At 38.5% G+C, this 56,568-nt stretch carries 62 protein-coding genes, 2 pseudogenes, 1 riboswitch and 1 other annotated feature (2 of these 66 running past the window's edge); of the genes and pseudogenes, 44 read left to right on the top strand and 20 right to left on the bottom strand.

Going from position 1 to position 56,568, the window contains the following annotated elements; genetic code table 11:
* The 3 genes in view from ACLHDF_RS04135 to ACLHDF_RS04125 are tightly spaced (at most 15 nt apart) and all read right to left on the bottom strand, a layout consistent with a single transcriptional unit that may run on beyond the window.
* Positions 1-530 carry the 5' portion of a Ger(x)C family spore germination protein gene (locus ACLHDF_RS04135; RefSeq protein ID WP_413917739.1) on the bottom strand. It extends 598 nt beyond the left edge of the window, so the window shows 530 of its 1,128 coding nt (coding positions 1-530); it begins with the start codon at positions 528-530; its stop codon lies off the left edge, out of view.
* The gene (locus ACLHDF_RS04130) at positions 527-1,624 is read right to left on the bottom strand and encodes a GerAB/ArcD/ProY family transporter (protein ID WP_413917738.1); all 1,098 of its coding nucleotides are present in this window, start codon (positions 1,622-1,624) and stop codon (positions 527-529) included. Before ACLHDF_RS04130 ends, ACLHDF_RS04135 begins: the two co-directional genes overlap by 4 nt.
* A 15-nt stretch (positions 1,625-1,639) precedes the next feature.
* Entirely contained in the window at positions 1,640-3,076 is a 1,437-nt protein-coding gene (locus ACLHDF_RS04125; protein ID WP_413917737.1) for a spore germination protein, read from the bottom strand.
* 118 nt (positions 3,077-3,194) lie between these two features.
* On the opposite strand from ACLHDF_RS04125, the gene ACLHDF_RS04120 reads away from it, so the two are divergent.
* From ACLHDF_RS04120 to ACLHDF_RS04110, 3 genes are all read left to right on the top strand, one after another.
* A complete protein-coding gene (locus ACLHDF_RS04120) occupies positions 3,195-3,599 on the top strand; it encodes a secondary thiamine-phosphate synthase enzyme YjbQ (RefSeq protein ID WP_413917736.1) in 405 nt (134 codons plus the stop codon).
* 103 nt (positions 3,600-3,702) lie between these two features.
* Entirely contained in the window at positions 3,703-3,828 is a 126-nt protein-coding gene (locus ACLHDF_RS04115) for a hypothetical protein (RefSeq protein ID WP_016765283.1), read from the top strand.
* 354 nt (positions 3,829-4,182) lie between these two features.
* On the top strand, positions 4,183-4,308 hold the full coding sequence (locus ACLHDF_RS04110; RefSeq protein ID WP_264467360.1) for a hypothetical protein: 126 nt from the start codon (positions 4,183-4,185) through the stop codon (positions 4,306-4,308).
* A gap of 155 nt (positions 4,309-4,463) precedes the next feature.
* Here the strand turns inward: ACLHDF_RS04110 and ACLHDF_RS04105 are convergent, their stop codons facing one another.
* Both ACLHDF_RS04105 and ACLHDF_RS04100 read right to left on the bottom strand, forming a co-directional pair.
* Entirely contained in the window at positions 4,464-5,006 is a 543-nt protein-coding gene (locus ACLHDF_RS04105; RefSeq protein ID WP_413917735.1) for a 5' nucleotidase, NT5C type, read from the bottom strand.
* A 139-nt stretch (positions 5,007-5,145) separates the two neighbouring features.
* Positions 5,146-5,823: a C40 family peptidase gene (locus ACLHDF_RS04100; protein WP_413917734.1), complete on the bottom strand. Its 678-nt coding sequence runs from the start codon at positions 5,821-5,823 to the stop codon at positions 5,146-5,148.
* Positions 5,824-6,168: 345 nt separating this feature from the next.
* Between ACLHDF_RS04100 and pfkA the strand changes: the two genes are divergently transcribed.
* Positions 6,169-7,128, top strand: coding sequence for a 6-phosphofructokinase (gene pfkA / locus ACLHDF_RS04095; protein ID WP_413917733.1), 960 nt, complete (start codon positions 6,169-6,171; stop codon positions 7,126-7,128).
* Between the two features lie 26 nt (positions 7,129-7,154).
* Here the strand turns inward: pfkA and ACLHDF_RS04090 are convergent, their stop codons facing one another.
* Positions 7,155-7,298 carry a hypothetical protein gene (locus ACLHDF_RS04090; protein WP_013058677.1) on the bottom strand — a complete coding sequence of 48 codons (144 nt, stop codon included), beginning with the start codon at positions 7,296-7,298 and terminating at the stop codon, positions 7,155-7,157.
* 158 nt (positions 7,299-7,456) lie between these two features.
* Between ACLHDF_RS04090 and ACLHDF_RS04085 the strand changes: the two genes are divergently transcribed.
* The 5 genes from ACLHDF_RS04085 to safA all read left to right on the top strand — a co-directional run bounded on the left by ACLHDF_RS04085 (position 7,457) and on the right by safA (position 11,670).
* The gene (locus ACLHDF_RS04085; protein WP_413917732.1) at positions 7,457-7,855 is read left to right on the top strand and encodes a universal stress protein; all 399 of its coding nucleotides are present in this window, start codon (positions 7,457-7,459) and stop codon (positions 7,853-7,855) included.
* Between the two features lie 12 nt (positions 7,856-7,867).
* On the top strand, positions 7,868-8,587 hold the full coding sequence (locus ACLHDF_RS04080; protein ID WP_413917731.1) for an NAD-dependent protein deacylase: 720 nt from the start codon (positions 7,868-7,870) through the stop codon (positions 8,585-8,587).
* Between the two features lie 114 nt (positions 8,588-8,701).
* Positions 8,702-8,932 (top strand): hypothetical protein, encoded by a 231-nt coding sequence (locus ACLHDF_RS04075; protein ID WP_413917730.1) that lies wholly within the window; start codon positions 8,702-8,704, stop codon positions 8,930-8,932.
* A 611-nt stretch (positions 8,933-9,543) separates the two neighbouring features.
* Positions 9,544-10,908, top strand: coding sequence for a hemolysin family protein (locus ACLHDF_RS04070; protein WP_413917729.1), 1,365 nt, complete (start codon positions 9,544-9,546; stop codon positions 10,906-10,908).
* A gap of 138 nt (positions 10,909-11,046) precedes the next feature.
* Positions 11,047-11,670, top strand: coding sequence for a SafA/ExsA family spore coat assembly protein (gene safA, locus ACLHDF_RS04065; RefSeq protein ID WP_413917728.1), 624 nt, complete (start codon positions 11,047-11,049; stop codon positions 11,668-11,670).
* A gap of 40 nt (positions 11,671-11,710) precedes the next feature.
* Here safA and ACLHDF_RS04060 read toward each other — a convergent pair whose 3' ends face one another.
* Positions 11,711-12,817: a mechanosensitive ion channel family protein gene (locus ACLHDF_RS04060; protein ID WP_413917727.1), complete on the bottom strand. Its 1,107-nt coding sequence runs from the start codon at positions 12,815-12,817 to the stop codon at positions 11,711-11,713.
* A 297-nt stretch (positions 12,818-13,114) separates the two neighbouring features.
* Between ACLHDF_RS04060 and ACLHDF_RS04055 the strand changes: the two genes are divergently transcribed.
* Together ACLHDF_RS04055 and ACLHDF_RS04050 are read left to right on the top strand one after the other, a co-directional pair.
* Entirely contained in the window at positions 13,115-14,080 is a 966-nt protein-coding gene (locus ACLHDF_RS04055; protein WP_413917726.1) for a bile acid:sodium symporter family protein, read from the top strand.
* 157 nt (positions 14,081-14,237) lie between these two features.
* Positions 14,238-14,690 carry a CBO0543 family protein gene (locus ACLHDF_RS04050; RefSeq protein WP_413917725.1) on the top strand — a complete coding sequence of 151 codons (453 nt, stop codon included), beginning with the start codon at positions 14,238-14,240 and terminating at the stop codon, positions 14,688-14,690.
* Between the two features lie 62 nt (positions 14,691-14,752).
* On the opposite strand, the gene ACLHDF_RS04045 is transcribed toward ACLHDF_RS04050, so the two are convergent.
* A complete protein-coding gene (locus tag ACLHDF_RS04045; RefSeq protein WP_413917724.1) occupies positions 14,753-16,186 on the bottom strand; it encodes an alanine/glycine:cation symporter family protein in 1,434 nt (477 codons plus the stop codon).
* A 282-nt stretch (positions 16,187-16,468) separates the two neighbouring features.
* Positions 16,469-17,089: a LysE family translocator gene (locus tag ACLHDF_RS04040; RefSeq protein WP_413917723.1), complete on the bottom strand. Its 621-nt coding sequence runs from the start codon at positions 17,087-17,089 to the stop codon at positions 16,469-16,471.
* A gap of 218 nt (positions 17,090-17,307) precedes the next feature.
* Here ACLHDF_RS04040 and ACLHDF_RS04035 point away from each other — a divergent pair, with 218 nt between their 5' ends.
* The 4 genes from ACLHDF_RS04035 (at position 17,308) to ACLHDF_RS04020 (ending at position 20,735) form a co-directional block, all read left to right on the top strand.
* Positions 17,308-17,790, top strand: coding sequence for a GNAT family N-acetyltransferase (locus ACLHDF_RS04035; protein WP_413917722.1), 483 nt, complete (start codon positions 17,308-17,310; stop codon positions 17,788-17,790).
* A complete protein-coding gene (locus tag ACLHDF_RS04030) occupies positions 17,787-18,713 on the top strand; it encodes a DMT family transporter (RefSeq protein WP_413917721.1) in 927 nt (308 codons plus the stop codon). Before ACLHDF_RS04035 ends, ACLHDF_RS04030 begins: the two co-directional genes overlap by 4 nt.
* A gap of 100 nt (positions 18,714-18,813) precedes the next feature.
* Complete coding sequence (locus tag ACLHDF_RS04025; protein WP_413917720.1) at positions 18,814-19,677, top strand: MBL fold metallo-hydrolase; 864 nt, start codon at positions 18,814-18,816, stop codon at positions 19,675-19,677.
* Between the two features lie 206 nt (positions 19,678-19,883).
* Positions 19,884-20,735, top strand: a complete 852-nt coding sequence (locus ACLHDF_RS04020; RefSeq protein ID WP_413917719.1) for a VOC family protein — start codon at positions 19,884-19,886, stop codon at positions 20,733-20,735.
* A gap of 474 nt (positions 20,736-21,209) precedes the next feature.
* Here the strand turns inward: ACLHDF_RS04020 and ACLHDF_RS04015 are convergent, their stop codons facing one another.
* Positions 21,210-22,595: a protoporphyrinogen oxidase gene (locus ACLHDF_RS04015; protein WP_413917718.1), complete on the bottom strand. Its 1,386-nt coding sequence runs from the start codon at positions 22,593-22,595 to the stop codon at positions 21,210-21,212.
* 221 nt (positions 22,596-22,816) lie between these two features.
* On the opposite strand from ACLHDF_RS04015, the gene ACLHDF_RS04010 reads away from it, so the two are divergent.
* The 6 genes from ACLHDF_RS04010 to ACLHDF_RS03985 all read left to right on the top strand — a co-directional run bounded on the left by ACLHDF_RS04010 (position 22,817) and on the right by ACLHDF_RS03985 (position 28,517).
* Positions 22,817-24,142 (top strand): metallophosphoesterase, encoded by a 1,326-nt coding sequence (locus ACLHDF_RS04010; protein WP_413917717.1) that lies wholly within the window; start codon positions 22,817-22,819, stop codon positions 24,140-24,142.
* Between the two features lie 158 nt (positions 24,143-24,300).
* Positions 24,301-24,723 carry a GtrA family protein gene (locus tag ACLHDF_RS04005; RefSeq protein WP_413917716.1) on the top strand — a complete coding sequence of 141 codons (423 nt, stop codon included), beginning with the start codon at positions 24,301-24,303 and terminating at the stop codon, positions 24,721-24,723.
* A 37-nt stretch (positions 24,724-24,760) separates the two neighbouring features.
* Positions 24,761-26,446 carry a DUF6044 family protein gene (locus tag ACLHDF_RS04000; protein ID WP_413917715.1) on the top strand — a complete coding sequence of 562 codons (1,686 nt, stop codon included), beginning with the start codon at positions 24,761-24,763 and terminating at the stop codon, positions 26,444-26,446.
* 12 nt (positions 26,447-26,458) lie between these two features.
* Positions 26,459-27,448 (top strand): glycosyltransferase family 2 protein, encoded by a 990-nt coding sequence (locus ACLHDF_RS03995; protein ID WP_413917714.1) that lies wholly within the window; start codon positions 26,459-26,461, stop codon positions 27,446-27,448.
* Between the two features lie 107 nt (positions 27,449-27,555).
* A complete protein-coding gene (locus ACLHDF_RS03990) occupies positions 27,556-27,996 on the top strand; it encodes a hypothetical protein (RefSeq protein WP_413917713.1) in 441 nt (146 codons plus the stop codon).
* Between the two features lie 74 nt (positions 27,997-28,070).
* Complete coding sequence (locus ACLHDF_RS03985; RefSeq protein ID WP_413917712.1) at positions 28,071-28,517, top strand: N-acetyltransferase family protein; 447 nt, start codon at positions 28,071-28,073, stop codon at positions 28,515-28,517.
* Between the two features lie 12 nt (positions 28,518-28,529).
* On the opposite strand, the gene ACLHDF_RS03980 is transcribed toward ACLHDF_RS03985, so the two are convergent.
* On the bottom strand, positions 28,530-28,826 hold the full coding sequence (locus ACLHDF_RS03980; protein ID WP_413917711.1) for a hypothetical protein: 297 nt from the start codon (positions 28,824-28,826) through the stop codon (positions 28,530-28,532).
* Between the two features lie 120 nt (positions 28,827-28,946).
* Positions 28,947-29,048: riboswitch (SAM riboswitch) on the top strand.
* Between the two features lie 69 nt (positions 29,049-29,117).
* On the opposite strand from ACLHDF_RS03980, the gene ACLHDF_RS03975 reads away from it, so the two are divergent.
* The 4 genes from ACLHDF_RS03975 (at position 29,118) to ACLHDF_RS03960 (ending at position 31,912) form a co-directional block, all read left to right on the top strand.
* Positions 29,118-29,366, top strand: coding sequence for a hypothetical protein (locus ACLHDF_RS03975; RefSeq protein WP_413917710.1), 249 nt, complete (start codon positions 29,118-29,120; stop codon positions 29,364-29,366).
* Positions 29,367-29,556: 190 nt separating this feature from the next.
* The gene (locus ACLHDF_RS03970; RefSeq protein WP_116514611.1) at positions 29,557-29,715 is read left to right on the top strand and encodes a DUF1540 domain-containing protein; all 159 of its coding nucleotides are present in this window, start codon (positions 29,557-29,559) and stop codon (positions 29,713-29,715) included.
* A 315-nt stretch (positions 29,716-30,030) separates the two neighbouring features.
* On the top strand, positions 30,031-31,434 hold the full coding sequence (gene alaP, locus ACLHDF_RS03965; protein WP_413917709.1) for an alanine permease AlaP: 1,404 nt from the start codon (positions 30,031-30,033) through the stop codon (positions 31,432-31,434).
* 133 nt (positions 31,435-31,567) lie between these two features.
* Entirely contained in the window at positions 31,568-31,912 is a 345-nt protein-coding gene (locus ACLHDF_RS03960) for a hypothetical protein (protein ID WP_413917708.1), read from the top strand.
* A 29-nt stretch (positions 31,913-31,941) separates the two neighbouring features.
* On the opposite strand, the gene ACLHDF_RS03955 is transcribed toward ACLHDF_RS03960, so the two are convergent.
* The gene (locus ACLHDF_RS03955; protein ID WP_413917707.1) at positions 31,942-32,340 is read right to left on the bottom strand and encodes a GNAT family N-acetyltransferase; all 399 of its coding nucleotides are present in this window, start codon (positions 32,338-32,340) and stop codon (positions 31,942-31,944) included.
* A gap of 112 nt (positions 32,341-32,452) precedes the next feature.
* Here ACLHDF_RS03955 and ACLHDF_RS03950 point away from each other — a divergent pair, with 112 nt between their 5' ends.
* Positions 32,453-33,856 (top strand): PLP-dependent aminotransferase family protein, encoded by a 1,404-nt coding sequence (locus ACLHDF_RS03950; RefSeq protein WP_413917706.1) that lies wholly within the window; start codon positions 32,453-32,455, stop codon positions 33,854-33,856.
* A gap of 162 nt (positions 33,857-34,018) precedes the next feature.
* Here ACLHDF_RS03950 and ACLHDF_RS03945 read toward each other — a convergent pair whose 3' ends face one another.
* On the bottom strand, positions 34,019-34,738 hold the full coding sequence (locus tag ACLHDF_RS03945) for a poly-gamma-glutamate hydrolase family protein (protein ID WP_413917705.1): 720 nt from the start codon (positions 34,736-34,738) through the stop codon (positions 34,019-34,021).
* A 55-nt stretch (positions 34,739-34,793) separates the two neighbouring features.
* Positions 34,794-34,892 (bottom strand): annotated as a pseudogene (locus ACLHDF_RS03940) (class I SAM-dependent methyltransferase); the annotation flags it as partial.
* 105 nt (positions 34,893-34,997) lie between these two features.
* On the opposite strand from ACLHDF_RS03940, the gene ACLHDF_RS03935 reads away from it, so the two are divergent.
* The 4 genes from ACLHDF_RS03935 to ACLHDF_RS03920 all read left to right on the top strand — a co-directional run bounded on the left by ACLHDF_RS03935 (position 34,998) and on the right by ACLHDF_RS03920 (position 37,330).
* Entirely contained in the window at positions 34,998-35,660 is a 663-nt protein-coding gene (locus ACLHDF_RS03935; RefSeq protein WP_413917704.1) for an MgtC/SapB family protein, read from the top strand.
* Between the two features lie 165 nt (positions 35,661-35,825).
* Positions 35,826-35,990 (top strand): hypothetical protein, encoded by a 165-nt coding sequence (locus ACLHDF_RS03930; RefSeq protein WP_413917703.1) that lies wholly within the window; start codon positions 35,826-35,828, stop codon positions 35,988-35,990.
* A 129-nt stretch (positions 35,991-36,119) separates the two neighbouring features.
* Entirely contained in the window at positions 36,120-36,761 is a 642-nt protein-coding gene (locus ACLHDF_RS03925) for an NAD(P)-dependent oxidoreductase (protein ID WP_413917702.1), read from the top strand.
* Positions 36,762-36,835: 74 nt separating this feature from the next.
* Positions 36,836-37,330: a GNAT family N-acetyltransferase gene (locus tag ACLHDF_RS03920; protein WP_413917701.1), complete on the top strand. Its 495-nt coding sequence runs from the start codon at positions 36,836-36,838 to the stop codon at positions 37,328-37,330.
* 19 nt (positions 37,331-37,349) lie between these two features.
* Here the strand turns inward: ACLHDF_RS03920 and ACLHDF_RS03915 are convergent, their stop codons facing one another.
* Complete coding sequence (locus tag ACLHDF_RS03915) at positions 37,350-38,099, bottom strand: sulfite exporter TauE/SafE family protein (RefSeq protein ID WP_413917700.1); 750 nt, start codon at positions 38,097-38,099, stop codon at positions 37,350-37,352.
* A gap of 155 nt (positions 38,100-38,254) precedes the next feature.
* Between ACLHDF_RS03915 and ACLHDF_RS03910 the strand changes: the two genes are divergently transcribed.
* The 4 genes from ACLHDF_RS03910 to ACLHDF_RS03895 all read left to right on the top strand — a co-directional run bounded on the left by ACLHDF_RS03910 (position 38,255) and on the right by ACLHDF_RS03895 (position 41,833).
* Complete coding sequence (locus ACLHDF_RS03910) at positions 38,255-39,151, top strand: LysR family transcriptional regulator (protein WP_413917699.1); 897 nt, start codon at positions 38,255-38,257, stop codon at positions 39,149-39,151.
* Entirely contained in the window at positions 39,151-39,789 is a 639-nt protein-coding gene (locus ACLHDF_RS03905) for a hypothetical protein (protein ID WP_413917698.1), read from the top strand. Before ACLHDF_RS03910 ends, ACLHDF_RS03905 begins: the two co-directional genes overlap by 1 nt.
* A 121-nt stretch (positions 39,790-39,910) precedes the next feature.
* Positions 39,911-40,477: a TetR/AcrR family transcriptional regulator gene (locus tag ACLHDF_RS03900; RefSeq protein WP_413917697.1), complete on the top strand. Its 567-nt coding sequence runs from the start codon at positions 39,911-39,913 to the stop codon at positions 40,475-40,477.
* A 129-nt stretch (positions 40,478-40,606) separates the two neighbouring features.
* On the top strand, positions 40,607-41,833 hold the full coding sequence (locus tag ACLHDF_RS03895) for a DUF819 domain-containing protein (RefSeq protein ID WP_413917696.1): 1,227 nt from the start codon (positions 40,607-40,609) through the stop codon (positions 41,831-41,833).
* Between the two features lie 42 nt (positions 41,834-41,875).
* Here the strand turns inward: ACLHDF_RS03895 and ACLHDF_RS03890 are convergent, their stop codons facing one another.
* On the bottom strand, positions 41,876-43,246 hold the full coding sequence (locus ACLHDF_RS03890) for an amino acid permease (RefSeq protein WP_413917695.1): 1,371 nt from the start codon (positions 43,244-43,246) through the stop codon (positions 41,876-41,878).
* Positions 43,247-43,313: 67 nt separating this feature from the next.
* Positions 43,314-43,545: a binding site (T-box leader), on the bottom strand.
* 233 nt (positions 43,546-43,778) lie between these two features.
* Between ACLHDF_RS03890 and ACLHDF_RS03885 the strand changes: the two genes are divergently transcribed.
* The 7 genes and pseudogenes from ACLHDF_RS03885 to ACLHDF_RS03855 all read left to right on the top strand — a co-directional run bounded on the left by ACLHDF_RS03885 (position 43,779) and on the right by ACLHDF_RS03855 (position 51,056).
* Positions 43,779-44,627, top strand: a complete 849-nt coding sequence (locus tag ACLHDF_RS03885; RefSeq protein ID WP_413918259.1) for a DUF4405 domain-containing protein — start codon at positions 43,779-43,781, stop codon at positions 44,625-44,627.
* Between the two features lie 108 nt (positions 44,628-44,735).
* The gene (gene fbpA / locus ACLHDF_RS03880; RefSeq protein ID WP_413917694.1) at positions 44,736-44,921 is read left to right on the top strand and encodes a Fur-regulated basic protein FbpA; all 186 of its coding nucleotides are present in this window, start codon (positions 44,736-44,738) and stop codon (positions 44,919-44,921) included.
* Between the two features lie 183 nt (positions 44,922-45,104).
* Positions 45,105-46,232 carry an NADH-dependent flavin oxidoreductase gene (locus ACLHDF_RS03875; RefSeq protein ID WP_413917693.1) on the top strand — a complete coding sequence of 376 codons (1,128 nt, stop codon included), beginning with the start codon at positions 45,105-45,107 and terminating at the stop codon, positions 46,230-46,232.
* A gap of 145 nt (positions 46,233-46,377) precedes the next feature.
* Positions 46,378-47,277 (top strand): DMT family transporter, encoded by a 900-nt coding sequence (locus tag ACLHDF_RS03870; RefSeq protein WP_413917692.1) that lies wholly within the window; start codon positions 46,378-46,380, stop codon positions 47,275-47,277.
* 44 nt (positions 47,278-47,321) lie between these two features.
* A pseudogene (locus ACLHDF_RS03865) lies at positions 47,322-47,675 on the top strand (cupin domain-containing protein).
* 402 nt (positions 47,676-48,077) lie between these two features.
* A complete protein-coding gene (locus ACLHDF_RS03860) occupies positions 48,078-50,000 on the top strand; it encodes an LTA synthase family protein (RefSeq protein WP_413917691.1) in 1,923 nt (640 codons plus the stop codon).
* 114 nt (positions 50,001-50,114) lie between these two features.
* Positions 50,115-51,056, top strand: coding sequence for an LCP family protein (locus ACLHDF_RS03855; protein WP_413917690.1), 942 nt, complete (start codon positions 50,115-50,117; stop codon positions 51,054-51,056).
* Between the two features lie 39 nt (positions 51,057-51,095).
* Here ACLHDF_RS03855 and ACLHDF_RS03850 read toward each other — a convergent pair whose 3' ends face one another.
* Positions 51,096-51,677, bottom strand: a complete 582-nt coding sequence (locus ACLHDF_RS03850) for a YitT family protein (protein ID WP_413917689.1) — start codon at positions 51,675-51,677, stop codon at positions 51,096-51,098.
* 200 nt (positions 51,678-51,877) lie between these two features.
* Here ACLHDF_RS03850 and ACLHDF_RS03845 point away from each other — a divergent pair, with 200 nt between their 5' ends.
* On the top strand, positions 51,878-52,375 hold the full coding sequence (locus tag ACLHDF_RS03845; protein ID WP_413917688.1) for a GNAT family N-acetyltransferase: 498 nt from the start codon (positions 51,878-51,880) through the stop codon (positions 52,373-52,375).
* A 30-nt stretch (positions 52,376-52,405) separates the two neighbouring features.
* On the opposite strand, the gene ACLHDF_RS03840 is transcribed toward ACLHDF_RS03845, so the two are convergent.
* From ACLHDF_RS03840 to ACLHDF_RS03830, 3 genes are all read right to left on the bottom strand, one after another.
* Positions 52,406-52,546: a hypothetical protein gene (locus ACLHDF_RS03840; RefSeq protein ID WP_413918258.1), complete on the bottom strand. Its 141-nt coding sequence runs from the start codon at positions 52,544-52,546 to the stop codon at positions 52,406-52,408.
* A complete protein-coding gene (locus tag ACLHDF_RS03835) occupies positions 52,528-53,019 on the bottom strand; it encodes a YoaK family protein (protein WP_413917687.1) in 492 nt (163 codons plus the stop codon). Before ACLHDF_RS03835 ends, ACLHDF_RS03840 begins: the two co-directional genes overlap by 19 nt.
* Before the next feature lie 220 nt (positions 53,020-53,239).
* On the bottom strand, positions 53,240-55,282 hold the full coding sequence (locus ACLHDF_RS03830; protein WP_413917686.1) for a catalase: 2,043 nt from the start codon (positions 55,280-55,282) through the stop codon (positions 53,240-53,242).
* A gap of 172 nt (positions 55,283-55,454) precedes the next feature.
* Here ACLHDF_RS03830 and ACLHDF_RS03825 point away from each other — a divergent pair, with 172 nt between their 5' ends.
* Together ACLHDF_RS03825 and ACLHDF_RS03820 are read left to right on the top strand one after the other, a co-directional pair.
* On the top strand, positions 55,455-56,426 hold the full coding sequence (locus ACLHDF_RS03825) for an NAD(P)H-dependent flavin oxidoreductase (RefSeq protein ID WP_413917685.1): 972 nt from the start codon (positions 55,455-55,457) through the stop codon (positions 56,424-56,426).
* Positions 56,427-56,496: 70 nt separating this feature from the next.
* On the top strand, positions 56,497-56,568 hold the 5' portion of the coding sequence (locus ACLHDF_RS03820; protein ID WP_413917684.1) for a hypothetical protein. It continues 324 nt past the right edge of the window; 72 of the gene's 396 nt are visible here — the first part of the coding sequence; it begins with the start codon at positions 56,497-56,499; its stop codon lies off the right edge, out of view.

Below are 56,568 nucleotides of genomic sequence, written 5' to 3'. Positions count from 1 at the left end.
ATTGTTAGAGGGTTTAAAATTTTATTGGTTTTGAATTTATTGTACACAAGCTCGTAAATTAAGTTGACCGGTGGTACAGACATCCCTTGAATTGTTAAAACATTTTTAGCATCGCCCTTTGTAACAAATGCAAGGCTGCTGCGCCGTATTTCATTATCACGGACAAATTGATTAATAAGTGAATCAAGAGGAATCGTTTTGCTTGCTTTTTCTCCTATTAAGAGCGCTCGCTGATGCTGACTATATATAGGGTCGGATTTCATTGAAATATTTCGCGTGATTTCGTGAATCGTAGGACCGGCAGTTGTAATGTTCTTATATGGAATAGAGGAAGACATATTTCCCGATTCCGTTTCAGTTAGCGTTTGGTGAGTCAACACAAGCTGATTTTTCCCTGTTTTAGGCTCGATTTTTGATGTAATATCCATTGCGACTCCGATAACGAGAGCAAGTTGTTCAATATTTCGATGGCTCATACAGCCACATAATAAAAAGATGCTCATTATGACAGGAAGGTATTTTTTGGTCATTTGAACACAACCTTTTTTATTTTCATTAACACGCTGAAGAAAAGAGGAATAACTAAAAACGTCACTAAAAATGCCCAGCCAAGTACCGTTGAATAATTCGACACGTCGCTTGCTGTTTTGGGCGCCAAAGAGCTCATAAATAAAATTGGCACAAGAAAGATGATATTGGTAGTTGATCTGTTTTTGAAAATCTTTTTAAAGCCCGAAACGGCTAAAAAGAAATACATTACAAAGGTTAAAAAAAACTGAAGAAGCCAAACAATAAGCAAAAATAATTCCAGTCTCTCGAAGAAAATTCCTTTTACTTCATGTGTCTGAACAAATTCAATTGTAGGCCAAACGGTTGTTTTTACTTCCGGGACGGATAAAGCACCTACAACTAATACGTAAGTGACAATATATAAAAGTAAAGGAATGGAAAATCCGATGATAGAAACTTTCCGTAAATGATTTTTGTTTTTCATATGTTTTGGTAAAAACACAATAGTTTCGATTCCTAAAAAGGAAACAGAGACGGTTGTAAAAGCAGCGAGAAGCGGGCTGAATCCGTCAGCTAATACAGGCTGCAAGTTTTTTAAATTCACCATACCGATGCTAAGTGCGTATAAGATAAGAAGGATAATGATGGTTATAGGTGTGCATAGTGCCATTACTTTTCCGATAGAATCAATACCGCCAGTGATTAAATAAACGCCTGTCAAAATAAACGAAAGGATAATTAATTCAATGGGCATTGTTTCTAGTAAATAAAAATGAATCATTTCTGCCATAGCTCTTACTTCAAAGCTTGCTACAGATGTAAAATAAACGACTATAGCAAAATTGAATATATTCCCAATCAGCTTGCCGGTTACTTCCTGTGTAAAATCAAACATACAAGTAATCGCAAAAAACTTCACCATCCAGACTAAAAAAAGAACAATTCCAATAAACAAAAGGCCATCTATAATCAGTACAATCCATCCATCTGCATTATTTGTCTGGTTTGTAATACTGCTTGGCAGTGTTAACAAACCGACGCCAAGCATAGTTGAAGAAATAATTGAAATGGCGTAAAAATCTGAAAGAAGCTTGCTTGATTGTGATTGTTGCATATGGTCCTCCTTTTGTTAGTTTTGTTTTGATCTATTTTTAGACTGTTTTAGGCTTTTGTTTGGAAGACGAACATAAGAGTCTTTCCATGCTTTTTTATTTAACGCAAAAAATGGTTTGAAGTAGGCCATACCAAAACTTTCAAGTTTGGTTAGATGGATGACGAGCACAAGAAAAAACATGGTAACGCCATATAACCCAAAAATTGCTGCAATCACCATAGATACGAAACGCAAAATTCGAAACGAAAGACCAATTCCGTACTGAGGAACGGTAAAGGACGCAATTGCCGATACAGATACAACAATAATCATAACGGAGCTAACAATATGTGCTTCAACCGCTGCTTGACCAATAACAACACCGCCTACAAGTCCAACGGTTTGTCCGACAGGAGTAGGGAGGCGCAGGCCCGCTTCGCGCAATAATTCAAGGGTAACTTCCATGACCACCGCTTCAATAAAAGGAGAAAAAGGAACGTTTTCGCGCGTTGCTGCAATAGTAATAGCCAGCTCCGTTGGAAGCAGACCTTGGTTAAACGAAACGAGTGAAATATAAATCGCTGAAAAGAATAGCGTAATAAAAATAGACAGGTACCTCAGTAATCTTAGCAATGAACCTGCTATCCATCTTTCATAATAATCATCAGGTGATTTCATTATCATATCGAAAGTTGTAGGAACTAAAAGAGCAAAAGGAGAACCGTCTACTAAAATGGCTACTCGCCCTTCATTGACCGCAGCGAGAACGCGATCTGGTCTTTCTGTATTTTGTACTTGTGGAAATGGAGAGTAAGGTGCTTCTTCTAAAAATTCTTCAATCATTCCTGAGTCTTGAATGTTATCCAAAGGAATGTCTAATAATTTCTCTCGCACTTGATTCACAATGTGAGTTTTGCAGTGTTTATTATGAAAAACAATACTTGTTCGGTGTTCTTTTGTATTTCCAATATAAATATCTTCAATAACCATTTCTTCTTCGGTAGAACGCTGTCTTAAAAGGCCAAGGTTTTCATCCAAGCTTTCGATAAGCGCAATTTTAGGGCCGCGCACCACTTTTTCCGTTGTAGGTTCGCTTAAAGAGCGCTGTTTCGTCATGGACATATTCAGTGAATATGCCGTAGTGCTGTCGCTAATAAACAGCAGGGGCTGACCTTTAAAAAAATAGGAGATAGCTTGTTTGTATGTATAGACTTCTTTATCTTTAATGACAGAAATAAACGAGTCGATATCATCGATTGTTTGTGTTTCACTTTTTGCTTTTGTCTCAACGATGCGTTGAGTAAGATTATCAAGCTTTTCTCCGTCGACTAACCCTTGGAGATAAATAATGCACGTATATTTTGTGGGAGACAGCCATAATTTTTTTGAACCAACATCTGTATTTTGACCCACCAAATCTAGAAACGTTTGAACGGTGTAGTCTGCATTGGGCTGAAATTTTGAATCGAGCATAAATAAACTCACCGCCTGTTGTGTTAATGAGCTTAGTGTTTACGATGTAAAAACGAGTTATGCGAAAAATGTGGAAGAATGGAAAAGATATGTTATGGTAAAGAAAAGAGGTGATGGTATGCTACATTCATTTACGTTAAAAACGAACAAGCGTGATGAAATGATTGATGTAACGAGTCAAGTACAGGCAGTGATAAGAACAGAAGGAATAAAAGAAGGGGCTGTAGTTGTTTATTGTCCTCATACAACAGCCGGTATTACAATTAATGAAAATGCAGATCCAGATGTAAAAACCGATATGATTCGCCGCTTTGATGAAGTATATCCTTGGGAACATGAGTTAGATCTTCATATGGAAGGAAATACGGCTGCGCATCTCAAAGCGAGCACGGTCGGATCTTCACAGCACATAATTGTTCACGATGAGCAGCTGCTGCTAGGAACGTGGCAAGGAATTTATTTTTGTGAGTTTGATGGACCGAGAACTCGTACGTATTATGTAAAAATTTTATCTGCACAATAACTTTTTTTCATACGTCATTGTCCAACTTTTTTTTGAAAATTGTTATAAAACAAAGTTAATTTAATATAAATGTTATATAACAGTTAAAGGGAGAGATTGAACAATGGAAAAGATAGGTGCAGAACAAGAAACAGTGAAAAAAGAAAATGAAAAAACAAATTTTACCTGGGTGGAAGAATACCCAACCATTTTAGACATTGTTAATGAGTATTACAGTACGTGCCGATAAAGTAGAGAGGAGCTAATTATTAGCTCTTCTTTTTTATAAAAAAAGATAATAGTAGCAATTTTTCCAATATGTTTAATATAATAAATATTAGGGTACTAAATAGTATGAAATAAAGATAAAACGCATCGTTTCATACTATTTCCTTTTTTACCGCTAGTATAGCCTTGAAGAAAAAGCTTCGTTTGATATACTAACTGTACGCTTAGTCTTTAAGATAAAGATGAAGATTCATTGTCATTGTTACGCGCAGTGAATGAGCTGCCTTTGCTTGGCGAAAACGTCGTACAAACAAAGACAGATAGCGAATTGTTTTGGGTGCGTTCATTTAGTTCAAAACAGGGAGGCGATTAGTCTATGTTACTTGTACGTATGGCCATGATTGGTTTCTTTTCATTAACAGCTATATCATTGTTTTCTTTTCAGTCTGTTGAAATTATCCATGCCATTATGGACTTTTTCTCATCAACTGATAAATACTAAAAACCTATAGCTTTTTTTAATAAAAAAGCGGATAACCCCTTAGGGGGATATCCGCCAAAAACCGCCAGACAGGCGTTTTTTTTTTATGCCTATAGCTGTGCCAACAAACGCACTGCATTCGTTTTTTGGTTATAAAGTCCACATGTTTTTTACGCTCAACATTTTTTGAAATAATTGTTCACGTACTCTTCAAATTGAAGCCAGTCGTCTACACGAGGGACATTTACTTCTTCGTTATACGGATAGCTCATGGCCACAGCATGGCGACCTGTAGCTTGAAAAGCCTTCAAATTATGCGGTGCATCATCAAATAGCAAGTCTCCATATACTTTATCTTTTTGATGTGTAAATACGATATTGTACTTTCCGATAAACGGAAGATGTTTTTCAACCCACTGTTCTTTTTCTGTATAAGCATATGTACGGCTGCTCGTGACAATTAAAATAGCAAACCTTTCATAAAGCCGTCTAAGAACCTCAATAGCATGAGGCAGGGGTTTTAAATGTAAAAAAAGCCCTGGCTGATCGAGGTAATCATAAATTCTTATGCCGCACTCTGGCTTTACGTACTTTTCCGATTCCCAGCATTTTAACTTTTTAACCGATAAGCTGTCGCTATAATCTTCGTTATATTTGTTATGCCAATCCGTCATAAGATCACAAATGACAGAATCCATGTCAATTAAAAGGGTGTGCATTTATTCAACTTCCTTTACAGTATTCATCTACACGCTTGGTTTTGCAATGTAATGTGCTGTTTCTACTATACCAAATCTTTTACATGCAGAAAAAGAGCAAGCCGCATCAAAATCGCACAGCTTGCCCTTTTTATAGAATTTACATTCTTTTAGCACCTAAATAGCGCTTGCTCCAATAGCTCTCTTTCAGAGAAGAGATGCTTACACCTTTAGATGAAGAGCAGTGAAGAAACTGGTTATTTCCTAAATAAATTCCTGCATGAGAAGGTCCTTTTGTATAAGTTTGAAAGAAAACAATGTCTCCAGCTTTTGGACTTGAGACGCGCGTTCCTTTTTGATAAATTTGAGCTACCGTTCGAGGAAGCTGAACCCCACCGCCATGTTTGAATGCATAGCCAATAAATCCGCTGCAGTCAAAGCCACTTGGCGTTGTTCCCCCCCAGCGATATCGAACGCCCATATACTGTTTTCCTTTGTTGATTACTGCATTAGGATTATAGCGGGCTGAGCTAGAAGACGATTTGCCATTTGCTGAAACCCCTAGTTTAGCATACGTTCCTTTTCCGACGATACCATCTGCTGCTAGTCCGTTTTTGCGCTGAAATGATTTTACAGCAGAAGTTGTAACAGTCCCAAAGTATGTAGTCGTATTCCCTTTAAAATAGCCTTTATTTTTCAACGTTTGTTGTAGTTGTTTAACATCTTGATGCTTCATGCCTTGACGCAGCGTTTGGTCGCCTAGAGCTGCTTGGCTGACAATCGGGCTAGTAGAAACAATAACGCCAGCAAGCGTAAGAGCTGCTATTACTTTTTTCATAAAACTAGTACCCCCTGAAAATTTTTCCTGACTTGAGTAAATTCATCATATCATCTTTCGACAGCGTTCTACGTTACAATTTCATTACATATATGAAAAAAATGAAATATAACGGTGAATATAGTCTTATAAAAGCTGTATCTAAAAGGGTTCTTTAGATGTGTGATATTGCTAGAAAAACTTTGAATATTTGACGGTAAATAACTAAAAGATATGAAAAAGTATGTACATTTAAAATTTAACAAAGAAATATGTTGTGAATTACTACACAAAAAGTTCGAACTCGGGTAAAATGTAGAACTATAATATAGTAGTCATGTATGTGACTTTGATGAGGTGAAAGTAATGAAAAGAATAGGTGTATTAACAAGCGGCGGAGATTCTCCAGGTATGAATCCTGCGGTTCGTGCTGTTGTGCGTAAAGCAATTCATGAAGGTATGGAAGTTTACGGTATCTATCAAGGATATCAAGGATTAATAGAAGGAAATATTAAAAAGCTAGAAGTTGGAGACGTTGGTGACATCATTCAACGCGGAGGTACAATGCTTTATTCTGCAAGATGTCCAGAATTCAAAACAGAAGAAGGACGTCTAAAAGGTATTGAAAACCTTAAGAAACATGGTATTGAAGGCTTAGTAGTGATCGGTGGAGACGGATCATATATGGGAGCTGTAAAATTAACAGAACTTGGTTTCCCTTGTATCGGTATCCCAGGAACGATTGATAACGATATCCCAGGAACAGATTTTACATTAGGATTTGATACGGCTCTTCATACGGTTATCGATGCAATTGATAAAATCCGTGATACGGCGACTTCTCATGAACGTACGTTTATTATTGAAGTTATGGGTCGTAATGCAGGAGACATCGCTCTTTGGTCAGGTCTTGCTGGCGGTGCGGAAACAATCCTTATCCCAGAAGCAAAAGATGAGTTCCAAGAGATGGTTGATCGTTTGAAAAAAGGACAAGAGCGTGGTAAAAAGCACAGCATTATCGTAGTAGCTGAAGGTGTAGCAAATGGTAATGAAGTAGCGAAGCAGCTGCATGAAGCGGCAGGCATTGAAACGCGTGTAACAGTATTAGGACACATCCAGCGCGGCGGTTCCCCAACTGCTCAAGATCGTGTGCTAGGAAGCCGTTTCGGTGGTCGTGCAGTCGAACTTTTACTAGAAGGTAAAGGCGGCCGTGCAATCGGTATCCGTAAAAATGAAATTGTAGATTATGATATTATGGAAATTTTAGGTGAACCTCATCATATCAATGCTGATATGTACCGTTTATCTAAAGAGCTTTCAATCTAATCACAGTATTGTTGAGGCGAAACTTCTTATATAGAAGGAGTTTCGTCTTTTTTTGATTGCATCCCTGTCCCTTCACAATGTTTGCATGTTTTCATATAACCGATCCCAGGAATAACGGCTAGTTTTCCAAGCCCTTTGCAAAAAGTGCAAATTAATTCAAAACCGAACATCGTTCCATCCCCTCTGAACACGTTTTTTTTCAGTTTATCATAAAAGTAGACAAATAATTTTAAAAATTATAGAAATAATCAAAAAAATGATTACATTTGAACAGCGAGTGATATAGTAAAGAGAGAAGACCATTTTACAAAAGAGGAGAGAAAGCGTGATGTTTAAACGAATTTTACTTGCCTCAGATGGCTCAGAGCATGCAGCTAAAGCAACGGAAAAAGCGGTTCAGCTGGCTCAGTTGACGGAAAACAGTTTTATCCAAGTTATTTATGCAGTAGAGGGTGATTCAAGGTTAAAATCACTTAGCCGCGACGAGGAGCGAGAAAGTCGAATACATACAACAGATGAACTTTTAAAACAAGGAAACGTGGAGTATGAGATTGCGTTTATGCATGGAGACGCGGCTAAAACAGTGATTCAATTTGCTAATCAAAACTCATTTGATCTTGTAGTAATAGGGAGCAGAGGGTTAAATCCTGTAAAAGGCATGCTGCTTGGGAGCGTTAGTTCTAAAATTGCACAGCAAGTAACCATTCCAGTGCTAATTGTTAAATAGGAGAGAAATCCAATGTCAAAACAGTACAAAGAATTAAAACAGCTTATTGACGGTGCTACACACATTTGTTTTTTTACTGGAGCAGGAATGAGCACGGAGTCAGGGATACCAGACTTTCGTTCTCAAAATGGCTTATATCGCCAAAATAAAAGCTTTGTGGATATAGTAGCTGCTGACTTTTATGAACAGTATCCTGAGGAATTTTGGCCGCTTTTTAAAGAAATTTTTCATATTAAAATGCTGCATCAGTATAAAGCGAATACGGGCCATCGGTTTATTGCAGGACTAGAAGCAGACAAAACCGTGCATGTTATTACACAAAATATTGATGGATTGCACCAAGATGCAGGAAGCACAAACGTTTTTGAAATTCATGGATCTATTAAACGAGCTCATTGTCCAAGCTGTAAAGAAGAGTATGATTTAGCTTATTTAAATCAGTCAGCTCTCCCCCAATGTACAGGATGTGAGCGCCTTTTAAAGCCAAATGTTGTTCTGTTTGGGGATGCCATTCATCAGTTTGATGAAGCAGTTACAGCAGCGCTGTCATCTGATTTATTCATCGTGCTTGGTTCATCGCTTGAAGTAGCACCCATTAATCAAATTCCGCTGCTTGTGAGCCAGTACAATCGTACAAACATGGTAATGGTTAATAAAGAACCTACGCGTTATGATTACTTGTTTGATTTGGTTATCTATGATTCCATTGGAAAAGTAGTAGCAAATTTATAAGCGCCTATGTATGGACATAGCGCTTTTTTAGCATTTAGTGATAAAGTGTAGGGATGTATCATATGGTGTAGTACATCATACATTCACTAATTGATAGAAGGGATGTTTTCGCATATGAGTGTAGGCTTGAGAGTTTGTCTCTTCATTGTTGGTATTGCACTCAAAGTGACAGCTGTTTTGTCTTTGATTTTTGAAATGAATCTTGTCCCTATTCACGGAAGGAGTCTCACTTACTATGCTGAAGCGTTAGGTATGAAACTCCCCATTATTTGTTTTTTTCTTGGCTTTTTTTGTGTAGCAGCAAGCTTTTATTTACCTGCTAAAAATCGCCGCATCAGTAAATAGCAAGGGCAGGAGACTAACTAAAACGTTTGACTGCAAAGTTTTTAACATTTAAAATAAAATCAATAAGTTTAAAAAGAAATAGGATAATTATTCCTTATACTTTTTGGATATACGGAAATAGAGGTGATTGGATGGGGCAGTGTACCACGTTGGCGGAGTAGCATTACATGCACCAGTGTCAAAACGTACAATACATTATTATACAGAACCACGTTTGCTTCACGCATCTCGCTCTTCATCACATAATCGCTCTTTTAAGATGTTAACAGACTTTAACCTTATAAAGGTCGTAAACTACTAAATTTTTTATAAATGAATGAAAGAGAGAATCAGCGCTGAAGCAACATCATGAAATGCAGCAATATAAACCATTGCTGCACATCTAGAACAGCTGAATAAAGAATGACCTGTTACATTAACGAGTGAAACGTGAGATAAGGAAGAAAGATTGGCAGTTTTGCTCCATATAAAAATGTTTATACATTTATCATTTGATTCCTTCTTATATGCACTTTTCCATGTGATCAGTACAGGGATAGAGTTCTTTATCAAATTTTTTATTTTTTAGGAGGTGAGTCCTTACTCGTTTTTACACGAGCTAAGGAACTTGATTGGACATATTTAACTTGATTTTACTAGCGGTACTGATTGCATTAACTGCTTTTTTCGTTGCTACCGAGTTTGCGATTATTCGCGTGAGGAGTTCCAAAGTGGATCAGCTTATAGCAGAAGGAAGCAGCAATGCAAAAGCTGCGAAGCAAGTTATTTCAAATTTAGATGAATACTTATCTGCGTGTCAGCTTGGTATTACGATTACTGCGCTGGGGATTGGTTGGTTAGGAGAGCCTACACTTTCGCATCTTCTGTCGCCGTTACTTGATCAACTAGGGATAAGCGGAGCTTTAACAAAAGTACTATCTGTTGCGATTTCTTTTGCGGTTGTTACATTTATAAACGTTGTGGTTGGAGAGCTTGCTCCGAAAACCTTTGCAATTCAAAAAGCAGAGAAAGTTACTTTATTATTTGTTCGTCCCCTTATTCTCTTTTACAAGGTAACCTATCCTTTCATTTGGTTATTAAACAGTTCTTCTCGTTTAATAACCGGGTTATTTGGTCTAAAGCCTGCTTCAGAAAATGAGCTTGCACACAGTGAAGAAGAGCTTCGCATCTTGTTATCAGAAAGCTATAAAAGCGGTGAAATCAATCAATCGGAGTTTAAATATGTAAGTAAAATTTTTGACTTTGATGATCGCGTTGCTAAGGAGATTATGGTGCCGCGTACGGAAGTCGTTTCAATTGATCAAGAAGATACGGTCGAATACATCCTCGATATGGTGCAAGAAGAGCGGTTTACCCGCTATCCTGTCATTGATGGGGATAAAGACCATATTATCGGAATGGTCAATATGAAAGAGATTTTAACCGAGATTGTAATGAACAACAGCAAGGAAAAAATAAATTTAAAACAGTATATCCGTCCTGTTATTGAAGTAATTGAATCAATTCCTATTCATGATTTATTGCTTAAGATGCAGCGTGAACGTATTCATATGGCTATTTTAATTGATGAATATGGAGGAACAGCAGGGATTGTAACAGTAGAGGATATTTTAGAGGAAATTGTCGGTGAAATTCGTGATGAATTTGATGCTGACGAACTTCCATTAATTCAGAAAGTCAAACCCGATCATTATATTGTAGATGGGAAGTTATTAGTAAGTGAGCTTAACGATCTTCTTGGTACAACAATTGATGATACGGATGTTGATACAATTGGAGGCTGGGTCTTGACGGAAAAATATGACGTTAAGCAAGGAGAAAGCCTTAGCTTTGATCAGTATGACTTTACTGTTACGAAAATGGAAGGGCATCACATTCAATATATTGATGTGATAAAAAAACGTCAGGTGCATCACAGCACGGATGAAACGGTTAATGTGTCAGACATAAACCAGTCACAAGCTTTATCTTCATAACAAGAAGGCGCATTGCAAAAGAGCAGTGCGTCTTTTTTTATAAAGAGAGCGCGCGGTGAAAATGACAAAGTCATATGATGGAACTGAGGGATAATATTACCGCTATTAATCTTGAAATCAATTTGCTTTAATAAAAGTATGAAAACTCTATCAAAACTTTTATTAGTAACATTGTTGTCTGTCACTCTAGCTTTTGGTCTTAATAACACTGCGCAAGCAGCAACCGTACATACCGTTCAATCGGGAGATACGATGTGGAAAATAGCAGTAAAATATCAGGTTGGCGTTTCCGAGCTGATTGAAGCGAACTCTGCTATTAAAAACCCTAATTCAATCTATCCGGGACAGAAAATTACTATTCCAACAGATAAAGCAGGAAGTTCTTACGAAGAGCAAGTGGTTCAGCTGGTGAATCAAGAACGTGCTAAAGTAGGGCTTAAACCTTTAAAGTCTAATTGGGAAGTAGCTCGCGTTGCTCGCTTTAAATCGCAGGATATGATTGATAAAAATTATTTTAATCATACATCACCTACATATGGAAGTCCGTTCGACATGATGAAAAAATTTGGTATTACATACAGTACAGCAGGTGAAAATATCGCTGCTGGACAAACAACTCCAAAAGAAGTGGTTAACGCATGGATGAATAGCGAAGGTCACCGTAAAAACATACTATCGAGTCAGTTTACCGAAATCGGAGTAGGTTACGCTAAAGGCGGAAGCTACGGCCATTACTGGACTCAAATGTTCATTTCAAACTAAAAAAGAAAGGAAAAAAAGCTGACTTAGTAGTCAGCTTTTTTTAGCTTCGAGCAGTTTCAAGGAATTCTTTTGGATTGCCAGAAAGCTTTCCGTCCTGCTCAACAATGAGTGTACGCGTAGGAAAAGCAAATTCTACTCCTTCTTCTTCAAGAATGTCCATAATTTCGAAGTTTATTTTTTCTTTTACATCTAAATAATCAGCAAAAACGGTTGTATTTGTAAAGAAATACAAATAGATATTTAGACTGGATTCATAGAAACCGTCAAAGTTAACAAGAATCGTTTCATTGTGAATTTCTTCGTGCTCAGTCAGCATCTTTTTAATTCTTGCCACTACGGTTTCTAATTTTTCTTTTGGTGTATTATAATTCAAGTTTAAATGAAAGGCAATTTGACGTTTTCCCATTTTAGCCCAGTTGATAATGGGCTCGTTAGAAAGAGTAGCATTTGGAACTGTTACGACTGCTTGAGCGAACGTTCGAACTTTGGTGCTTCGAAACGTAATATCTTCTACAACGCCTTCCACACTCGGTGTTTTAATCCAATCTCCAATGGTAAAAGGCTTTTCAGTAATAATCACAATTCCGCCGAATAAATTACTAACGGTGTCCTTTGCCGCTAGAGCAAAAGCAAGACCACCTAACCCAAGGCCGGCTACAAAGCCGTTTACGTTAAAGCCCCATTCTTCTGCGATGATGGAGATGGAAAGCATAACAACAACGATGCGGATGAACTTTTCAACAAAAGGAATAATAATTCGATCCACTTGAATATCAAAGTTTTTAGCAAACGTTGCAAAAAATAAATTGGTAGAAGCAGCTAAATTATATAAGCCCCATCCTGCAAGACCGACGGACGCTGAACGAACTAAATGTCTTTCCGTTACGGACGTTAAAGCATCAAAGGGAAGATAGGGAAGAGCAAGCTTGAAACCAATAATAACAAAAATCCAGCGCAGCGGTTTTTCAAAAGCTTCTAAAACGCTCGTAATTAACTTGATTTTTTTATTTTTGACAAAACCAATAATAAACTTAAACAAATAGGTCGTGAACAGCTTGCGAAGAATTAAAAAGATCAGAAAGATCCCAATCGCAATCACGATTCTTTTCCAATCATCTAACGATGACAGAGACTTCAAAAAATCCATACAATCCTCCTAATTACCAAAACTGTGTTACAGTTCATTTATATCCGTCAGTTGAAAGCATTCCTATGTAGAGTGTGCTTTACTCTTACCCTAAATTCATGCTTTTTAAAAGCTTCTTCCCTATTAAAATAGCATAAAAATACCCGTAAATCTATTTAAGTGATAATTATGAATATATCTCTTTTTAGTAAAACGGACAGACAATAGTTTGAAAATAAGTTGTATAATGAATAGGTGATATTATAAACGTTCATTTATCTTATTATTTATTTAAAATATTCGTTGGAGGGAGAAGCTTTGTTAAGTCAATTAAATAGAATGCTAGAAAGATTAATGCCCTTTATTACGCCGATCAGCTTACTCATAGGAGTTATTATTGGTTCGTCACTGGGTCAGTATACGTTCTTAATTCCATGGCTTTTTGCATTAATGACGTTTGCCGGAAGTCTAAACTCAAACTTTCAGCAGTTAAACGCCACGATACACCGTCCATTTCCAATCATTATGGCCCTGTTTGTTTTACATATTTTTATGCCAGCGTGGGCTTGGAGCGTTGGCCAAGTAATTTTTCCACATGATGTATTTACAAGCACAGGCCTTTTGCTAGCAGCGATTATTCCAACCGGAGTGACTAGTTTTATTTGGGTGTCTATTTATAAAGGAAGTATACCTCTTGCGCTGTCCATTATTTTAATTGATACCCTTTTAGCACCGCTTATCGTTCCTTATACGCTTTTATTGGTGGTTGGAGACACTGTGCATTTGGAAGCGCTAAAGTTAGTCAAAGATTTATGTTTTATGATTGTCCTTCCATCTCTGTTGGGCATGTGCTTAAATCAATATACGAAAGGGACAATTAAGCAAACGCTAGGACCAAAACTGGCACCTATTTCGAAAATAGGATTAAGTGTGATGGTCATGGTAAATGGAGGAGTAATTGCTCCTTATTTAAAGCATATCGATAAAAAACTGCTGTTTATCATCGTGATTGTCTTTTTAATGAGCTCTGCTGGTTATTTCTTCAGCTGGATGATTGGCAAATGGCTAAAGTGGGACCGAGCAAAAGTTGTGACGCTTACGTTTTGCGGAGGCATGAGAAATATTAGCGCAGGAGCCGTATTAGCCGTATCTTATTTTCCAGCTCCCGTTGCTGTCCCCGTCGTACTAGGAATGCTATTTCAGCAGGTATTAGCTGCTTTATCAGGGCGTTTAGTTCAAAACTATTATCAGAAAAAAGACGCTAAATTTGTTTCATTAAAATAAATAGAAGAGGTAGAAGACGAATCTCTGTAATAACAAATTAAGCACTTTGTTTTAAGAGTGAAAAATAAGGTGCTTTTCCGCTTGTTACGTTCAAGAGAATGAGATGATTAGAAAAAAGAACGGTGTGGCATACTAGAAAGAAAAAGGTCGGATATTTTTGCTTATTAATATAGCACTGGCGTTTGTTATACCTTGGGTTTTTGGCACACTCTACTTATACCCTCGAAATCGTCGTTTATTACCTTTAGTAGGAACTGCTTTTTGCGTTTTAGCAATCGTTATCAATGAATTAGGCAGCTACTATGGCTTTTGGAAAATCGACACTTCTTTAGAAAATGAGGCATTAGAAGCGCTGCCTTTTAATTTAGGTGTCTATCCTGTGTTGGCCAGCTATATGATTTTTTTAATCCAACGAATAGGAAAGCCTTATTTTTTTATTTTTCTTATTGCGCTGTTTACGACATTTTTGGAAGAAATGTACGTGTATATGGAAAGAGTTATGTACGGGAACGGATGGAATATTGGTTGGACATTTTTTTCCTACTGGATTCCGTACGGCGTAATCTACGTGTACTATAGATATTTAGTGAGGCTTCGACTGCTGCATTAAAAGGAAGAAAATGAAGTAAATATGCGCAACAAAAAAAGCCGTGAATATTCACGGCTTTTCCATTAGATTGCTTTTTTTGAGCTGTTTTTATCTTTTGAGTGATCCCATGCGTCGATATTATCAAGTCCAGGAATACTGTCTTGATAGAAGACAGGGTCTTTTCCGACTTTCTTTTGGGCAAGATAATCTTTGAGTGCGGCAAAGGCCACTTTTGACAGCAACAGAATTGCGATTAAGTTGACTACTACCATAAAGCCCATAAACAGATCAGCTAAATCCCATACAAGCTGAATTTGGGAGATAGAACCGAACACAATCATTACAAGTACAGCAATACGATAAGTCATCAGCCAAGCTTTATTTGTGTTCAGGAACTCAATATTTGTTTCTCCGTAGTAGTAGTTACCAATCAATGTACTAAAAGCGAATAAGAAAATCATAATCGCAAGAGCACCAGCAGCCCAAGAACCCATGTGAGTGCTTAAAGCAGCTTGTGTTAATTCAATGCCGCTTAAATTTTTATTAGTATAAGCACCTGAAAGCAAAATGATAAAGGCAGTACTACTACAAATAATAAGAGTATCTGTTAATACGCCAAATGCTTGAATTAATCCTTGTTTTACCGGGTGGCTTGTTGTTGCAGCGGCTGCTGCGTTTGGTGCACTACCCATACCCGCTTCGTTTGAAAATAGGCCACGTTTAATACCTTGCATAAGAGCTGCTCCAAGAGAACCACCTGCAATTTGCTCAAAACCAAACGCATTTTTAACGATTTGAGCAATAAGAGAAGGCATTTCTTGAATGTTCATGATAATAATAAAGAATGCTACACCAATGTAAGCAACAGCCAGTACCACAACAATGTATTCTGACATTTTTGCAATACGCTTAACTCCGCCAAAAATAATGGCAGCGAAAGCCACTGTCATAATAATCCCTAACACTAAACGATTTGTTCCGAACGCATTTTCAAACGCAAGAGTAATCGTGTTCGATTGTACAGCATTAAAAATTAAACCGAATGACAAAGTAATCAAGATGGCAAAAAGTCCGCCCATCCAGCGCTTTTTTAACCCTTTTTCCATATAGTAAGCCGGTCCGCCTCGGAAGCCGCCTTCTTTGTCTTTTACTTTGTATACTTGTGCTAACGTACTTTCGATAAAAGCTGAAGCTGAACCAATAACCGCAAGCACCCACATCCAAAATACAGCACCAGGTCCCCCTAAAGCAATTGCAATCGCTATACCTGTAATGTTACCTGTACCAACACGGGCTGCCATACTGATACAAAACGCTTGGAATGGTGAAATTCCGTCTTTAGAAGAGCTGTCAGCACCTTCTTTTAATACACGAATCATTTCTTTTAATAACCGAATTTGTAAAAACTTTGACCTAAAAGTAAAGAACAAACCAAATGCAATCAGCATCGCAATCAGTAAGTAGGACCAAAGAAATTCGTTGATTGAACTAACAAAACCTTGAACTACTTCTTGCATAGTTTCACCTCTCCATAAATTATAATAGAATAATAATAAAAAACATGAATATATAGAATTTTCCCTCTATTTAAATAGGTCTCCCTATTCCCCAGCTGTTTTTCTTCATTATTCTTGTCGAATCTTGTTGCTGAAGCTAAACCTTATATATATATAAAATAATAATTTCGGTCTTTTGTCAACTAACCTTACATGAAAAAACAGGGTAGTATGACAAGTAAATCGTATATAAAAAGGTGATAACAGCAGGGACCAAAGAAAATTCAGTTTATTTTACTTTACTTAATTGTTACTAGAAAATAAAAGTTTTAGTCCAAGTACGCCAAAAACTGTCCCTTTTACATATTTTAACGTGTGCTGAAAAACACGGCTTTTTTTAACTTTTTTTCCAAGTCCAGAAGCAAATAGCGCAATAAGTGAAAAGATGATAAGCGTTTCTGCGATAAAGATGATTCCAAACAAAATCATCTGCAAACTTACATGTCCAAGGGACGAATTAACAAACTGCGGTAAGAACGTAATGAAGAAAATAGCTACCTTTGGGTTAGTTAAATTGCTAACAAATCCTTTTCTAAAGTGATGCTGCTGCTGCGCTTTTTCTGTTAATTCCAATGGTCCGCTTTTTTCTCGAAACGATTGATACGCTAAAAACAGCAGGTACAGAACGCCTACAATCTTTAGAATCGTAAAGGCAATAATTGATTTTTGAAAGATGATAGATAGACCAACTGCAGCTAAAAGAGTATGTACAAATGTTCCCGTAATAGATCCTAATACGGTTTTGATGCCCGCTTTAACGCCTGAAGCAATACTTTGTGTCATTACGAAAATCATATCTTGTCCTGGTATTAAGACAATAATAAGTGACACGGCTATGTAAGGTATAAGCCAAGAAAATGTCATGATGATTCCCTCCCAACAGAATTTTAACCATTTCGACAAAAAGTTCTCAAGAGTGTCTGCTAATGAATTAATAGATTAATGAAGTAAAGTCAGAAGGTATAAAAGCGTGGAGATAGGGTGCTCTAATTGATAAAAATTAATAAATGATGTAGGAAAAAAATAGGTGGTGTTGTATAATGATTCAACATAGTTAATTTTTATAGAAAGAAGGTAAAAAAATGAAGTACTGTTTAGCACAACCGGAGAACGCTGCTACAGTTCACAATCTTATGCTGCAAGCTTTCTCCATATATCGTGATTCTGTGCCACCATCCAGTGCTCTTGATGAAACGATAGAATCTATTACGCAATCGTTAAAACAAGGAAAACAAGCTGTCATTTTATATGTCGAAGATAGCCCTGTAGCAATGGCGCGTTTTACGCTAGAAGAAGCGAGCTTATATTTTTACCGCTTATCGGTTATTCCTGCTTTTCAAGGAAAAGGAATGGCAAAGCGGCTTATTCAATGGTTAGAAACATACGCGAAAGAGTGTGGTAAAGAAAGTTTATCATGCAAGGTAAGAATGAATATTTCTCGTAATATAGCTTTGTATGAATCAATCGGTTTTTACATAGAAGAAACAGAAATCGTACATAGAGACGGAGTGGATATTCCTGTAGCAAATATGAAAAAAGACAGTCTAAAAGGAGTGATTGCATGAATAAGTCAACTCTTCCTTTACCGCCTGCATTCTTCCTTTTAGTAGGTGTATTAGCCGTTTCTTTTTCTTCTATTTTAATTAAATGGTCGGATGCTCCAGCTTCTATTTTAGGGATGTATAGGCTTCTGTTTACAGTCTTGCTGTTCTTGCCGTTTTTGCCATGGGGAAAAATGAACGGTCTTTTAAAAAATAGTACTGTAAAAGAATGGATAATGCTAGCCGCATCAGGCGTGTTTTTAGGACTTCACTTTTTGTTTTGGATGGAGTCTTTTTCACATACAACAGTTGCTAGCGCTATGATTTTGACTGCGCTCGAGCCGGTCTTCGTAGTGATAGGAGCTTATTTTTTATTTAAAGAAAAAACAAGCAAAGTAGGAATCATCAGCATTTTAATCGCTGTTAGCGGCTCGGCGATTATCGCATCGGGAGATATCGGAGTATCTAAAACGGCTCTCTACGGAGACTTGCTTTCCGTTTTAGGTACAGTAGCTGTTTCTGTTCACATGCTGGCGGGGCAAGACTTATGCAGGAAAATGCCTCCAATCATCTATAGCTTCGCCGTTTTTTTAATCGGTGGACTGGTTCTATTTGTCTACAATGTTTGGACACATGTATCGCTGACTCAGTACGATGTAAAGGACTGGTGGATCTTTTTGCTTTTAGCGCTTATTCCCAATATTTTTGGCCATGCCTTATTTAACTGGCTGTTAAAGTATGTAGGTGCTACAACGATTTCAATGGCTATTCTAGGCGAGCCAATTGGGGCAATCGTTCTCGCTTATTTCTTGCTCGGAGAAATGACAACAGCTTCTCAAATAGTGGGGGGGATGATTGTGATGATTAGTGTGATGGTATTTTTAAAGTACAAAGCAGCAGAGCCGGAAAAAGTCGTAGCTCTTCAAGAAAAGTCGAATATAAGCTAATGGGATAGGCAAGCAGCACCGAGTATGATACAGTTTATTTATCATTATTTACCATTTGGTGAAAAGGCTATCAAATAAACTACATAAAGAAGGTGTAAATATGCTGAAAAAACTAACCGACCACGTTTACTACTTTCCTCACTCTGAAGAAACGGATCGACCGGTGCTCGGGCTTATATGCGGAGAGAAGTATGGCTTCGTCGTAGATGCTGGGAATTCTCCTGCGCATGCATTATCATTTTTAGAAGAAGTTGAAAAAATAGGAGCCCCTCCAATCAAAGGAGTAGCTATTACGCATTGGCACTGGGATCATACATTTGGCATTCATGCAATGAACAAGTATACAATTGGCCATCATTTGACGAAGAAAAAACTCGCCTACTTAAAGACACTGCGCTGGGACGATGATTCTTTGGATAAACGCGTCCAAGAAGGCGAGGAAATAGAATTTTGCCGGGATATGATAAAGAAAGAAATGCCCAGCCGAGAGACGTTAATTATACAGGAGCCGGACGTAACGTTTCATCATCATATGGAAATTGATTTAGGTGGAATCACTTGTCGCATTCAGCATATTGGAGGGGGACATGCGCAGGACTCGTCCATTGTCTACATACCGCAAGAAAAAGTCCTGTTTTTAGGTGATTGTCTATGTCCAGATCTTTATAGCGGTGATTGGAGTTATGACAAAGAAGACTTTGAACGCCTCCAAAGAGTGCTTAAACAATTTGATGCGCAGTATTATCTCTCGTCTCATTGTCATCCTGAAACTCATAAGGAACTTTGGGAAGATTTAAACCAATTGAATGGTATCGGAGAAATTGTAGGAAATACAGTAGACGCAGAAAAAGCATTTTTTCAGTTTGAATATGAAACGCATAAGAAGCCCACGAATGTACAAAAAGAAAGAATACAGTATTTTGTTAATGGAAACATCAAACGCAGAAGCAGAGAACTGTTTTAATAGTTTATACATAATGATACATAAGCCCGCCCGCTCATAATGTGCTATGAGCGGGCGGGCTTAATTAATTTGTTGTACCGCGATATGCTTTTGATTAAGGTTATAATGTTAAAATAAATAACTTGACTAAACTAACTTATAAAAATATAATAAGTTACATAAAGTAAGTTAATTAAAAAATGACGTGTTTTAAAGGAGAAATGATTATGAACTTTCACCGTGCACCGCATGTATTCGTTGGACAAGTAAATTTAAAAGTAGAAAATTTAGAGCGCTCACTTGCTTTTTATCAACAAATGATCGGCTTTCAACTTTTAGAGAGAAAAGAGAACAAAGCTTTGTTAACAGCGGATGGACGCACGGCGCTGTTAGCGATTGAGCAGCCGGAAAACGTTACAGCAAAACAGCCTCGTACAACAGGTTTGTATCATTTTGCTCTATTGTTGCCGACTCGTTCTGATTTAGGAAGTATTCTGCAGCATTTGTTAAACAGCGGTTATCCGCTTCAAGGAGCGTCTGACCATCTAGTGAGTGAAGCGCTGTACTTGGCGGATCCAGATGGAAATGGCATAGAAATTTATCGAGATCGTCCTTCAAATACATGGGAATGGAATGATAGTGAAGTATTGATGGCTACAAAACCTTTAGATGCAGAAGCGATATTAGCTGAAGGAAAAGGTAAACCTTGGACCGGATTGCCTTCCGCTACCTTAATGGGGCATATTCACCTCCACGTTTCTGAGTTAAGGCAAACGGAAAATTTTTATCGGAATGGATTAGGTTTCGACGTTGTGAGCAATTATCATAACCAAGCGTTGTTTATTTCAACAGGGCGCTATCATCATCATATCGGACTGAACGTTTGGAATGGAATTGGAGCGCCGGAGCCTGGAGAAAGCAGCGTTGGTTTAAAGTCCTTTACGCTTGTTTTTCCAACGGAAGAAGCAAGAGAGCAGGCAATAAATCAGCTTCGTGAAATAGGAGCAACTCTGTATAAAGAAAGCCAGGGATTTGTCACAAAAGATCCATCAGGTAATACAATTAGATTAGTCCTTTAACATAAAAGCTGCCGCGGTTGGCAGCTTTTATTTATCGCAATGTTCGTCAAATTAGGAAAAAAATGTACACGTTTTTCTCTAATAGTAGGATGATGATGGCGAAAACGGTGTTATTTTCGGGGAAATAAACGAAGAGTCTTGCGTTTAAAAAAGTTTGTAAACAGATGGGGGTGGGAATAAAATACATATCAAGCATCATTTCTTATCGTTATTGAATGTTTATATAAAGTCTTTTCATATAAAACCTTAAAGGAAGGGAGCGGAAACCTGTGAGATATAAAGTGAAACACTGGCTTAGATTAACTTCAGACGAGCGCTATCTTGTATTGTTTGCTACTGCTGCTTTGCAAAAAGAAAAGCGATAAAAGAGTTGTTAATAGTAAGGAAAGTAGCTTTATATGCTAACGAAAAGGTAATAAAAGGCCTGAAAATAATATATTTATTTTCAGGCCTTTTATTGTCTTCACATCTCGGTTAAGCCAACTGCTGAAAGATAGCTTCAGCAGTTTGTTTGCCGTTGGTTATACACGCTGCAATCCCCACTCCATAATAGGAACAGCCGGCTAATTTAATAGCGGGGTGCTTGTCATGCAATTTTTGAGTCAAGTTGCGTACCAGTTCACCGTGTTTAAGGTGATAGGTAGGCATCAATTTATCCCAATTGGTTACGTCGCTTTCAATGGGCTGCTTTTTAATGCCTAAGCTGTTTTCAATATCTTTTTGTGCCATTGCTAGCAGCTCTTCTTTTGACAGCGACCGCAAGCTGTCAAAGTGGTGACTCGTGCTTTTATAAAACAGGCGAACTAACAAATTCCCTCGTTTAGAAGTGTGAGCCCACTTTTTGCTCGTCCACGTACAGGCATTGGCGATTAAGTTGCTTGATTGAGAGGCAATAAACCCAGTGCCTTCAGCGGGGAGGGATTCATCTGGAACGTCATAGCCGACATACACGCTAATTAGAGAAGAATCTTTTAACTGCTCAAAGTCTTCGTTTAACGTCGGATCGTTCAACAGGTGCTGAGCAGCCGTGTGCGGTGTAGCTAACACCACGTAATCCGCTGAAAAGTCTTGCTCCGGCGTACTGATTCGGTAGCGCTCACCGTCCTGTTTTATGCTGGTGGTTGGCGTATCTTTTAAAATCGTTACGTCAGAAAGCTCTTCTTCTAAGCGATGAATAATCGTTGATAAACCCTGTTTGAACGAAATGAATTTTTTGTTTCCTGCCGTTTTAAATTTCTTTTCATTGGCTACCATCCCTTTGATAATGCTTCCGTACGTGTTTTTATAGTCGAGCAGATACGGGAGAGTGGAAGAAATCGTGAGTTTGTCTAAATCGCCTGAATAGACGCCTGATAAAATAGGAGCAATTTGTTTTTCTACTAGCTCTTCTCCTAAAAAGTGTTTTAAAAAGAGTCCAATTGAGCTGTCTTTCGTAAACGTTGTATTTTTTGTGATTAAATCTTTTAAAGCAGTAATTTTAGCTTTTGAAGAAATCAGCTCGCTTTTAAAAAGAGATTCCACGCTTGTTGGAATACCGAACATAGTATCTTCAGGAATTGGCAGAAGCTCATTAGCTGAGTAAATAAACGATTTTCCCGTTTCGTTATATACCAAATCGTTTGTTAAGTATAGTTCTTCTAACAGAGGCATGACGTTTTCTTTTCGAGCTACGATAGAGTCTGCTCCTGTTTCCATGATAAATTCTCCAGCTTCACGCGTATTAATTTTCCCTCCTAGATGGGAATGTTTCTCTAACAATAATAATTTAAGCGGGAGATTACGTTCTCGTTTTAGTTTCTGCAAATAGTACAGAGTTGTTAAGCCCGTAATTCCTCCTCCAATAACAGCGACCGTTTTCAAAGTATTCACTCCTACATCTTCAACAATTAGTCTGTAATATACGAAAATCATACCACTATGACTAGCAAAAGTGTAATGAATTGATTGCGAACATAGTGTGCACAAACGCTAAAAGAAATATTGAAACTGTACGATTAGATATTTTGAAATTACATAAAATAAAAGCTCATACACGTAGAGAAAATGATTGAGACGCAGCAGTGAAGAAAGGAGGAAGCATCATGCTCGGCGGTTTTATGGAAACGCTGAAAAAAGACTGGCTTGCTTTCGTATTAATAAGTGTTCTTATATGCGGTATTACCTTAAACGTACGAGCCGAGGAGAAGAGCGGACGAAGTGGATACATCGAACCAAAGCTAGTTTTTCCTGTGATCAGTGATGTTCATATTAAGGAAACAGGAACTCCTGATTTGCGTACTTTTCAACATGCATTAATACAATTAAATGAACAGGCACCAAAACAAGATGCATTTGTAGTAGTAGGAGATTTGGCCGATACGGGCGCGTTAAAAGAATACGAACGCTTTTTTGCTGTTTATGATCAAAATAAACAGTCGCAGGCCGTATCTCTTTTTACAATTGGTAATCATGAATATCGAGACAGTGTAACCAATCAGCAAGCGCAGCAGCGTTTTTTATCTAAAACCAAAATGAAAGCTCTTTACTTTCATCAAGTGATAAAAGGATACCATTTTATCATGCTTGGAACAGAGAGCCGCTTGACCGCCGGTGATTATTCGATCAAACAAATTAACTGGCTTGGTGAACAGTTGAAGATAGCAAAGAGAGATGATCCTAAAAAACCAATTTTTGTCTTTATTCATCAGCCCATTAACAATACACTGTACGGAAAAAATAGATGGGGAATAGAAGTGAATGAACAGCTTCTTTACAATACGTTAAAACCTTATCCGCAAGTCATTACATTTTCTGGTCATACCCACCATCCGTTGGACGACCCTCGTACTATTTTTCAAAGAGATTTTACATCTCTTGCAACGTCTTCTGTTCGGTATATATGGCCCGGTGCCGGATATTTACAAGGTGAACTTCCTCCTGGCTATCGAGATGTGAGTCAAGGTCTTCTTGTAGAGGTGTATAACCGAAAAGTCGTAATTAAAAGGCGGGATTTTCACGCAAACAAATGGACGGGAGAAGCGTGGGAAATTGACATACCTGCAAATGCAAAAAAGTTTCACTATACGAATGAACGAGATTTAGTAAAACCGATTTTCCTTCCAAGCTCTACTATTTCTGTTATACAAGAAAAAGCTTCATCAAATCAGCTTTATATCCAATTTACGCAAGCGGTGGATAATCTGATGGTTCATTCTTACCGCATTACCGTCAAAAATAAAGAAACTGGAGGAGTTGTCAAAACATATAATGCGTTTTCTCAATATTATAGCGATCCTGTTCCGGATGTCTTAAGTCTTCCGTTATCAGGTCTGCAGCCTCATACTGCGTATCAAATAGAAGTAGCAGCAGTGGATGCCTTTGACAATCAAAGTGATCAAAAATTAATTATTGAAGGCTCTACTAAATAGCTAAAAGAATTGTGATTTTTATTGATTCTTTTAGCTTTTTTTCATCTGTTTTTAATGTTATTTTCATTAGATTTTTAAGTGGAGTTGCTACACTAAAACTGTATTTAAAGTCATAATATGTAATCTTCATGAAAGTATCAAAATCAAAAGGAGTTTGTATGAAAGGATATTTTGGACGTTTTTTAGTAGTAGGGCTAATCAATACAGGAGTAGGTCTCTCCATTATGTATGTGCTGCTTCATCTCTTTCATCATTACTGGATAGCAACGTTTGTTGGTAACGCAGCGGGAGCAGTCGTCAGCTACGTGTTAAATCGAATATTTACGTTTAAAAGCGGAGTTGATGTATCTAAAAGCATACTGCGTTTTATTTTGGTTATTGGTGTTTGCTACGGCTTGTCTTACTATATCGGACTGCAGGTCTCCAGCTGGTTATTGCACCAACTTCCTGCTGTTGTGCGCCCGTTCAAAAAAGACGTTGGTATATTAGTTGGAACAGGTCTGTATACGCTTTTAAATTATACGGGTCAAAAATATGTTGTGTTCAACGAAAAAAAAGAAGCAGTCGCCATACACGATTAGTTTTTAGTAATTATGAAATAGAAATAGGTGTTAACAGATGAAGAAAGAAACAGCTATGAACAAAGAAAACACGTTGCTTATTATCGCTTTCCTTTTGTTGCTTGCGTATGTATCCCCTATGTTTTTACTTGGGGAAAATTCACATATACGCGTGCACGATAATTTAGACTCAAATATTACGTGGTATAAAGTTCTGCATCAAAGCGGGGAGCTGTTTGGCTCTAGTCATGCCGTGTTACCTCAAATTATTAATGGGTTGCCGAGAAATACGTTTGGAACAGAATTTAGCGGTATTCAGTGGCTATACGGTTTATTTCCTAGCATGCTTGCGTACAGCATCAGCCAAACGATCACGCGTGTATTTGCTTTAATTGGAATGTATTTATTATTAAAAAAGCATTTTACCAAAAGCGAAGATGCTTATGCGATTCAAGTGCTTGTATCACTTGCTTTTGCACTTACTCCTTTTTGGCCATCGGGCATGCTCAGTACATTAGGACAACCGCTGGCGCTGTGGGCGTTTTTAACCATTCGAAACCGCGAAGGAACGTGGAAGGAATGGCTTACACTTTTACTGCTTCCGTTTTACGCGAGTTTTGTGCTCGGATTTTTCTTTTTTTTAGCGGCGATGGGAATGCTATGGCTAAGAGATGCAGTAAAAAAACGAGCTTGGAATATTCCTTTTTTAAGCAGTATTGCAGCGATGACCGCTGTCTTTCTGCTCATTGAATACCGGCTTGTTGATTCTCTTTTATTTCCGGAGGCCCCGACGAGTCGAAATGAATTTTTAAGCTCTACACTAAGCTTTGGACATTCCATTCGCCTTGCTTTGAAGAACTATACGCTTGGGCATACACATGTAATGACACTTCATACCTTTGTGATTTTACCGCTTTCTTTTGTCGTACTGTGGATTGTTGCTCGGAATCATAAGGGAAAGCTTGAAAAAACGTTTTTGCACTTATTTATTCTTAATCTACTACTGTCGATTTGGTATGCGTTTTGGTTTTATAAAGGATGGGAGCCGCTAAAAGAAAAATTTCAGCTTTTAAATACGTTCAATTTTGCTAGATTTCATTTTTTACGCCCGCTCATTATTTATTTGATGTTTGCAGTTGGTGGCTATGTTTTATGGAAGCGTAGCAAGGCGTGGAAAAAGTTTGTGTGGGTATGTCTGATTTTACAGCTGCTTGTATTGTTTATAGCGAACCCTGAACTTTACTATCGCTACAATCATGAGCCGTCATTTAAAGAATTTTATGCTGTGCATCAATTCGATGAAATTAGCAGATATATTGGAAAACCTAAATCAGCTTATCGGGTAGCAAGCATCGGGCTTCATCCATCAATTGCTCAGTATAACGGCTTTTATACACTAGATACGTATAACAACTTCTATCCGTTAACGTATAAACATGAGTTTCGCAAAATTATTGCCAAAGAGCTTGATAAAAATAAAAAACTAGAAAGCTACTATGATCATTGGGGCAACCGCTGCTATGTGTTTGTTAGCGAACTAGGGAAAAAATATGATTACCGAAAAGACTCAACAAAAAAAATCCATCATTTGCAGCTTGATATTAACCAGTTTAAAAAAATGGGCGGTCGCTATATCTTTTCAGCTGTGCCAATCGAAAATGCTGAAAGCGACGGTTTGCACTTTTTAAAAGCATTTACCGATAAGCAGTCTGCTTGGAAAGTGTATGTATATGAAGCAAAGTAAGGGGGTAATAAAATGAACAGACCTATTTTAACGATTGTTGTTCCGTGCTACAACGAAGAAGAAGTATTAAACGAGACGTCATTTCAATTAACAACTGTAGTAAAAGAACTGATAGGTGAACGTCTTGTATCAAGTGAAAGTACCATTTTATTTGTAGACGACGGAAGTAAAGACAGCACGTGGTCGCTTATTGAAAAAGAAAGCTGCAGCAATTTGTTAGTAAAAGGGTTAAAGCTAGCGCGAAATGTAGGACATCAAAATGCTTTGCTGGCAGGACTAGAAGCAGCTTACAAACAATCTGACTGCGTGATTTCCATTGACGCAGATTTGCAAGATGACATCAACGTCATTCGCACTTTTGTGGAAAAATATTGGCTGGGGTATGAAGTCGTATACGGTGTTCGAGACAGCAGAGAAACCGATACATTTTTTAAACGAACCACGGCAGTAGGGTTTTACCGTTTTATGAATAAGCTAGGAATTCAGCTCGTTCAAAATCACGCTGATTTTCGTCTCATGAGCAAACGTGTTCTTGGCGAACTCATGAAATATAAAGAAGGAAACGTCTTTTTACGAGGTCTTGTACCATTAGTAGGGTTTCGCTCTACAGAAGTCACATATGACCGCAAAGAACGGACGGCCGGTGAATCAAAATATCCGCTAAAGAAAATGCTCGCTTTTGCATTTGACGGAATTACATCTTTTAGCGTAGCGCCTATACGGTTATTAACGCTGCTTGGAGGGGCTTCTTTTCTCTTTAGTATTGCATTTGGTATTTATGCACTGATCCAAAAATATTTAGATCATACACAAATTGGCTGGACGTCTATTATTTTATCAATTTGGCTTGTAGGCGGACTGCAGCTGATGGGAATAGGGCTTGTGGGAGAATACATTGGCAAGATTTTTAACGAAGTGAAACAGCGTCCCAAATATGCGATTGAAAGAGATTTATATACAAAACATTCATTAGACAAACAAAAAGATTTGCTTATGCATTAATAAGAAGCTTCTCCTAAATGGAGAGGCTTTTTTTGTTAAAATGTTTATCATATTTTTTAGGGTAACAGGAGATGCTACTACTAAAATTTCTAAGGAGATCAAAATCTATGAAAAGACTACTTTATACAGTCAGCACTTTTTGTTTTGTTTGGCTTGCTTTTGCAGGCATTCATGTTAATGCTCTTTCTATTGAAAAGCTTCCATTGAAGAGAACCTCTGAACAATGGTCGGTTGAACTGACAAAAGCGAGCATGACAGGAGATAATCAGCTAAAGTGGAAAAATAACGTCTATCATACATATGGATTAACCGTTGAAAACATTGGAAAAGATGTAGAGCGCGTGCAGGTCCAAGCTTTTCGGCACGAAGGAAAAAATAAAGCAAAATACAGCTTATTTTCTCCGATTGAAAGATCTAACTTAAGGAAAAGCGGTCAGCGTTTTCGCTATGCGAATTTTGCTGTTCCTGGAAAAGCGGCGAGTTTAGACATTGTGATTAACTGGACGGACGAACAAGGAAATCACCAAGAGCATTTTGAATTTAAATAAAAGTCTTCGCTTAGGCGAGGACTTTTTTGGCAGGGATTTATCCGTGCGTGTGGAAAACGACAGGAGAGATTGTAATGATTGTAAAAGCTACTGAAGAAGAAATACAGGAAATTCGGATGAAATCTGCTGATGCGCTGTTTGAAGGAACAAAGAAGCAGTTTCATCCGTCAACTGAACGCGTAAGTGAACTAATTGATAATGCCCTTGAAAAAGGATGTTATTATTTAATATCTAGACAAGAGAATAAACTTGCAGGCTGGGTTCTTGCCGGTCCATCTGCCGACTTCTTTTCAAAAGAAGAAATTGGCTTTATCTACGAGTTATATGTTTTATCGGAATACCGAGGGCAAGGTTTAGCTAAGCCATTAATGCGAAAAGCAATCAATGAATTGTCTGCCAAAGGATACCCTGAAATCAGGCTAAGCGTTCACGCTGGGAATTTTGCACAGCAGGTGTATCGTGAACTTGGCTTTGTAGAAAAGCAAATATCAATGAGCCTGCAGGTGATAAAACGTTCGTAACGTTGGTGAATATCAGCGAGTCCATAAAACATAAGATGTTATACATGCGATGAGGTTTGGTAATGAAAGTAAAAGTAGATAAGTAGCCCAAACGGCGCCTTTATCCAGTGCTTCAACAGATCCTCCACCTGTGTGATGTGAGGAGGGGGAATCTTCTAGTGCGTTCATAACTAAAGCTGCTGCTGCTAAAATAATCCCCCCGATGCTTCCGGTTGTTTTGACAATCGCAATGTGGAAAGTAGATGAAAAAGCAATGCTAAGCAGCAGCAGCAAACTTCCCAAAAAAGCAGATAACATATATCGTTTCATGTGCTCACCATCCTTTATGAAAGCATACCATATTTTACTTCTTTTTTCTTTTTATTGAAAACTATTGACTTAACCTATAAAACATATTAGAATAGTCAGAAATAATTCAAAAGCGAAATATTCTTATCTAGAGAGGTGGAGGGACTGGCCCTTTGAAGCCTCAGCAACCACAATTATTGAATGGTGCTAATTCCAGCATAGCCTAGCTCTGACAGATAAGAAGAGGAATCTTTTTCTAGAATGAAATCCTCTTCTTACGAAGAAACATTTCGTATAGAAAAGGTGAGGACATTGAACAATAGACAAACGGCGTTAAGCATTGATGATTATTTAGACCTATATTTATTAGCAAAAGTAATAAAAGACGAAACGTGGCAGTGTGAAATTTTAGCCGCGCTAAAAACGCAGCAGAATCGCTCATTTGAAGACAAACAATCAGCACTAGTTCAAGAGATATGGGAAGACTTTAAACAGTTAAATGAAGATATATCTTTTACGTACCGTTTAATTCAAGAAGAGCCAACGAACGAACAATTTTAGGCTAAATTGAGTGACCTGAGAGAACGACGAATCACGCTGAGCCGTGAGTTATATTTAGCTAAAAAACAGTATGTTAAACACACGCAATAAAAAAGCCGCTTGATAAACAAGCGGTTTTTCTTGCGTGCAAATGTTAGAAACGTTTTATTTCGGGTAAGAAAGAGATAAGACAAGCAAAGGAGGGATAACAGTGGCCCAAGGTGTATTATGTGAAGTGAATGAGTGTATGTATTGGAAATCCGGAAACAAATGCAGTGCAGAGTCCATTTACGTTGTGAGTCCTGAAAGTAGTCACCATGTTTCTGACACGGAAGAACCTGGCTGTAAAACTTTTGAACCCGCGAGATAGATGCTAGTTTTCACAAAAAAGCATAAAATGAACGATGCGCTGACGAGTTAAGTCGGCGTTTTTCTATTTTTTTAAAATGCTATTATTTAGGTGAAATAATAAATACATATTAAAAAAGCAGTACAAACGTCTAGTTGTGTGTTTAAACAAAATAATAAGATAATTTTTTTGTTTTTCGACAAAAGAAAAGTGAGAGAAAGGTGATAGAATACAAATATACAGCCTAGCTGTCTTTTAGCACGAACTTGTATGAAAGCGCTAACAAAAAGGCTGTGTTCATCTCGTTTTGACAGATTGGAAAAAGGGGAGACGTTTATGCAGGGGAAAACTCAGGGGAAAGAATTGAAACGCGGGTTAGAAGAAAGGCATGTGACGCTGATGTCCTTGGGAGCAGCCATAGGGGTAGGGCTGTTTCTTGGATCTGCATCCGCTATTAAATTAGCAGGGCCGGGAATATTATTAGCGTACGGATTTAGCGGAATGATTATGTTTTTTATTATGAGAGCGCTTGGAGAAATGGCGATTCAAAAACCTGTTGCAGGTTCATTCAGTAAGTATGCGCGCGACTATTTAGGGCCGCTTGCTGGTTATTTAACAGGGTGGAATTACTGGTTTCTGTGGGTTGTTACGTGTATGGCTGAAATTACAGCCGTTGGTATTTATATGGGGTATTGGTATCCGGATGTACCAAACTGGATCTGGGCGTTATCGGCGCTTGTCATCATGACAACCGTTAACTTCTTAGCTGTTAAAGCATATGGTGAACTGGAATTTTGGTTTGCACTTATTAAAATTTTAGCAATTGTGTTAATGATTGCTGTTGGATTATTAATGATTGTGTTTGGAATCGGCAACGGAGGCGTTGCGACCGGTATCAAAAATTTATGGGACAACGGCGGACTGTTCCCGAACGGATTCAAAGGCATTTTGCTGTCGCTGCAAATGGTCATGTTTGCGTATTTAGGAATTGAAATGATTGGCGTTACCGCTGGAGAAGTGAAAAATCCGGAAAAATCTCTAGCAAGAGCGATTGATTCCGTCTTCTGGCGTATTCTTATTTTCTACGTCGGTGCATTATTTGTCATTATGTCAATTTATCCGTGGCAAGAAATTGGTTTAAAGGGAAGCCCGTTTGTATTAACATTTGAAAAAATCGGCATTCCAGCGGCGGCTGGTATTATTAACTTTGTTGTGCTAACAGCAGCTCTTTCTTCTTGTAACAGCGGTATTTTTAGTACAGGCCGTATGCTGTTTAACTTAGCAGAACACGGAGAAGCGCCAAAAGGATACAGCCAGCTTACAAAAGGCGGCGTACCAGGAAAAGCTGTTTTAGCATCAGCGGGTGCGTTATTAGTCGGAGTAGCGTTAAACTATATTGTGCCTGCCAAAGTATTTACGTGGGTAACAAGCATTGCAACGTTCGGTGCAATTTGGACATGGGGAATTATTTTGCTTTCTCAAATTAAGTATCGCAAAACGTTAAAAAAGGGTGAAGAGGCAAAGTTAAAATATAAGATGCCTTTATTTCCGTTAACGTCTTATGTGTCACTGGCATTTTTAGCGCTTGTGGTTGTTCTTATGGCGTACAATCCCGATACAAGAATTGCTGTTATCATTGGACCATTATGGTTTATCGGTCTTATTATCGCGTACTATGCAAAAGGATTCCATAAACGAAGTCAAGGTTCGGCTGCGACTGAGCAAAAGCTAGTGAAATAAAAGAAGAGACCTCTTTCTTAGAAAGAGGTCTTTTTTTATCATCAGTTTATTTTAAGGATTATCGGTACGTATAAATAATGTAGAAAATATTCTATTTATTCTGTACTATTTAATTATGAGAACTCACGGATTATTGAATGATAGTCATCAGCAAGCTGAAAAAGCAGTTGTCTTACAAAACGAACAAAATAAAACAATAAGTTACGGTTTAGCAGTTCGCACTCCGAGTAATCTCGTGATTGCTCCCGTAGTTGCTCTGAGCGCTGAAGCAGCGATGCTAGTCATTGATGAACTGGCGCAAGGTTATAAAGAAAAGCTGAGAATCAACCTGTCTTCTCATGCGAAAACGTTAAAGAAACTTGTAGAAAATCACGGATTTCAGCTTCAAAATGAGCCTCCTATTATGGCGGATGGATTGAACACAATAACTGCTGGAAATGGCAGTCTTTTTGCTATAGGAGCTCAGGCGTTTGGATAAAAAGAAAGGAGAAGCTCCTTTCTTCGCCTCTATCTAATTCTGCCAATTTTAAATCCGTTATCAATTTGATGAAAGCCGACTTTTGGATAGTAGTTCATAGCGGAAGGTGCAGAAAGTAAAATCAGCGCGGTTTCTTCGCCGATTTCTGATTGGACCTGCTTGATGAGCTGTGTACCAATCCCTTGCTTTTGATAGTCTTTTACGACCGCTAAATCCGATAAATAGCAGCAGTAGCTAAAATCCGTTAACGCTCTGGCTATGCCAATGAGCTCGCTGTCGTTCCAAGCGGTAACGGTAAGAGAAGCGTGATCAAGCATTCTTTGAATCCGATCAAGATCTTGTGCAGGGCGTTTAATACCTGAATGTACAAACACTTCAGCAGCTTGTTCTGCACGGATTGGGACGTTGGTTTTATACGTGATGGTCATTGTGTCATCTCCTTTGGTTATAAGATATAGTCCAGTATATGAAGAAACTGAACTGAGAGTAAGTGTCAGAAAAAGTAATTTTGATAGTATCAGTTAGAAAGGAAAGAACATCATGTTAGAGTTAATGCCTTTGCTTGATAAAAGAAAAGCAGATCCCTTATACATGCAGCTTTATATCTACATAAAGAAACAAATTCAAAAAGGTACTATTTTGCCTCATGAAAAACTGCCTTCTAAACGAAAGCTAGCTCTTCATTTAAGCATTAGCCAAAATACAATTGAAGCAGCTTATATACAGTTAGAAGCAGAGGGCTATATCGAGATACTAGCTAGAAAAGGAGCGTTTGTAAAAGAGATAAAAAATGAAGTAGTGCTTTCAGAACAGCCTCCCGCCTATGTCTCTTTGCCGCAAGAAGAACGGAAATCGGCTGTCATTGATTTTAGCCACGGAAAGATAGATGTAGAAAAATTTCCGTATAACACGTGGAAAAAGCTAACGGTGCAAGCTATTTATCATGAGGAAAGCCAGCTTTTTTATAGCGGACATCCTCAGGGCGAACTGCTTCTTCGGCAAGAAATTGCAGCGTACCTTTACCATTCAAGAGGAGTACGCTGTACACCAGAGCAGATTGTAATAGGTGCAGGTACACAGTATCTCATGTGGTTGCTTTCTGTCATTTTGGGAAAAGAAAAAATAATTGGGTTCGAAAACCCAGGTTTTCACCGAACGAGGCACGTTTTTCAAGAACAAGGCATGTCGGTTCTCCCTATTTCCCTTGATGATTCCGGCTTGAAAGTTCAGGAGTTGAAAGCCAGCGGAGCGGATGCGGTGTACATTACGCCGTCTCATCAGTTTCCTCTTGGTATGGTCATGCCGATTGCAAGAAGGCTTGAATTACTACAGTGGGCGAAGGAAGCGAACGGCTATATCATAGAAGATGACTATGACGGAGAATTTCGCTATAAAGGAAAACCAATTCCGGCACTTCAAGGACTTGACCAAGACGATCGCGTTATTTATACAGGGACATTTTCAAAATCGTTGATGCCTTCTCTTCGAATAAGTTATGCTGTGCTGCCACATCGGCTTCTTACAAGCTATGTGAAGCATTGTGGACTTTTTAAACAGCCTGTTTCAAGACTTCATCAGTATACGCTCTTTCTTTTTATGAAAGAAGGACACTGGGAACGTCACTTGAATAAAATGAGAACAACATACCGTAAAAAACAAGCGCTGCTGCTAGATTGTTTGACTACCATTATGGAAGAACGTGTAGATGTTATCGGAGAACATTCTGGCTTGCATATCCTTCTTAGGGTAAAAAACGGAATGAGTGAGCAGAAACTAATTGAAGCAGCTGCCAATCAAGAGGTAACGATTTATCCAACGGCTATTTATTATCATAGTGCAAATGAAAACAAGACGACTTATGTATTGCTTGGATTTGCGGGACTGTCTGATGAAGAGATAAAAAAGGGTGTAGATTCGCTGTTTAAAGCTTGGTTTAATCATTAAAAATAACGAACCAAAGTCCAGGTGAAATCAGAGAATTTTTAAATAAAAGAGGTTAAACCGTACATTTTAGCGTGAAAAATAGATAAGAACCAGCGCGTTTGATTACACAGACGGCGCTGGCTTTTTTGTCTGGAAATCAAGGAATAGGCAAGGATTGATAAGTTAGTGAACTTGAAAGTAAAGGAAAGTTTGATAGGAAGAGGATGCTTCTTGTAAAGAAGATACGAATGTATAAAAAAGCGGCGTGACATTCATGCGGTTGTTTCTTGACCAGTCATGGTTTACGAAAAATGATTTTCTTAGTTCGGCTGTGAGTTCAAGCTGAACTCCGGCTTTTAGGAGATTATCGTTTACAATATTTTGTTCGCTTATTCCGGCTATGTCAGAAGGAGCGTCACGAACTGTGAAGCCGTTTCTGCGTAGTGCTTGCTTCACAAGCTCTTTATAAAGCTGATTTTTTCCGCCTACATAAACGATAGGCTGACTGCCGCTATAGCCGTGAATCGTCATGACGGACATGCTTTGCTGAGCCATTCCTCTAGCAGTCGGTTCGTCAAAGTGTTCTGAGGTTATGTGCAGAACTCCGTTGCTGCTTGACTGGATGCCTTCAAATAAATAATAAGAAGCGGAAAAGCGATCGGCGAGTTCTTTGGCGACTTCTGATGTACCCGGTTCAATTCCTCCGCCGTGAATGGCCATAACGGATAGATAGCTAAAGCGCTGCTCGTAGCGAATTTCGTAGTCTTGGTGAAGAATTTCATGCTGCTGCAGTTCTGCATAAGAGGAATAATAGTCACCGCTTGCATAAGAAGGAGGGCTAATCAAAAAGCAGTACATCAACCATAGTAAAATGCTCGTACTCCATTTGAATAAACGGTTCATTAATAATCACCTCTATTTATCCTATGATAAATAGAGGTGATTATTAATATTTTCGCCTTTTTATAAAATGCCAGTTTACTTGAAATTCATTAGGCTCGCGTTCTAATCGTCCCCACTCATCGAATCTGCTGTAATAATCAATGATTTTATCCACTTTGATTAGCCTTTCTTTCAAAAATTAGTTATAGTAAATTATAACAAAAATAGAAATAGTTAATAGGTTCATTTATGAAAAAATGAGGAGAAAGGAGGAAACAAAATGACCGCAGCTTTTATTAGTCGTCTAGCGCTATCGGGTCTGTTAGGAGCCTTGGTTGGCTTAGAAAGAGAATTTAGAGCAAAAGAAGCGGGCTTTCGAACTCATTTTTTAGTTGCTATCGGTAGCACGCTGATTATGTTAATTTCCAAATATGGCTTTTCAGACGTGCTTCATCAAGATCATATGGCTCTTGATCCGAGCCGAGTTGCAGCACAAGTAGTAAGTGGTATTGGGTTTTTAGGAGCAGGTATGATTATTATTCAAAAGCAGCATATTAGAGGGCTCACCACAGCCGCAGGCGTATGGGCCACGTCGGGAATTGGTTTAACAATTGGGGCGGGTATGTATACAGTCGGCATTAGTGCAACTGTACTGGTGCTGATTGGCTTAGAAATATTGAACGTAATGTTTACATCTCTTTCTACTCATTCCATTTTAATTAAGTTTCGTGCAGCCAATCAAGAGGAGATTTATAAGCTGCTTGACAAGATTGAAAAGGAAAATATTATGATTTCATCCTATGAAATTCACCACGATTACCATCAAGGAAAACTGCTTTATTTTGTTGAAATAAAAGGAAAGGCAAAAAAGAAACGAAATAAAGTAGAGTTGATTAAATCAGTTCACTCTATGGCTCACGTGTTATTTATTGAGATTGAATAAGCACTCATTTATTTTTTGTCAAAAGAGACTGGGACGAAAGTAGTTTAGTTGAAGGAAACTCCGAACGATGAATCGAGATTCTTGATGGAGAATCCAGCTTGTTCGGATTTTTTCATTGGTAGGGTGAACCTAGGTTTCATGTATATAGGTGCTTCTAGCTGTTGATTGGAGGGCAGGGCGAAGAAAAGCGGAATAGGTGAGACCCCGCAGGAGCCTAAGCGACGAGGAGGCTCATCGGCCGCCCGCGGAAAGCGAAGCCTTGCACGGAAATCAACAGCGGTGTCACAAGTGATCTATACTCAATCATTTATCCTATTTGTTCGTCTTTAGATTGAATTGGTTTAGTTATGTCTCAATCTCTTTATTCGTTCTCTATCTTGCTTAAACCGTTTTACCGTGTTTTAGTACTACAAAAAGAGGCTACTAGTAAGTATAGAGAATTTTACTGGAGGTTTTAAAATGAAAATTGGAGTCGTAGGTGCTACAGGAAAAGCAGGAAGTTTTATCGTGAAAGAAGCCTTAAATCGTGGGCACGACGTAACAGCAATTGTACGCGATGCAGGTAAAGTAGAAGAAAGAGATGTTCGCATACTGGAAAAAGATATCTTTGATATTACGGCAACAGATATTGAAGGTTTGGATGCAGTGGTGAATGCATTTGGAGCTCCTGAAGGAAAAGAGCATCTTCATGTAGAAGCGGGGCAGTCGTTAATTCATGTGTTTAAAAAAGCTCCGGACGTTCGTCTTCTTGTTGTAGGAGGAGCAGGCAGTTTGTTTGTTGATGAAGAGAAAACGACGCGTCTAGCAGATACACCTGATTTTCCAAAAGAGTACAAAGCGACAGCTGACAGTCAAGCTCAAAATTTAAAGGACTTAGAAAGTACCAGCAATATTAATTGGACGTTTATTAGCCCGGCAGCATTTTTTAATCCTTCAGGAAAACGAACGGATGCTTATAAAACAGGAAAAGATCACGTTATTTTAAATTCAGAAGAAAAAAGCTACGTCAGCTATGCCGATTACGCGATTGCTGTCATTGATGAAATTGAGCGAGGGGAGCATGTAAACGAACGTTTTACCGTAGTATCCGACGCTAGATAAAGGAAAAGCCGCTTTATGCGGCTTTTTTTAGTGCATGATATACTATGGAAAAAGAAAAGGAAGTAAGGTAGAAAATGGAGAATACAGAAAGCGTAGCGCTAATATTTTATAGCGAAACCTATGAGTCCTCTATACATAGTTATACGCTGCCTGAAGAGCAGCTCATTTATACAGCACTGCCTGCCGAAGCCATAGCTAAGTGTAAGCAGGAAAGAGACAGAACGCCTGTTTTGATTGTAGTAGAAAACAAACTAGCCGGTTTTTTTGTACTAGATGCAGGAGAAGCAGTTAAAAAATATACCGATAGCTCCGGTGTGCTTTTAATACGGTTGTATTCCATTCATCCTGATTATCAAAGAAATGGAGTTGGCAAAAAGTCATTGAAACTTCTCTCTTCTTTTATCGAACATCATTTTCCGACTAAAAATGAAGTCGTGCTAGGCGTGAACCATAAAAACACGGCTGCGCAGCATCTGTACAAACGATGCGGCTTTGTCGATACAAACCGGCATATTGTTGGAAGCCAAGGAAAGCAGTTTGTTTATCAGATGAACATAAAAAAAGCTTGAACGAAAGTTCAAGCTTTTTTTAAATAACAAGGAGGAAGCTAGAGCAAATAGGCAGTGCTATAAGGGAAGTCTTTAACACAGGAGCAGGTACACGATTTGTGAATTTTGCTCCAATATATGAACCAACCATTGTGCCAACGACTACTTGAATTAATAGCGGAATATCTAAAAAGCCTTGCTGATAATAGCCCATTCCTCCCCCGATCGCAATCGGGATAATAACGAGCATCGTTGTGCCAGCTGACTGGCGAATTGATAAGCCTAACACCATCATAAGGCCAAGTTGGATAAATGGAGTTGACCCAATTCCAAACATTCCTGACAGAGCGCCGGTAATCAAGCCGATTAGTAAAGAATAAACGACAAATTTAGCTCCTGTTGGAATAGTACGTTCTTTTTGCTGACGGGAAAATAAAAACATTCGCAGCCAAAGCAAAACACCAGATAATAAAAGCATGCCGGCTGTGAGCCATTTTAGCTCGCCTTCTGGGATAAATGATGAAAGGTTAGAGCCAATCCAAGCACCTAATGCTCCGAGGATACCAACAGAGATACCGGATTTTAAAGAGACATTACCTTCACGATAATGACTGACGGCGCCAGAAAAAGAAGAGAAAATCATTGCGGTAAGAGCCGTTGCCAGAGCAACATGTACAGATACGCCGTACAGCAGCGTTAAAATTGAAATAATAAAACCTGATCCGCCTGCCCCGACAAATCCTAAGATCAGTCCGACGGCTAGCATCGTTAAAACTATTGAAACATCCATAAACTAATTCCTTCTTTCAACACTTATTCTATGCAGACACATAACATTTTCGGCAAGTGCTACGTTCTTCATTTAAACATGAATTTTTTATGACGTCCAATGTATAATTTATATGAATTTGATAGTATTATGTAATAAATAAAGGATGTGAAAAAATGGAATGGCAGCAGCTTGAATATTTTAATGTTGTAGCTCAAACAGAACATTTTACAAAGGCAGCGGAACAATTATCAATCGCACAGCCCACGCTCAGCCGCTCAATTTCTAAATTAGAATCAGAGCTTGGTGTGCCGCTTTTTGAACGAAAAGGAAGGCAAGTCATTTTAAATCGATACGGACGTCTTTTTTATGAACGAACGGCTAAAGTATTAAACGAAATGGAGGAAGCAAAGCGTGAGCTTTCAGATTTGATTCACCCTCACCGCGGCAGTATTTCGTTTGCTTTTTTAAAATCATTAGGCGCTTCGTCCGTCCCAAAACTAGTTCATGCTTTTTTACAAGAGTATCCGAACGTTCAATTTCAAATCTTTGAGAACGCCACGAACATCATGCTCGATCAGCTTCAAACGGGAGAAATTGATTTTTGTATGTCTTCTGTAACGGAATCGAGGCCGGGAATTCAGTGGGAACATTTATGGAGAGACGAGCTTTACGCGTATATTCCTGATACCCATCCCTTTGCTTCAAGGCAAGTGCTTTCAATTGCAGATTTAGCTGATGAATCGTTTATCGCCTTAAAAAAAGGATATGGAAGCCGAACAATTTTTGATCAGCTGTTTGAAGAAGCGGACATTGTTCCAAATATTACGTTTGAAGGGGAAGAATTTTTGACCGTAATTGGTTTTGTAGCGGCTCATTTAGGGGTTGCCTTGCTTCCTGAAATAAAGGGAGTGAACCTGCGATTCATAAAAAAAATAAAGCTCAAAGAAGGTACGGCTTCACGTGTAGTTGGGATTGCGTGGAACAAAGATAAATACTTAACGCCTGTTGCAAAGAAGTTTCAGGAATTTTTAATTCAATATTTCAAAGAACAACATACAGGAGGAGAATGATGAAGAAAATTGCTTGCCTGCACGCTCATCACTCAAACATTTCTTATATAGAAAAAGCGCTGTCTTTTGCGAACTGTATGCATTTTGTAGACCCTGGGCTTGTATATCGAGTGACAACTGACCCTAAATTTGCAGCGGAATCAGCTGCTGCAAAGATAGAGAATCAGTTAAAGTGGATGGAGGAATGTTCAGCCGATGCCATTTTACTGACGTGTACGAACTACATTGCGCTTTTGCCGGAAACATTTACAAGCGACGTTCCTGTTATTAAAATCGACGAGTCTTATTTCCGCCGAATATGTGAAATAGAAAAATCACAGCTTATTGTGTTTACAAATCCGGAAACCGTAGAAGGAACGATGAAGCGCCTATATGAATTTGCATTTTATCAAAATGTAAAGATAAAGGTTCGCCCTGTTGTGATAGAAGGTGCTTTTGAACTAGTAATGAACGGGAACCTAAAAGAATACAAACAGAAGGTGAAGCATGTCTTACATGAGCTAATGAACGAGCATGACGCTATTGTTTCAGTGGCACAGCTCTCGATGGTAGAAGCGGCAGAAGAGGTAAGCAATTGTATTATTACGCCTCTTCAGCCGTTAGCAGAGGACGTAAGGAAAGTAATCATTAGGTCATAAGGAATGAAAAATGAAACTGTAAATGGTAAAATATTCACTTTATTTTGACAAAAATTTCATTTCCTTATATGATAAGTAGTGTTATAGAAACCACTTATTATATAGGGGAGGCATCGTTTTTGTGAAGAAAGCAAATGCACGCGATAAGATTTTAGAAACAGCATCGCGGCTTTTTCAGCTGCAAGGCTATCATGCCACTGGATTAAATCAAATTATTAAAGAGAGTGGGTCGCCAAAAGGGTCGCTTTATTATTATTTTCCAAAAGGGAAAGAAGAACTGGCGATTCATGCTGTTCAATATACGAATAAATATGTCCAAGTTCAAATTAAAGAAAGCTTAAATCAATCTTCTGATGCAGCGCAGGCTATTCAGTATTTTATTGAAGAATTGTCCAAGCAGTTTGAACACGAAGAAAGTATTGCTGGTATTCCTGTTGGGCTGCTGGCTGGAGAAACTGCGCTTATTAATGAACAGCTTCGTAAAGTCTGCTACGCAGCATTTCAAGATTGGGAAAAACTTTTTAGAGAAAAAATGATAGAGAGCGGATTTCAAGAGAAGCAAGCAGGAGAGCTTGCAGTTGTGATTAACTGTATGATTGAAGGAGGCATCTTGCGTTCATTAACAGAGAAAACAAGCGCTCCTTTGCAGCAGATTCAGCAGCAGATTCCGGTTTTAGTGCGTAAATAAAAGGTAGCTTTTCACTTTTAAAGTGGAAAGTTTTTTTTATGGATTGACGGAATTTGGCATATATTGATAAAATTTAAGGGTATATTTTCTGAAAATTCTATTTCTTAAAAAGAAGGAAAGGAGCAGCCCGTGATTTTTACCATTATTCAAGCTGATGATACGTGGGCACTATGGGGAATTCTAGCAATTTGGGCTTCTGTTAGTATTTTTCTCGAACAAAAGTATAAATGGGCTTCTTTTCTGTCAGGAGCAATTATTGCGCTAGCAGGAGCGCTGATTTTATCAAATTTAAAAATCATTCCAACAGAGTCTTCGGTTTATGATGCGGTGTGGGCTTATCTAGTGCCGCTTGCCATTCCGTTATTGTTGTTTCAAATCAATATGAAGGAATTATTTCAAGAAAGCCGGAAACTGCTTTTTATTTTCTTGATCTGTGCAGTAGGCACGGTCATAGGGAGCACGGTCGGCTTCTTGTTATTAAAAGATTATATTCCTGAACTAGCAAAAATTGCGGCTGCTATTGGCGCTTCTTACGTAGGCGGAGGGGTTAACTTTGCTACCGTTACGGCCAAATTTGAACCATCAAGTCAAATGGTTTCGGCCACGGTGGTTGCTGATAATATGGTCATGGCTTTACTGTTTGCTGTGTATATGTTTATTCCTTCTATGAAGTTTTTTAAAAAGCATTTTAAGACGCCTCATATTCAAGAAGTAGAGGCTGGGCAAAGTGAAGAAAGTGACCGTCATACACTTGCAGAAAAGTATTGGGCGAAAAAAGAAATTTCGTTAAAAGACGTTGCAGCTTCAATTGGTACATCGTTTTTTCTAGTGGTTGCTTCGTTTAAATTAGCCGAGTGGTTTGGAACAATCATTCCAACCGGTGAAAATGCTTCGGTATTTCAAACATTGTTACATACTGTTCTAAGCGAAAAATACCTATTGCTTTCCACGCTTACATTTCTTGTTATTTATCTGTTTCCTTCTTATTTTAAGAACATTAGTGGAAGCCAAGAAATCGGCACGTACTTCATTTATATTTTCTTTGTTGTAATTGGAGTGCCGGCGTCCATTCCATTAATTGTTGAAAAAGCACCTCTTTTGATTCTATTTGTGCTCATTGTGGGAATGAGTAATTTAATAGTGGGACTACTTTTAGGAAAAGTATTTAAAATTGATTTAGAGCATATTTTACTGGCGAGCAATGCAACGGTAGGGGGACCTACGACAGCAAGTGCAATGGCGATTGCTAAAGGATGGGGAAGCTTGGTGGGTCCTATCTTGGTAGTAGGAACTCTTGGCTATATTATTGGTAACTATATCGGCTTTGCACTTGGCTATTGGTACTTATCATTTTAATAGAAAAAACGCCCCCTATAACGATTCACAGGGGGCGTTTTTTTATTTAGCGTGCTTGACTGCTGAAGATTGATAAAAGCGACCTTTAAAGATATACGTAGCTGTAATAAATAAATAGATAGCTAGTGTAATAGTCGTAATAACAACGGACGTTGTACAGATAACGCCAATTAAAATAGCGCTTAGTGCAATAAGGGCAGCCCATGTCGTATAAGGAAACCATTTAACAGAGTAGCTGCTCGATGCTTCTGGCTGAACTTTACGAGACTTTAAGTGTGCAATCGCAATAATCAACCAAATAAACAACACCGTATACCCTAGGGATCCCATTAAATAATCAAATGTTTTACTTCCTGCAAATAAGGAAATTAACACACCGACATAAAGGGATGATGTACACATTAAAATCGCATATACAGGAACTTTGTTGACAGAAAGTTTTGAAAATATCTTTGGTACTCGACCGTCTACTGCTTGCGTATACAAAATACGTGATGAACCGTAAAGTCCTGAGTTCATAGAAGAAATAACGGCTAACAAGATAACGGCATTCATAATATGGTCTGCTCCGGGAACTCCAATCATTTTAAATACCATCACAAAAGGACTTTGAGAAACGCTGTTCACTTCATTCCAAGGAATTAAGCTAACGATGATAAAGAACGGAAACAGATAAAAAGCAATGATGCGTGTTAATGTGCTGCGCACGGCTTTAGGTACTACTTTCTCAGGGTTTTTTGTTTCAGCTAGCGTTACTCCAATGATTTCAGTTCCACCGTAAGAGTAGATGACAACTAACATCGCCGTAATTAACCCAGTTGGTCCTTTAGGAAAGAAACCGCCGTGATCGCTTAAATTTGAAAAACCTGTTGCGGTATGATGACCGAATGATACAAACAATAACAGAAGTCCAGCGATGATAAAGATCACAATGACCGTAATCTTAATTAAAGCTAACCAGTATTCCGTTTCAGCAAATGCTTTAACTGAAAGCAGGTTAATAACTGTCACAATAACGGATACACCTAAAGCAAGCATCCAAATTGGATAATCAGGAAGCCAGTACTGAATAAAAATAGCGGCTACAACAGCTTCAGCTGCAATGTTCAACACCCACATCTTCCAGTAAATCCAGTCCAAAAAATAAGCGGGATAGCTTCCTAAAATCGATTGAACTAAATCACGAAACGTTCGTGCCTCACTATTTCGAACCGCCATTTCAGCAAGACCTTGCATGATAAATAGTAAAATAATTCCGCCAATTAAGTAGGCAATGACAACAGATGGTCCTGCCATGTCAATAGCTGAGCTGCTTCCTTTGAATAAACCAGCGCCAATCGCTCCACCTAGCGCCATCATCATAATGTGACGTGAAGTCATTGTTCGCTGCAAACCTTGGTTGTCCTTCTTCATGACTTTTCCCTCCACTTTTTTATAAAATAAAAAAAGCTTATCGTCTCCTACCTCATTATCAAATGAGAGAAGAGACGATAAGCTTTAGCTAACCGCGGTACCACTCTTGTTGGCTCTTAAAGAACCCTGCTTAAAACCTGATAACGAAGGTTAGACGTTAAAACTTAGAGAACACTTCTGCATTCTTTCTGAATTACCACTCCTGGGCGAGTTCAAAGTATTATTGGACTACGTCACACCAACCCGTAGCTCTCTTGACCGAATAAAAAGCTTTTACTACTCCCAATCGCTGTGTTTTTGATTAAAATCCGAAAGTTCTTGATGAATAACCATTACTATACGTGCTTCTTTTTTCTTTGTCAATCGCTATATTTAAAAAAAAATGATTCCACTCTATTTTTATAGCACTCAGGACTGATTAATTTGGCAAAAAAATCAGTCTTTTCACCTGATTTTCACCAACCCTGCTTACATTAAAGAATATGAAAAAGAGGTTGTTTTGACAAATACATAGGTGAGGAGAATGAATAAAGTGAAAAAGGTGACGTATGTCCGGTTTGGACTGGATCTCTTAATGGCCATTACGTTTGTTTTATTTTTTAACAAACAGGTACTAGGAGGGTTAACGTTTCATGAAATTGCGGGGCTAGCGATTGCCGTCGCTTTTTTTACCCATGTACTACTGAACTGGCAGTGGGTAAAGAAAGTCACGGTTAAATTATTTGACCGCAAGCTTCCGCGCAAAACAAAGTTTGGTTACTTTTTAAATATAATGCTGTTGATTACGATGTCATTTATTATGATCAGCGGTATTTTTATTTCAAGAGTAGTATTTCCAAATATTAATGTCGGCAATGAACAGTGGTTTAAGGTTTCCCATATTTCGGTATCGTTTTTAGTATTAATTTTAGTAGCCGCTCACGTAGGTCTCCACTGGAAATGGGTAATAAATGTATGTAAAAACATTACAAAATTCAAGAAAACAAAGAAAAGCTTGAGCATAGTAGCTAAGCTCGCTACCGTAGCACTGTTAGTGGTTGGAATATATGAAATAAATGAGACGGGTTTTCTTGGAAAGCTTGGAGGAGTAGCAAGAGTACTGAATTTAAGTTCCTCAGATATGCCACAAAAAGGCGGTGAAAAGCCGGATTTTGACCGCCATTCATTCAGCGAGACCAAATCTTCTGCGATGGCATCTGCTGGTTACGAACGTCCGGATTTTGATCATGAAGGCGGGTTTGAAAGTCCGAATCCTTTTGTTGTGATTGGTACTTATTTTGCTATTATGTCTGTTTTTATTATTGTTATTTATTATATTGAAAAAATATTAACACGAGTGAAGAGACGAAAGAAAATTGCGGGTCCTGCTGCAGAAATTTAAATAAAAAAGCTTTCTATTTCACTGTTTTTTCATCATACAGAAGTAAAATCATTTATGTAAAAGCAAACGCTTTGCAAAATTAATATGAGATGAACTTAGGTGGTGGAAATGGTGAAACAGCACACACAGCCTGAAACGGAACATAAGAAAAATTGGTTTATTAATGCGCTATTGAATTTTGGTATTTATAAAAAAGGAAATCGGCACCTATACGAACTGACACTTCAAGAGTTAGAAGCTCAATATGTAAAAGTGAAAGTATTCATGTATAATCAGGAACCTCTTTCGCAATGATAAAAAAGCACTCAGTATACTGAGTGCTTTTTTATGTTAGAAAGTCTTATTCTTTGACAGGTAAAACTGTACAGATTAAAATCACAGTATATTTTAAAGTTACAGTTTTAAAATACGCATACCTATAGGAAGAAAAATTAGTTTCTACCTATAGTATGTTAATATTTTTTGGAGGGAAATAAAATGACAAATAAAAAGTATGAGCCGCTTTTACAGCCATTTGCTTTTTCAAATGGCATCAAATTAGAGAACCGCGTTATTCTTGCACCTATGACAAATTTTTCATCAAATGAAGATGGAACGGTATCAAATGCAGAAGTTGACTACTATGTACGACGTTCAAAAGGTGTTAGCATGGTCATTACAGCATGTACATATGGAACGCCGAACGGCAAAGGATTTCATGGAGAGTTTGCTGCAGACAGCGATGAAATGATTCCTAGCTTGCGCCGTTTAGCAACAGCGATTAAAGATCAAGGAGCAAAAGCAGTTCTTCAAATTTTCCACGGAGGCCGCATGTGCCCTCCTGAGCTTGTTCCAAATGGAGATATTGTTAGCGCAAGTGCTATTGCCGCAGAACAAGAAGGAGCGCCGGTACCTCGAGAGTTAACAAATGAAGAAATTGAAGGCATTATTCGCGATTTTGGTGAAATGACGCGCCGTGCTATTCAAGCGGGGTTCGACGGAGTTGAAATTCATGGAGCAAATAATTATTTAATTCAACAGTTCTTTTCTCCGCATTCTAATCGCCGTGAAGATAAATGGGGGGGCAGCGTAGAAAAACGCTTAACATTCCCGCTAGCAATCGTAGACGAAGTAAAGCAAGCCGTTTCTACCTATGCAAAAGAGCCATTTTTAGTAGGGTATCGCTTCTCACCAGAAGAGCCTGAAACGCCTGGAATCACAATGGCTGATACATTGAAGTTAGTTGATGCACTAGCAGCAAAAGACCTTGATTACCTTCACGTATCGCTAATGGAATTCTGGTCAAAACCACGCCGAGGCGTAGAAGATACTCGTTCACGTATTGAAATTATTCAAGAGCGAGTAGGAAGTCGCGTACCTGTGATGGGCGTAGGTTCTATTCATACAGCAGACGAAGCAGCAGCAGCTCTTGAAACGGGCATTCCACTACTTGCTATTGGCCGCGAATTAATTATGGATCCAGACTGGGTTCAAAAAGTCAAAGAAGGCCGCGAAAACGAAATTGTTACAACATTAAGCAAAAAGGATCAGGAAAAGCTGGTGATTCCTGACCCGCTGTGGCAAGCCGTTATTAACACGCCAGGCTGGTTCCCAGTTGAAGATTAAAAGCAAAGCAAAAAAGCACAAAGGTCATGGGAATGATTCCATGTCTTTGTGCTTTTTTTATGAAATAAAACGTTTAAACCAGTAATTTACAAATGAACTTTCTTGTGTTTGAATAATATTAGTTTTCTGAAAGTGAGGTGAGAAAATGAAAGCAGGACCAATGGTAAAAATGATGATTTCAATGAGTATTTTTGGTTCAATTGGGTTTTTCTCCACAAAAACCGGACTACCTTCTTTTGATTTAGTATTTGTTCGCTGTATTTGCGCCACGCTTTTTCTTGGAATGTGCTGGTTCGTAACGGGTGAGTACAAAAGGGAAAAATGGAATGTCAAAGAAATAACGCAAATTTTCCTGTGCGGGATATTTCTTGTGTTTAACTGGGTGTTTCTATTTAAGGCATTTGAAATGATGTCCGTTACGGTTGCCATTTCTATTTATCATCTTGCTCCCGTTTTAGTATTGCTTCTAGGGAGCTTTATGTTTAAGGAGAAAATAACGGTTCTTGGTGTTATGTCTATCTTCATTTGTTTTGGAGGAACACTTCTAATTATTGGGGTGGAGCAACTTACAATTGATGGTTTTATGTCTTCGGGAATACTCTGGGCGCTTTTAGCCGCTTTGTTTTATGCGTGCACGACGCTGCTTGGAAAAGGAATTATTCATACAAGTGCCTACGCTGTCACATTTCTTCAGACTTTTTTAGGGATTTTTCTATTGTTGCCGTTTGTTCATTTTAGTGATTTTCATTTCCTAACAATGGCCAATTGGACAGCTATTTTAGTAACGGGTTTTGTACATACTGGTTTAGTGTATTATTTGTTTTTCGACAGCCTGCGCTATTTAAAAACTCAGGTGATTTCGGTTCTGGTATTTTTAGATCCAGCCGTTGCCATTTTATTAGATACAGCATTCACAGGGTTTCGCCCAACGATTCTTCAGCTTGCAGGCATTGTTTTGATCTTTTTAGGAATGCTTTTTACCTTAAAGCGAAAACCATCATCTAAAAAAAACATTTCCAATAGTAATGTTCAAAAAAGCATATAGAATTTTTGTAGGTGTTCGTTCATTAAAACAAAGGGGAGCTGTTTATGAAAGTCAGTAAGCAAAACGCAGAACACTACGTGTGGGGAGGAAAATGCGACGGGTGGCATTTAGTGAAAAAACAAAACTTAAGTATTATTCATGAGCGCATGCCCCCTCATACAAAAGAGGTAAGACATTATCATACGAAAGCACATCAATTTTTCTTTGTGTGAAAAGGAACAGCTGCTCTAGAAGTAGATGGAGTTATTTATGATGTAAAAGCACATGAAGGAGTAGAAGTACTTCCATCGATTCTTCATCAAATGATGAATTGTTCGAGCGAAGAGATTGAGTTTCTTGTTATTTCACAGCCTTTTGCACAAGGAGGCCGCATAGCTGTTTGTGAAGAGGACGACTAAGCATAGATAGAGTTATTTTTACTAGTCATAACGGTGCCCAAAGAATTTCGTCCAGTACAATAGTACCTTTTCATTCAGCAAGTGAAATATTATGCGTGATAAAATAAAAATACTTTTATTGCAGAGCAGAAATGTGGTAAATTAATATGTATGCAATATAGGGAGAACAAAATTTACAAATTAACAATTGTGTAATGTTAATATCATGATAAAAAATAAGAGATTACAAGTTAATGTGTAAATTTTGTAGATGACTAAAAAAAGAGATGAAGATGATATTGTTTGACAGATTGAATCATTTTCAGGTAATCTTTTGCAGGACGTAACCGTTACGATTTAATGGGACTTTCCTGAGGTTAGCTGAACATGAAATCTCTACTTTTTAGTGAAAGGAATTTGAAAATGAAAAAACTATTTTCAAAGCCGTTGTTTTATTTTTTTATAGCGGTTTTATTCATGTGGATCAAGTCTTACATGTCTTACAAAGTGGAGTTCAACTTAGATATAAGTGACTCAATGCAAAAAACGTTATTGTTTATTAATCCAATTAGTTCAACCTTGATCTTCTTAGGATTAGCATTGTTTGCAAAAGGAAAAAGATCCATCGTTTGGACGCTTATCCTTAGTACAATCATGACGGTCATTTTGTACAGCAATATTTTATATTATCGATTCTTCAATGACTTCGTTACGTTGCCTACTTTAACGCAAACAAGCAATGTGGGTCATCTAGGAGGCAGTATCGCTGATTTAGTAAAAGCTCACGATATTTTCTATTTTGTAGATATCATTTTACTGATTGCGCTATTGTTTGTGAGAAAAATCGAATGGCCAAAAGCGCGTCTTAAATTCCGCTATACGTTTATGGTATTAGCGGCAGGAGCTATCGCTTTTGCAATTAACTTGCACTATGCTGAAAAAGATCGCCCTGAATTATTAACAAGAACCTTTGATCGCAACTACCTAGTAAAATATTTAGGAGCATACAACTATACGGTGTATGATGCGATTCAAACGATTCAAAACTCAAAGCAGCGAGCATTTGCAAGTAGTGATGACTTAACAACAGTGAAAAATTTCAGTACAAGTCACTATGCAGCTCCAAATATTGAGTATGCGGGTAAAGCAAAAGGGAAAAATATTATTAAAATTCATCTAGAATCATTTCAGTCATTCCTAATTAACTACAAGTTAAACGGGCAAGAAGTAACGCCGTTTTTAAATTCATTAGCAAATGGAAATGAATTTATGTACTTTGATAACTTCTTCCATCAAACAGGACAAGGTAAAACAGCTGATGCAGAGCTTATGATGGATACGTCATTATATGGCTTGCCTCAAGGGTCAGCATTTAGTTTAAAAGGGCGCAACACGTACCAAGCAGCACCAGCGATCTTAGATCAGCAGGGCGGCTATACAAGTGCCGTTTTACACGGAGACTATAAAACGTTCTGGAACCGTAATGAAATTTATAAGCAGTTCGGTGTGGATAAATTCTTTGACGCAAGTTATTACAATATGACTGGCGATAACAAAGTAAACTATGGATTAAAAGATAAGCCATTCTTCAAAGAATCTATGCCAATGCTACAGTCATTGAAGCAGCCATTCTATGCCCATATGATTACATTAACAAACCATTTCCCATTCGTCCTTGATAAAGGTGATGCTACCATTGAGCCGGCAAATACAGGAGATGGAACGGTAGACCGTTATTTCCAAACGGCTCGTTATTTGGATGAATCACTGCAAGAGTTCTTTACAGAGTTAAAAGCTTCAGGCTTATATGACAACTCAGTTATTATGATTTACGGCGACCACTATGGTATTTCCGAAAATCATAACAAAGCAATGGAAAAAATTATTGGCGAGAAAATCACGCCATATAAAAATGCTCAGCTTCAACGCGTACCGTTCTTCCTTCACGTACCGGGTGTAAAAGGCGGAGTGAACCACACGTACGGCGGTGAAATTGACGTAGTGCCTACGCTTCTTCACTTAGTAGGAATTGATAGTAAAGAGTATGTTCAATTCGGTACAGATTTATTATCAAAAGACCATGATCAGGTAGTAGCATTTAGAAATGGTGATTATGTTTCTCCGAAATACACGTCAATTGACGGCAAGTATTACGATACAAACACAGGAGAAAGAATTGCAGCAACAGACGAAGCGAAAGCTTATAAAAAGAAAGTTGGAAGAGAACTAGAACTTTCTGATAAAGTGTTATACGGTGATTTATTACGCTTTAACAAATTAGATGACTTTAAAGCGGTCGATCCATCCAAATACATGTATGGAAAAGACCAAGAAACAGAAAAGTAATGTGAGCTTTCACATCATACAATCCAAACAAGCAAGTAGAGGAGCTTTTTAAAAGCTTAGCTACTTGCTTGTTTTATGAGAACTTCATTGAAAAAGAAAGCTGGTGACTGAAACGTGGAGCAAACAAGACGCAAAAAAAGAAGAAGAATTCGATGGGGCAGAGTGTTCTTTGCTTTGTTGTTCCTTTTTATCATCGTTGGGGGCATATATAGCTACTTCCAATATAAGCAAGGACTATCGATGGCAAGCGATGGTAAATTTGCTGATGACGGCACGACATTTGAACAGTTTCAAGGCAGTCTCCCAAATAACGGGGAAGTGAATATGCTGCTGTTAGGAAGTGACTCGCGTGGAGAAAAGCATTCTCGTACAGACTCTATCTTAATTGCTCACTACGATTCTAAAAGCAAGCATCCAAAAATTGTTTCACTTATGAGGGATATGTATGTGGATATTCCAGGGCACGGCAAGCAAAAGCTGAATGCTGCTTACGCGTTCGGAGGTCCTGAGCTGCTGCGTCAAACAATCAAACAAAATTTTGATATCGACATTAACTATTATGCAGTGGTTGACTTTGAAGGGTTTTCAAAAATTGTAGATACGATTGCACCTGATGGCATCGAAGTAACTGTTCCTCACGATATGTCTTCAGGAATTGGCATGACGCTTCATAAAGGTACCCAAGTTTTACACGGTGAACAGCTGCTTGGCTACGTACGTTTTCGCCATGATAACATGAGTGATTTTGGACGCGTTCAGCGCCAGCAAGAAGTCATTTTAAAGCTTAAAGATGAGGTAGCAAGCTTAAACAGCGTGTTTAAAATACCGAAGCTTCTCGGCGTAATGGATCCTTACATCGACACAAATTTAGATACAAAAAGCATGATGCTATTGGCTAAAGATGTGGTAACAGGCAAGATGAAAGATGTTCAAAGCTTGCGACTGCCGTTAGACGGATCATTTGAAAACAAAACATATAGCGGTGTTGGTATGGTGCTTGATATTAATTTAGATAAAAATAAAGAAGCGCTGCAAGAATTCTTAAATGGAAAATAAGGAAAAGCCTCGAGAGAGACGTATATCTCGAGGCTTTTCTTATACATAGACGATAATGCGTTTGAATGATGTAATTAAACTGGTAACTATACCGGAACATATGACAATTAATAATGAATAAATAGCCGTTTCGTTTTGAAGAAGTAAAATACCTGAAATAATAATAGATGCGTCAAGTACTAAAATGATGATACCTGGGTTTAGAGATAACCATTTCGCAAGTATTAGAGAAAACAAGTCGACTCCGCCTTGACTTGCGTGCTGCCGAAGCATGATGCCGGTTCCGATTCCGTTAAAAACACCCCCGAGACAAGCGCTCAAAATAACAGGGAGATGAAGAATTCCATGAAGGGGAAACAGTAGGTCAATCATAGCTGCAGAAATAACCATGCCATAGATAGCATTTAAAAAATAAGAGCGGTTAAAACCTAGAGCCAGAAGATAAATGGGAAGGTTTAAGCAGAAAATCATAACGCCTACTTTATATCCCAGCACATAATTAATGATTAAGCTAATTCCCGTAATGCCTCCTGTTACAAGCTGAAGAGGAAGAATAAAAACGTTAATTCCAATACTAACAAACACACTGCCAATTCCAATTGCGATCAATTTTTTATACATGTTGTCTCATCCTTGTCTATGAATCTCTGTATATGTGTATGAAGACAAGCAGAGTTTCAGCACAAAGACTGCTTCAGAAATCATAATGCACCGATTAAATATATGCAAAGGAAGCTGTTTTGAGGTGCAAATGAGTTGCATTAACATTCTTTAGCGTAGACAATAAAAGCAAAGAAAGAAGGTAAATGGAGGAGAAGAAATTGATCGTTCGAGAAGCTAGAGAAGAAGAAAAGCCATCTATTGAAGCAGTAACGATTGCTGCTTATGAGCAATATGCAACCGTAAAATCAGAAGCAAACTGGAAGAGGTATCGAGAAGGAATTATACATACCCTGAGTGAAAAGAATAGATTTGAGCGCATCATAGCTGAAATTGATGGAGAAATGGCGGGAAGCGTTTTGTTTTATCCACCGAATACAGATGTATATGGCGGGTTGTTAAAGCCATTCCCGTGGGCTGAAATTCGCCTGCTGGCAGTTGCTCCGTCTCATCGCCGAAAAGGAGTCGCCAATGCCCTTCTTGAAGCGTGTGAAAAAAAATCTCGGGAGCTAGGGTGTTCTTATTTAGGTTTGCACACAGATAACTCAATGGAACATGCCATTAAGCTGTACAACAAAAGAGGCTATGTCCGCTTTCCTGATAACGACTTTTATCCCGTAAAAGATTTGCACGTTATGGCATTTAGAAAATTAGTTTAATCAAAAAAGCCTTTGAATCAATCAACGATTTCAAAGGCTTTTTTGAGATTCTGAATTTAAAATGACAAAAGCGAGAAAAAGAATAGCAGAAGCTAACCAAATTGCTTTTGTTCTGAGGGTGAAAGTAGAAATAGAACCTAACAATGCGCCGCTTAAAAAAGAGAGGATAATGGCCGTAAAATGAAGGCACTGATAAGCAGCATTTTCATCACGTTTGAATATAGCATATATGCTGCTTGAGAAGCAGTACGAAGGTTTCCGGTTGTCATTGTTGTATTATATGACCATTTTATTAGAGTTCTAAATGAAGAAACTTGAAGAGCAGCAACAAACGAAATTGTTACTGTAACCAACATATTAGGAACATTAGGCGGTAAAAATCCAACGGCAATGAGTACAACAATTTCTAAAAGCAATACGATACGAGAAGTATCAGGGAGTATAGATACAAGTCGCGGCTGCTTAAATGTTTCGGTTACAGCAACGCCTAGGATAAAGGCTAAAATAGGCGGAATATGAAGAAAAGCTTCTGTCCATTGACCTTGTGCTGCCTTTACACCTAATAAGACGATATTTCCACTTTGTGCATTCGCAAATACTCCGTTTCTGCTTATATACGTATAAGCATCAAGAAAGCCTCCCACAATAGCTAATAAAATTCCAAGAATAACCGAATTCGCCGTTGCAGCTTTTTTAACCGTTTAGGTAATTGTAAAAAATAAGATGATTTGTTGATGAGCATGTCTTCCTTCCGCCTCCTGAAAATCTAAGGTGCATTATCTAGTATAAGCAGAAGAGAAGATTTTCTTCAATTACTGTGATTCCATCCAAAAAAGGTAGGGAACGACCCTACCTTTTTTGGGTTTATATAACGTGACGATTCCAGTGGCGGTGAGCTGAAATAGCCTCAATAAAATCATCTGTAAAGCGTGTAGAATCTCCAGTTACGACACCGGGACTACTGTCCAATCCAGCAGCTTGCAGCCACTTAACACCTTCATCTGTCGCGCCAATCGGTTTAAAATGCTCGAATGCTTGTTGAGCAAACGTCAGTGCTTCTTTACGAAACTTCTTATTAGCTGACGAACTTCCGACAACATAAACCGCATCGAATAAGACAGAATCACTTGTTAAAAATGTGTGCTGTACTTCAAGTTCTGATCCGTCTGCTCCTTTTACATTTTGTAGTGTTGTGCTTACAATTTCAGGCTGAATGCCCTGTTGCTTTAAACGGTTTAACACTTGTGGTAGGTCACTGCTAAAGTCGTTGGCTACAATGACGGCTACTTTACGTGTATTTGGCTTTTTAATGGTCTGTTCCTGACTCAGGGCCGGCGATGATTTTGTCAGTGCCGCGTCTTCCCCTGGCGGAGGTGTCGCACCGATTGCTTTAGCTACTGTTTGAGCTAGCACTTTACTGACGTTGGCAAACATATCGACGACTTGCTGCTGAACAGACTTGCTTTTTACTTTTCCGAGTTCAAAGCTGAAAGCACTGATAATATGCTCTTTTTCAGGGTCGCTCATGCTATTCCAAAATAGCGTTGCCTGTGAAAAATGGTCTTTAAAACTTTCGCTGCGGCTTCGAACTTTTCTTCCTTCCACTTTTTCTTGATAGTGAGCATAACCGCCTTCTGACTCTGGGACAGGTACCGGCGTATTCGCTGCAAGAGAGTTTCTATGATAGCTAACAGGCCCTTTATTAATCGTTTGGCGTCCGTAGCCGTCTCGCTGATTGTTATGAAACGGGCAGACGGGACGGTTTATCGGCAATTCATGGAAATTGGGGCCACCTAAACGAATAAGCTGGGTATCCGTGTATGAAAACAATCTTCCTTGCAGCAAAGGATCGTTAGAAAAATCAATTCCCGGTACCACATGCCCTGGATGGAATGCCACTTGTTCCGTTTCGGCAAATACGTTGTCTACATTTCGGTTTAAGGTCATTTTTCCAACTATTTTAACGGGAATGTCTTCTTCTGGCCAAAGCTTAGTTGGATCAAGAATATCAAAGTCAAACTTAAATTCATCTTCCTCGGCGATGATTTGAATGCCTAGTTCATACTCGGGGTAGTCTCCGTTTTCAATCGATTCCCATAGATCTCGGCGATGAAAATCAGGGTCTTTCCCAGAAATTGTTTGGGCTTCATCCCAAACAAGGGAATGCGTTCCAAGCACAGGCTTCCAGTGGAATTTGACAAAATGAGCTTTTCCTTCTGCATTAACTAAGCGAAAAGTATGTACGCCGAAACCTTCCATCATACGCAAGCTGCGAGGAATTGCACGGTCAGACATTGACCACATGACCATGTGAGCAGACTCTTGGTTATTGGCGACAAAATCCCAAAACGTATCGTGTGCTGAAGCCGCCTGCGGCATTTCGTTATGAGGTTCAGGTTTAACAGCGTGAATTAAATCAGGGAATTTAATCGCATCTTGGATGAAGAACACGGGAATGTTATTGCCAACTAAGTCATAGTTTCCTTCCTCTGTATAAAATTTTGTTGCAAAACCGCGGGCATCGCGCACCGTTTCAGCTGAACCTTTAGAACCTGCTACAGTAGAGAAACGGACAAATACAGGTGTTTTTACAGAGGGATTCTGCAAAAATTTAGCTTTTGTATATTCACTGAGAGAGTCATACAGCTCAAATTCTCCGTGGGCAGCGAAACCGCGCGCGTGAACGATGCGTTCGGGAATGCGTTCGTGGTCAAAATGTGTCATTTTTTCACGGAAATGAAAGTCTTCCATAAGGGTTGGACCGCGTTCGCCCGCTTTTAAAGAAAATTCATCTTCGGAAAGCTTTAACCCTTGATTGGTTGTGAGGGCTTGGTTTCGATCATCTTTTTTAAACTGCTCGAGCTGTTCTTGCTTGCTTTTTTCATTTACAGAGTGCTTTTTTGTCATATCTGTGTTCCTCCTTGACCTTCAATTTATAATCATTACAAAATGTGTACCCTGTCAAAAGTTGACGCAAACTGAAATGTTGGAATTTTTTCGTAGGAAATCCGTTATTTTCTTGTTATGATTATGAATAAGTATTCATAAATAAGAAAATAAAAGGAAAGGGGCTACATAGATGAAAACACGGGTAACAGATCTATTAGGAATTCAATATCCAATTGTACAGGGAGGTCTAGCATATTTAGCATACGCAGAGCTTGCTGCTGCTGTTTCAAATGCGGGAGGACTTGGACAAATTACGGCTATGACACTCAGAACACCTGAGAAACTTCAAGCTGAAATTAATAAAGTCCGTTCTTTAACTTCGCGTCCCTTTGGCGTTAATTTTGCCGTTGGAGGTCAAACGGAAGGTTCTTATAAGGAACTTCTCGACGTAGCAGTAGAAGAAGGTGTTCCTGTTATTTCAATAACAGGAGCAAACCCTACACCTATTTTTGAAAGATTAAAAGGAACGGGAATTAAAACGCTCGTGCTTGTAGCTAACGTGCGTCAAGCACAAAAAGCTGAGAGTTTAGGAGCAGATGCCGTCATGGCGGTGGGGCAAGAAGCAGGAGGGCATATCGGGCGCGAGGATCTCGGCACGATGGTGTTAATTCCTCGAGTAGCTGATGCTGTGTCAATTCCGGTACTTGCAAGCGGGGGAATTGGAAACGGACAAGGATTATTGGCTGCGTTATCATTAGGCGCTGAAGGTATTGAAATGGGAACGCGTTTTATTGCGACAAAAGAATGTGTAGACGCTCACGATGCGTATAAACAAGCTATTGTAGAAGCAAAAGAAACCGATACTGTGGTCATTAAACGTTCGTTTGGAGCGCCTGGTCGCGTATTAAAGTCTAATTACACTCTTGGCATTATTGAACGTGAACAGCAAGGAGACAGATACGAAGAGTTAAAAGATGTCATTAGCGGAGGGGCAAACTGCCGGTATATTTATGAAAATAAAATTGATGAAGGCTATGGGTGGGCAGGGCAAGTCGTTGGGCTAATTAAAAGTATCCCAACGGTGCAAGAACTGTTTAACAGTATGATAGAAGAAGTGCACGCTGGTTCTAAACGACTGCTGAGTATCGTAGAAAAAGAGTAGGTATACAAGCCGTCATACTGCAGCAATTGTTCGCATATTTATAATCTATATCTCTAAATGAGGTGAGAGAATGAAAAGGGTGCGAGCATTTGCTATTGTGACGTTTTTAGTAGTAGGTTCAGGGTATGCAGTTTTTACTAAA

Source organism: Priestia megaterium (assembly GCF_046599315.1).
In the GTDB taxonomy this organism is placed as follows: Bacteria; Bacillota; Bacilli; order Bacillales; family Bacillaceae_H; genus Priestia; species Priestia megaterium_F.
This window is presented reverse-complemented; position numbering and strand designations above follow the sequence as displayed.

Coding starts and splice junctions, on each gene's coding strand:
- ACLHDF_RS04115 (WP_016765283.1), top strand. CDS start 3,703: ATGGAAAAGATAGGTGCAGAACAAGAAACAGTGAAAAAAGAAAATGAA.
- fbpA (WP_413917694.1), top strand. CDS start 44,736: ATGGTGAAACAGCACACACAGCCTGAAACGGAACATAAGAAAAATTGG.
- ACLHDF_RS04105 (WP_413917735.1), bottom strand. CDS start 5,006: ATGCACACCCTTTTAATTGACATGGATTCTGTCATTTGTGATCTTATG.
- ACLHDF_RS03920 (WP_413917701.1), top strand. CDS start 36,836: ATGGAGAATACAGAAAGCGTAGCGCTAATATTTTATAGCGAAACCTAT.
- ACLHDF_RS03925 (WP_413917702.1), top strand. CDS start 36,120: ATGAAAATTGGAGTCGTAGGTGCTACAGGAAAAGCAGGAAGTTTTATC.
- ACLHDF_RS03915 (WP_413917700.1), bottom strand. CDS start 38,099: ATGGATGTTTCAATAGTTTTAACGATGCTAGCCGTCGGACTGATCTTA.
- ACLHDF_RS04040 (WP_413917723.1), bottom strand. CDS start 17,089: ATGACATTTTCTTGGCTTATACCTTACATAGCCGTGTCACTTATTATT.
- ACLHDF_RS04030 (WP_413917721.1), top strand. CDS start 17,787: ATGAATAAGTCAACTCTTCCTTTACCGCCTGCATTCTTCCTTTTAGTA.
- ACLHDF_RS03935 (WP_413917704.1), top strand. CDS start 34,998: ATGACCGCAGCTTTTATTAGTCGTCTAGCGCTATCGGGTCTGTTAGGA.
- ACLHDF_RS03875 (WP_413917693.1), top strand. CDS start 45,105: ATGACAAATAAAAAGTATGAGCCGCTTTTACAGCCATTTGCTTTTTCA.
- ACLHDF_RS03850 (WP_413917689.1), bottom strand. CDS start 51,677: ATGTATAAAAAATTGATCGCAATTGGAATTGGCAGTGTGTTTGTTAGT.
- alaP (WP_413917709.1), top strand. CDS start 30,031: ATGCAGGGGAAAACTCAGGGGAAAGAATTGAAACGCGGGTTAGAAGAA.
- ACLHDF_RS04005 (WP_413917716.1), top strand. CDS start 24,301: ATGAAAGGATATTTTGGACGTTTTTTAGTAGTAGGGCTAATCAATACA.
- ACLHDF_RS03825 (WP_413917685.1), top strand. CDS start 55,455: ATGAAAACACGGGTAACAGATCTATTAGGAATTCAATATCCAATTGTA.
- ACLHDF_RS04025 (WP_413917720.1), top strand. CDS start 18,814: ATGCTGAAAAAACTAACCGACCACGTTTACTACTTTCCTCACTCTGAA.
- ACLHDF_RS03985 (WP_413917712.1), top strand. CDS start 28,071: ATGATTGTAAAAGCTACTGAAGAAGAAATACAGGAAATTCGGATGAAA.
- ACLHDF_RS03830 (WP_413917686.1), bottom strand. CDS start 55,282: ATGACAAAAAAGCACTCTGTAAATGAAAAAAGCAAGCAAGAACAGCTC.
- pfkA (WP_413917733.1), top strand. CDS start 6,169: ATGAAAAGAATAGGTGTATTAACAAGCGGCGGAGATTCTCCAGGTATG.
- ACLHDF_RS04120 (WP_413917736.1), top strand. CDS start 3,195: ATGCTACATTCATTTACGTTAAAAACGAACAAGCGTGATGAAATGATT.
- ACLHDF_RS04000 (WP_413917715.1), top strand. CDS start 24,761: ATGAAGAAAGAAACAGCTATGAACAAAGAAAACACGTTGCTTATTATC.
- ACLHDF_RS04090 (WP_013058677.1), bottom strand. CDS start 7,298: ATGTTCGGTTTTGAATTAATTTGCACTTTTTGCAAAGGGCTTGGAAAA.
- ACLHDF_RS04010 (WP_413917717.1), top strand. CDS start 22,817: ATGCTCGGCGGTTTTATGGAAACGCTGAAAAAAGACTGGCTTGCTTTC.
- ACLHDF_RS04110 (WP_264467360.1), top strand. CDS start 4,183: ATGTTACTTGTACGTATGGCCATGATTGGTTTCTTTTCATTAACAGCT.
- ACLHDF_RS03950 (WP_413917706.1), top strand. CDS start 32,453: ATGTTAGAGTTAATGCCTTTGCTTGATAAAAGAAAAGCAGATCCCTTA.
- ACLHDF_RS03910 (WP_413917699.1), top strand. CDS start 38,255: ATGGAATGGCAGCAGCTTGAATATTTTAATGTTGTAGCTCAAACAGAA.
- ACLHDF_RS04080 (WP_413917731.1), top strand. CDS start 7,868: ATGTCAAAACAGTACAAAGAATTAAAACAGCTTATTGACGGTGCTACA.
- ACLHDF_RS03860 (WP_413917691.1), top strand. CDS start 48,078: ATGAAAAAACTATTTTCAAAGCCGTTGTTTTATTTTTTTATAGCGGTT.
- ACLHDF_RS04045 (WP_413917724.1), bottom strand. CDS start 16,186: ATGCAAGAAGTAGTTCAAGGTTTTGTTAGTTCAATCAACGAATTTCTT.
- ACLHDF_RS04075 (WP_413917730.1), top strand. CDS start 8,702: ATGAGTGTAGGCTTGAGAGTTTGTCTCTTCATTGTTGGTATTGCACTC.
- ACLHDF_RS03955 (WP_413917707.1), bottom strand. CDS start 32,340: ATGACCATCACGTATAAAACCAACGTCCCAATCCGTGCAGAACAAGCT.
- ACLHDF_RS03890 (WP_413917695.1), bottom strand. CDS start 43,246: ATGAAGAAGGACAACCAAGGTTTGCAGCGAACAATGACTTCACGTCAC.
- ACLHDF_RS03995 (WP_413917714.1), top strand. CDS start 26,459: ATGAACAGACCTATTTTAACGATTGTTGTTCCGTGCTACAACGAAGAA.
- ACLHDF_RS04035 (WP_413917722.1), top strand. CDS start 17,308: ATGAAGTACTGTTTAGCACAACCGGAGAACGCTGCTACAGTTCACAAT.
- ACLHDF_RS03870 (WP_413917692.1), top strand. CDS start 46,378: ATGAAAGCAGGACCAATGGTAAAAATGATGATTTCAATGAGTATTTTT.
- ACLHDF_RS03905 (WP_413917698.1), top strand. CDS start 39,151: ATGAAGAAAATTGCTTGCCTGCACGCTCATCACTCAAACATTTCTTAT.
- safA (WP_413917728.1), top strand. CDS start 11,047: ATGAAAACTCTATCAAAACTTTTATTAGTAACATTGTTGTCTGTCACT.
- ACLHDF_RS03980 (WP_413917711.1), bottom strand. CDS start 28,826: ATGAAACGATATATGTTATCTGCTTTTTTGGGAAGTTTGCTGCTGCTG.
- ACLHDF_RS04060 (WP_413917727.1), bottom strand. CDS start 12,817: ATGGATTTTTTGAAGTCTCTGTCATCGTTAGATGATTGGAAAAGAATC.
- ACLHDF_RS04020 (WP_413917719.1), top strand. CDS start 19,884: ATGAACTTTCACCGTGCACCGCATGTATTCGTTGGACAAGTAAATTTA.
- ACLHDF_RS03990 (WP_413917713.1), top strand. CDS start 27,556: ATGAAAAGACTACTTTATACAGTCAGCACTTTTTGTTTTGTTTGGCTT.
- ACLHDF_RS03945 (WP_413917705.1), bottom strand. CDS start 34,738: ATGAACCGTTTATTCAAATGGAGTACGAGCATTTTACTATGGTTGATG.
- ACLHDF_RS04100 (WP_413917734.1), bottom strand. CDS start 5,823: ATGAAAAAAGTAATAGCAGCTCTTACGCTTGCTGGCGTTATTGTTTCT.
- ACLHDF_RS04125 (WP_413917737.1), bottom strand. CDS start 3,076: ATGCTCGATTCAAAATTTCAGCCCAATGCAGACTACACCGTTCAAACG.
- ACLHDF_RS04085 (WP_413917732.1), top strand. CDS start 7,457: ATGTTTAAACGAATTTTACTTGCCTCAGATGGCTCAGAGCATGCAGCT.
- ACLHDF_RS04130 (WP_413917738.1), bottom strand. CDS start 1,624: ATGCAACAATCACAATCAAGCAAGCTTCTTTCAGATTTTTACGCCATT.